Annotated in this window: 54 protein-coding genes and 1 pseudogene (1 of these 55 only partly in view); 26 read left to right on the forward strand and 29 right to left on the reverse strand. The window is 53.8% G+C overall.

The features are described from left to right. Positions 1-415: 415 nt before the first annotated feature. Entirely contained in the window at positions 416-1,327 is a 912-nt protein-coding gene (locus HMPREF3178_RS18430) for an alpha/beta hydrolase (RefSeq protein ID WP_004115583.1), read from the forward strand. 212 nt (positions 1,328-1,539) lie between these two features. Here HMPREF3178_RS18430 and HMPREF3178_RS18435 read toward each other — a convergent pair whose 3' ends face one another. Then, a complete protein-coding gene (locus tag HMPREF3178_RS18435; RefSeq protein ID WP_017145426.1) occupies positions 1,540-2,433 on the reverse strand; it encodes a PHP domain-containing protein in 894 nt (297 codons plus the stop codon). A 155-nt stretch (positions 2,434-2,588) separates the two neighbouring features. Then, positions 2,589-3,455: a nucleoside deaminase gene (locus HMPREF3178_RS18440; RefSeq protein WP_227499096.1), complete on the reverse strand. Its 867-nt coding sequence runs from the start codon at positions 3,453-3,455 to the stop codon at positions 2,589-2,591. Positions 3,456-3,844: 389 nt separating this feature from the next. Between HMPREF3178_RS18440 and HMPREF3178_RS18445 the strand changes: the two genes are divergently transcribed. Further along, positions 3,845-4,393, forward strand: a complete 549-nt coding sequence (locus HMPREF3178_RS18445) for a LuxR C-terminal-related transcriptional regulator (protein ID WP_004105759.1) — start codon at positions 3,845-3,847, stop codon at positions 4,391-4,393. A gap of 39 nt (positions 4,394-4,432) precedes the next feature. Here the strand turns inward: HMPREF3178_RS18445 and HMPREF3178_RS18450 are convergent, their stop codons facing one another. Together HMPREF3178_RS18450 and HMPREF3178_RS18455 are read right to left on the reverse strand one after the other, a co-directional pair. Next, entirely contained in the window at positions 4,433-4,906 is a 474-nt protein-coding gene (locus HMPREF3178_RS18450; protein ID WP_004105761.1) for a hypothetical protein, read from the reverse strand. Further along, a complete protein-coding gene (locus HMPREF3178_RS18455; protein WP_004105763.1) occupies positions 4,899-5,723 on the reverse strand; it encodes a winged helix-turn-helix domain-containing protein in 825 nt (274 codons plus the stop codon). Before HMPREF3178_RS18455 ends, HMPREF3178_RS18450 begins: the two co-directional genes overlap by 8 nt. A gap of 636 nt (positions 5,724-6,359) precedes the next feature. Between HMPREF3178_RS18455 and HMPREF3178_RS18460 the strand changes: the two genes are divergently transcribed. Continuing rightward, a complete protein-coding gene (locus HMPREF3178_RS18460) occupies positions 6,360-6,764 on the forward strand; it encodes a VOC family protein (protein ID WP_004105765.1) in 405 nt (134 codons plus the stop codon). A gap of 143 nt (positions 6,765-6,907) precedes the next feature. On the opposite strand, the gene HMPREF3178_RS18465 is transcribed toward HMPREF3178_RS18460, so the two are convergent. After that, positions 6,908-7,273: a RidA family protein gene (locus HMPREF3178_RS18465; RefSeq protein WP_224226463.1), complete on the reverse strand. Its 366-nt coding sequence runs from the start codon at positions 7,271-7,273 to the stop codon at positions 6,908-6,910. Positions 7,274-8,063: 790 nt separating this feature from the next. Between HMPREF3178_RS18465 and HMPREF3178_RS18470 the strand changes: the two genes are divergently transcribed. From HMPREF3178_RS18470 to HMPREF3178_RS31355, 4 genes are read left to right on the forward strand one after another with little or no spacing between them, the layout of a single operon-like run. Then, complete coding sequence (locus HMPREF3178_RS18470) at positions 8,064-8,582, forward strand: fimbrial protein (protein ID WP_004105769.1); 519 nt, start codon at positions 8,064-8,066, stop codon at positions 8,580-8,582. A gap of 47 nt (positions 8,583-8,629) precedes the next feature. After that, entirely contained in the window at positions 8,630-9,328 is a 699-nt protein-coding gene (locus HMPREF3178_RS18475) for a fimbrial biogenesis chaperone (protein ID WP_004105771.1), read from the forward strand. A gap of 36 nt (positions 9,329-9,364) precedes the next feature. Continuing rightward, the gene (locus tag HMPREF3178_RS18480) at positions 9,365-11,887 is read left to right on the forward strand and encodes a fimbria/pilus outer membrane usher protein (RefSeq protein WP_017145424.1); all 2,523 of its coding nucleotides are present in this window, start codon (positions 9,365-9,367) and stop codon (positions 11,885-11,887) included. Between the two features lie 50 nt (positions 11,888-11,937). Then, positions 11,938-13,110 (forward strand): hypothetical protein, encoded by a 1,173-nt coding sequence (locus HMPREF3178_RS31355; RefSeq protein WP_174545007.1) that lies wholly within the window; start codon positions 11,938-11,940, stop codon positions 13,108-13,110. Between the two features lie 121 nt (positions 13,111-13,231). On the opposite strand, the gene HMPREF3178_RS18490 is transcribed toward HMPREF3178_RS31355, so the two are convergent. Both HMPREF3178_RS18490 and HMPREF3178_RS18495 read right to left on the reverse strand, forming a co-directional pair. Beyond that, complete coding sequence (locus HMPREF3178_RS18490; protein ID WP_016807993.1) at positions 13,232-14,620, reverse strand: SLC13 family permease; 1,389 nt, start codon at positions 14,618-14,620, stop codon at positions 13,232-13,234. 163 nt (positions 14,621-14,783) lie between these two features. Beyond that, positions 14,784-15,131: a hypothetical protein gene (locus tag HMPREF3178_RS18495; RefSeq protein WP_224226964.1), complete on the reverse strand. Its 348-nt coding sequence runs from the start codon at positions 15,129-15,131 to the stop codon at positions 14,784-14,786. Positions 15,132-15,164: 33 nt separating this feature from the next. On the opposite strand from HMPREF3178_RS18495, the gene HMPREF3178_RS18500 reads away from it, so the two are divergent. Both HMPREF3178_RS18500 and HMPREF3178_RS18505 read left to right on the forward strand, forming a co-directional pair. After that, the gene (locus HMPREF3178_RS18500; protein ID WP_017145422.1) at positions 15,165-16,535 is read left to right on the forward strand and encodes a pyridoxal-phosphate dependent enzyme; all 1,371 of its coding nucleotides are present in this window, start codon (positions 15,165-15,167) and stop codon (positions 16,533-16,535) included. 10 nt (positions 16,536-16,545) lie between these two features. Further along, positions 16,546-17,691, forward strand: a complete 1,146-nt coding sequence (locus HMPREF3178_RS18505; protein WP_017145421.1) for a trans-sulfuration enzyme family protein — start codon at positions 16,546-16,548, stop codon at positions 17,689-17,691. Between the two features lie 78 nt (positions 17,692-17,769). Here the strand turns inward: HMPREF3178_RS18505 and HMPREF3178_RS18510 are convergent, their stop codons facing one another. Next, positions 17,770-18,669: a LysR family transcriptional regulator gene (locus HMPREF3178_RS18510; RefSeq protein WP_004115604.1), complete on the reverse strand. Its 900-nt coding sequence runs from the start codon at positions 18,667-18,669 to the stop codon at positions 17,770-17,772. Between the two features lie 98 nt (positions 18,670-18,767). Between HMPREF3178_RS18510 and HMPREF3178_RS18515 the strand changes: the two genes are divergently transcribed. The 3 genes from HMPREF3178_RS18515 to HMPREF3178_RS18525 all read left to right on the forward strand — a co-directional run bounded on the left by HMPREF3178_RS18515 (position 18,768) and on the right by HMPREF3178_RS18525 (position 20,184). Next, the gene (locus tag HMPREF3178_RS18515; protein WP_017145420.1) at positions 18,768-19,370 is read left to right on the forward strand and encodes a short chain dehydrogenase; all 603 of its coding nucleotides are present in this window, start codon (positions 18,768-18,770) and stop codon (positions 19,368-19,370) included. A 106-nt stretch (positions 19,371-19,476) separates the two neighbouring features. Beyond that, positions 19,477-19,815 (forward strand): hypothetical protein, encoded by a 339-nt coding sequence (locus HMPREF3178_RS18520; RefSeq protein ID WP_017145419.1) that lies wholly within the window; start codon positions 19,477-19,479, stop codon positions 19,813-19,815. A 180-nt stretch (positions 19,816-19,995) separates the two neighbouring features. Beyond that, positions 19,996-20,184 carry a hypothetical protein gene (locus HMPREF3178_RS18525; protein ID WP_004105789.1) on the forward strand — a complete coding sequence of 63 codons (189 nt, stop codon included), beginning with the start codon at positions 19,996-19,998 and terminating at the stop codon, positions 20,182-20,184. 329 nt (positions 20,185-20,513) lie between these two features. Here the strand turns inward: HMPREF3178_RS18525 and HMPREF3178_RS18530 are convergent, their stop codons facing one another. The 3 genes from HMPREF3178_RS18530 to HMPREF3178_RS32120 all read right to left on the reverse strand — a co-directional run bounded on the left by HMPREF3178_RS18530 (position 20,514) and on the right by HMPREF3178_RS32120 (position 24,041). Then, complete coding sequence (locus HMPREF3178_RS18530) at positions 20,514-21,695, reverse strand: aminotransferase-like domain-containing protein (protein WP_004105794.1); 1,182 nt, start codon at positions 21,693-21,695, stop codon at positions 20,514-20,516. A 266-nt stretch (positions 21,696-21,961) separates the two neighbouring features. Further along, positions 21,962-23,833: a bifunctional glutathionylspermidine amidase/synthase gene (gss, locus tag HMPREF3178_RS18535; RefSeq protein ID WP_004105796.1), complete on the reverse strand. Its 1,872-nt coding sequence runs from the start codon at positions 23,831-23,833 to the stop codon at positions 21,962-21,964. A gap of 76 nt (positions 23,834-23,909) precedes the next feature. Then, positions 23,910-24,041 carry a hypothetical protein gene (locus tag HMPREF3178_RS32120; RefSeq protein WP_306344562.1) on the reverse strand — a complete coding sequence of 44 codons (132 nt, stop codon included), beginning with the start codon at positions 24,039-24,041 and terminating at the stop codon, positions 23,910-23,912. On the opposite strand from HMPREF3178_RS32120, the gene HMPREF3178_RS18540 reads away from it, so the two are divergent. Together HMPREF3178_RS18540 and yghU are read left to right on the forward strand one after the other, a co-directional pair. Continuing rightward, a complete protein-coding gene (locus tag HMPREF3178_RS18540) occupies positions 24,041-24,601 on the forward strand; it encodes a DsbA family protein (protein ID WP_004115608.1) in 561 nt (186 codons plus the stop codon). The genes HMPREF3178_RS32120 and HMPREF3178_RS18540 overlap by 1 nt on opposite strands. A gap of 60 nt (positions 24,602-24,661) precedes the next feature. Then, the gene (gene yghU, locus HMPREF3178_RS18545; RefSeq protein ID WP_017145417.1) at positions 24,662-25,528 is read left to right on the forward strand and encodes a glutathione-dependent disulfide-bond oxidoreductase; all 867 of its coding nucleotides are present in this window, start codon (positions 24,662-24,664) and stop codon (positions 25,526-25,528) included. 35 nt (positions 25,529-25,563) lie between these two features. Here the strand turns inward: yghU and HMPREF3178_RS18550 are convergent, their stop codons facing one another. The 7 genes from HMPREF3178_RS18550 to exbB all read right to left on the reverse strand — a co-directional run bounded on the left by HMPREF3178_RS18550 (position 25,564) and on the right by exbB (position 31,867). Continuing rightward, a complete protein-coding gene (locus HMPREF3178_RS18550; protein ID WP_004105801.1) occupies positions 25,564-25,851 on the reverse strand; it encodes a DUF2623 family protein in 288 nt (95 codons plus the stop codon). A 78-nt stretch (positions 25,852-25,929) separates the two neighbouring features. Further along, positions 25,930-26,817: a YghX family hydrolase gene (gene yghX / locus HMPREF3178_RS18555; protein ID WP_017145416.1), complete on the reverse strand. Its 888-nt coding sequence runs from the start codon at positions 26,815-26,817 to the stop codon at positions 25,930-25,932. A 121-nt stretch (positions 26,818-26,938) separates the two neighbouring features. Then, on the reverse strand, positions 26,939-27,433 hold the full coding sequence (locus HMPREF3178_RS18560; RefSeq protein WP_004105804.1) for a TIGR00645 family protein: 495 nt from the start codon (positions 27,431-27,433) through the stop codon (positions 26,939-26,941). 107 nt (positions 27,434-27,540) lie between these two features. Beyond that, positions 27,541-29,067: a glycoside hydrolase family 43 protein gene (locus tag HMPREF3178_RS18565; RefSeq protein ID WP_004115611.1), complete on the reverse strand. Its 1,527-nt coding sequence runs from the start codon at positions 29,065-29,067 to the stop codon at positions 27,541-27,543. Positions 29,068-29,080: 13 nt separating this feature from the next. Then, positions 29,081-30,499 carry a glycoside-pentoside-hexuronide (GPH):cation symporter gene (locus tag HMPREF3178_RS18570; protein WP_004105808.1) on the reverse strand — a complete coding sequence of 473 codons (1,419 nt, stop codon included), beginning with the start codon at positions 30,497-30,499 and terminating at the stop codon, positions 29,081-29,083. A gap of 204 nt (positions 30,500-30,703) precedes the next feature. Next, positions 30,704-31,129 (reverse strand): TonB system transport protein ExbD, encoded by a 426-nt coding sequence (gene exbD / locus HMPREF3178_RS18575; protein WP_004105810.1) that lies wholly within the window; start codon positions 31,127-31,129, stop codon positions 30,704-30,706. Positions 31,130-31,135: 6 nt separating this feature from the next. After that, the gene (exbB, locus tag HMPREF3178_RS18580) at positions 31,136-31,867 is read right to left on the reverse strand and encodes a tol-pal system-associated acyl-CoA thioesterase (protein WP_004115612.1); all 732 of its coding nucleotides are present in this window, start codon (positions 31,865-31,867) and stop codon (positions 31,136-31,138) included. A 251-nt stretch (positions 31,868-32,118) separates the two neighbouring features. Here exbB and metC point away from each other — a divergent pair, with 251 nt between their 5' ends. Together metC and yghB are read left to right on the forward strand one after the other, a co-directional pair. After that, entirely contained in the window at positions 32,119-33,306 is a 1,188-nt protein-coding gene (gene metC, locus HMPREF3178_RS18585; RefSeq protein ID WP_004105814.1) for a cystathionine beta-lyase, read from the forward strand. Positions 33,307-33,438: 132 nt separating this feature from the next. Next, positions 33,439-34,098, forward strand: coding sequence for a DedA family general envelope maintenance protein YghB (gene yghB, locus HMPREF3178_RS18590; RefSeq protein WP_004105816.1), 660 nt, complete (start codon positions 33,439-33,441; stop codon positions 34,096-34,098). 43 nt (positions 34,099-34,141) lie between these two features. Here the strand turns inward: yghB and HMPREF3178_RS18595 are convergent, their stop codons facing one another. After that, positions 34,142-35,041, reverse strand: a complete 900-nt coding sequence (locus HMPREF3178_RS18595; RefSeq protein WP_017145415.1) for an AraC family transcriptional regulator — start codon at positions 35,039-35,041, stop codon at positions 34,142-34,144. A 196-nt stretch (positions 35,042-35,237) separates the two neighbouring features. Here HMPREF3178_RS18595 and yqhD point away from each other — a divergent pair, with 196 nt between their 5' ends. The 3 genes from yqhD (at position 35,238) to HMPREF3178_RS18610 (ending at position 37,915) form a co-directional block, all read left to right on the forward strand. Then, on the forward strand, positions 35,238-36,401 hold the full coding sequence (gene yqhD / locus HMPREF3178_RS18600; RefSeq protein ID WP_017145414.1) for an alcohol dehydrogenase: 1,164 nt from the start codon (positions 35,238-35,240) through the stop codon (positions 36,399-36,401). Positions 36,402-36,533: 132 nt separating this feature from the next. Next, a complete protein-coding gene (dkgA, locus tag HMPREF3178_RS18605) occupies positions 36,534-37,361 on the forward strand; it encodes a 2,5-didehydrogluconate reductase DkgA (protein WP_004105823.1) in 828 nt (275 codons plus the stop codon). Between the two features lie 98 nt (positions 37,362-37,459). Next, the gene (locus HMPREF3178_RS18610) at positions 37,460-37,915 is read left to right on the forward strand and encodes an HIT family protein (RefSeq protein WP_004105825.1); all 456 of its coding nucleotides are present in this window, start codon (positions 37,460-37,462) and stop codon (positions 37,913-37,915) included. Positions 37,916-38,041: 126 nt separating this feature from the next. On the opposite strand, the pseudogene HMPREF3178_RS18615 reads toward HMPREF3178_RS18610, so the two are convergent. From HMPREF3178_RS18615 to HMPREF3178_RS18635, 5 genes and pseudogenes are all read right to left on the reverse strand, one after another. Next, positions 38,042-40,283, reverse strand: a pseudogene (locus tag HMPREF3178_RS18615) (YgiQ family radical SAM protein); the annotation flags it as partial. A gap of 31 nt (positions 40,284-40,314) precedes the next feature. Further along, the gene (gene ftsP / locus HMPREF3178_RS18620) at positions 40,315-41,727 is read right to left on the reverse strand and encodes a cell division protein FtsP (RefSeq protein ID WP_004105829.1); all 1,413 of its coding nucleotides are present in this window, start codon (positions 41,725-41,727) and stop codon (positions 40,315-40,317) included. An 84-nt stretch (positions 41,728-41,811) separates the two neighbouring features. After that, positions 41,812-42,549: a 1-acylglycerol-3-phosphate O-acyltransferase gene (plsC, locus tag HMPREF3178_RS18625; RefSeq protein WP_004115619.1), complete on the reverse strand. Its 738-nt coding sequence runs from the start codon at positions 42,547-42,549 to the stop codon at positions 41,812-41,814. Between the two features lie 184 nt (positions 42,550-42,733). Continuing rightward, positions 42,734-44,992: a DNA topoisomerase IV subunit A gene (parC, locus tag HMPREF3178_RS18630; protein ID WP_004105833.1), complete on the reverse strand. Its 2,259-nt coding sequence runs from the start codon at positions 44,990-44,992 to the stop codon at positions 42,734-42,736. Between the two features lie 150 nt (positions 44,993-45,142). Next, positions 45,143-45,550, reverse strand: a complete 408-nt coding sequence (locus tag HMPREF3178_RS18635) for a YgiW/YdeI family stress tolerance OB fold protein (RefSeq protein ID WP_004105835.1) — start codon at positions 45,548-45,550, stop codon at positions 45,143-45,145. Positions 45,551-45,701: 151 nt separating this feature from the next. On the opposite strand from HMPREF3178_RS18635, the gene qseB reads away from it, so the two are divergent. The 4 genes from qseB (at position 45,702) to HMPREF3178_RS18655 (ending at position 48,800) form a co-directional block, all read left to right on the forward strand. Beyond that, positions 45,702-46,361: a quorum sensing response regulator transcription factor QseB gene (qseB, locus tag HMPREF3178_RS18640; protein ID WP_004105839.1), complete on the forward strand. Its 660-nt coding sequence runs from the start codon at positions 45,702-45,704 to the stop codon at positions 46,359-46,361. Then, a complete protein-coding gene (gene qseC, locus HMPREF3178_RS18645) occupies positions 46,358-47,707 on the forward strand; it encodes a quorum sensing histidine kinase QseC (protein ID WP_017145413.1) in 1,350 nt (449 codons plus the stop codon). The genes qseB and qseC overlap by 4 nt, the downstream gene beginning before the upstream one ends. Before the next feature lie 106 nt (positions 47,708-47,813). Then, positions 47,814-48,395 (forward strand): NAD(P)H-dependent oxidoreductase, encoded by a 582-nt coding sequence (locus HMPREF3178_RS18650; RefSeq protein WP_004105846.1) that lies wholly within the window; start codon positions 47,814-47,816, stop codon positions 48,393-48,395. Between the two features lie 90 nt (positions 48,396-48,485). Continuing rightward, a complete protein-coding gene (locus tag HMPREF3178_RS18655) occupies positions 48,486-48,800 on the forward strand; it encodes a putative quinol monooxygenase (protein ID WP_004105848.1) in 315 nt (104 codons plus the stop codon). 42 nt (positions 48,801-48,842) lie between these two features. Here the strand turns inward: HMPREF3178_RS18655 and parE are convergent, their stop codons facing one another. From parE to nudF, 5 genes are read right to left on the reverse strand one after another with little or no spacing between them, the layout of a single operon-like run. Beyond that, the gene (parE, locus tag HMPREF3178_RS18660; RefSeq protein WP_004105850.1) at positions 48,843-50,738 is read right to left on the reverse strand and encodes a DNA topoisomerase IV subunit B; all 1,896 of its coding nucleotides are present in this window, start codon (positions 50,736-50,738) and stop codon (positions 48,843-48,845) included. Between the two features lie 30 nt (positions 50,739-50,768). Continuing rightward, on the reverse strand, positions 50,769-51,344 hold the full coding sequence (gene yqiA, locus HMPREF3178_RS18665; RefSeq protein WP_004115623.1) for an esterase YqiA: 576 nt from the start codon (positions 51,342-51,344) through the stop codon (positions 50,769-50,771). Beyond that, positions 51,344-52,171 carry a 3',5'-cyclic-AMP phosphodiesterase gene (gene cpdA, locus HMPREF3178_RS18670; protein WP_004105854.1) on the reverse strand — a complete coding sequence of 276 codons (828 nt, stop codon included), beginning with the start codon at positions 52,169-52,171 and terminating at the stop codon, positions 51,344-51,346. Before cpdA ends, yqiA begins: the two co-directional genes overlap by 1 nt. A 24-nt stretch (positions 52,172-52,195) precedes the next feature. Continuing rightward, positions 52,196-52,618: a DUF1249 family protein gene (locus HMPREF3178_RS18675; RefSeq protein ID WP_004105856.1), complete on the reverse strand. Its 423-nt coding sequence runs from the start codon at positions 52,616-52,618 to the stop codon at positions 52,196-52,198. Continuing rightward, positions 52,615-53,247 carry an ADP-ribose diphosphatase gene (gene nudF, locus HMPREF3178_RS18680; protein WP_004105859.1) on the reverse strand — a complete coding sequence of 211 codons (633 nt, stop codon included), beginning with the start codon at positions 53,245-53,247 and terminating at the stop codon, positions 52,615-52,617. Before nudF ends, HMPREF3178_RS18675 begins: the two co-directional genes overlap by 4 nt. A gap of 195 nt (positions 53,248-53,442) precedes the next feature. Here nudF and tolC point away from each other — a divergent pair, with 195 nt between their 5' ends. The 3 genes from tolC to HMPREF3178_RS18695 all read left to right on the forward strand — a co-directional run. Further along, entirely contained in the window at positions 53,443-54,891 is a 1,449-nt protein-coding gene (gene tolC / locus HMPREF3178_RS18685; RefSeq protein ID WP_004105860.1) for an outer membrane channel protein TolC, read from the forward strand. Positions 54,892-55,060: 169 nt separating this feature from the next. Next, a complete protein-coding gene (locus HMPREF3178_RS18690; RefSeq protein ID WP_004105863.1) occupies positions 55,061-55,729 on the forward strand; it encodes a DUF1190 family protein in 669 nt (222 codons plus the stop codon). Positions 55,730-55,734: 5 nt separating this feature from the next. Then, a protein-coding gene (locus tag HMPREF3178_RS18695; RefSeq protein WP_017145412.1) for a glutathionylspermidine synthase family protein crosses the window boundary here: on the forward strand, positions 55,735-56,739 show its 5' portion. 156 nt of this gene lie beyond the right edge of the window; only the first 1,005 of its 1,161 coding nucleotides appear in the window; the start codon lies at positions 55,735-55,737; the stop codon falls past the right edge of the window.

A 56,739-nucleotide genomic window follows, 5' to 3' on the forward strand; every position in this document is an offset into this window, starting at 1 on the left:
AACGCCTGCGGCGTTAGTCCGAGTCCGGGCACCACTATTTAAAGAACCTGCCCACAAGGCGGTTTTTTGCTTTTGGGGAGCCAGCACTAGCTTCCCTTCAAAGTCCCCTCCCCCTCTCTGCCAGAAAAAATTCATTGCCAGGGATTTTGCCTGCCCCACGCTCTCTCGCATCAATTGCCTGAGCGTAGGTCCGCTTGTTTTGCGGGAAAAGCCTTATCACCAGCGTCGTTGAAAAAATAAGCTATTTGTCGGTTAGTAGGGAAAGATAAAAAAAGCCGAAGAATTTTAATAAACTTATAATGTGGCGTATTTCTCAGATTGTTTATGAATGAGTAAATAAATTAATACCTATTAAAATGCAAAAAAACACTCTCGACAATTATTATTTCTGGCGTAAGCAGCAAAAGGAATGAAGATGCTGAGTAACGGAGCAAAAGATTATAAAGCTAAGCTATTTGAAAATCATGATGAGAATATTCATTTTCTTTTGAATACTCCACTCTCCCTTCAGCGCCAGGTCTGGGAGTCTGCAGCCATAAAGGCAACACTACCTGCGGGTGTATGCATCGAAACGGTTAACGATACAGAGATAACTGCGGAATGGATTTCATATCCCGATTCGATAAATACCAGGATTATTCTCTATTTCCACGGCGGTGGAAATTCTCAGGGATCGTGTCTGACTCACAGAAAACTCGCTGCCTGTCTCGCACAATATTCTGGTTGCCGAACTCTGGTACTGGAATATCCTCTGGCGCCAGAAAATCGATTTCCAGCGGCCTTATTAAATTGTCATCAGGCCTATTTATGGCTGCTTGCTAATGGTTATTCAGCAGAGGACATTATCCTCGCGGGAGACTCCAGCGGTGGTGGACTGGTCATGTCGCTTTTACTCCTGTTAAAACAGCATCAAGATCCTTTGCCGGACTCGTCTGTTCTGCTGTCTCCCATGTTAGATTTCACACTTTCTGGTAAGAGCATAACGCTGTGTAAGGATCTCGATCCGCTGCTTTGCATAGAAGACCTGATAATGACCGTGAAATACTACTGTTCGGACAGTGAACGAAGCGATCCTCTTGTCTCTCCCCTGTTTGGTGATTTGTCTGGACTTCCTCCCGTATTTATTCAGGTGGGAAGCGAGGAGTTATTGCGCGATGATGCATTACGCCTCTCCCGATATGCTAAAAAGGCTGGGATGCAAGTTGAGCTTGAGATATGGGACGGGCTCTGGCATGTATTTCAGTCATCGGTGGGAAAGGTACCTGAAGCGGATGAGGCGTTACAAGCCGTAGCTAAATTTATCCGAAGCAGAGAGTCATTGCCGTGAAACGTGGCTCTCAACAATACTATGCGCCCCCATAAAATATACGCGATTTTGTGACTCTCTATTTAGAGGCACAACGAAGGTGGTCCATCTCTTTCTCTGACTGACAACAGATACCTCTTCCTGTGCCTCTTTTCCTGCTTGATAATACCTCTACGCATAATCATTTGTCCTTGTTATTTAATAACTCGCCCAGAGCCGGTAGATTTCAGGCGTCAATAAAGATCAGCCTGCTCGAGGATTTCCAGGGTTTTCGGTAGCGCGTCACGCCATGGTCTACAGTCGCCAGGCTTAATGTTGGGTTTGTTTTTACCATGAAAGTCACTGCCGCAGGTCGCCAGCAGCGATTTATCCAGCGTGTAGTGATAAAGTTCGCGACATAGCTCCTCATCATGATAGCTGGAGAACACTTCCACGCCGCGTACGCCAAGCGGCAACATCTGGTCAATCACCGCCAGCGGCTTTTCCTTCACGTTAGCGCCGATATGCGCAATGACCGGAATGCCGCCGTTGTCGATTATCAGCGCCGCCATCTCCGCCATCGGCGGCAATTCCACCGTCACCTGGCAGGGCTTGCCTCGGCCAAAAAAGTCCCAAAAAAAGTTAATTAACGGCATATCGCTGCGCGCATTCCCCGCGCGGTAAGGCAGCAGCAGATCATGATTCAGGTTGCGCGCATCCTCTAAAATAAGTTCTGCCATCTCCTCTTCCTGCGGGACCCGATCGCCGGCCATAGCATACAGGCGATCTTCATCAACCTGGAACCCCAGCGCCCGCAGTTTCTCCAGCTTTAGCGGCGTCGCGGCAGTTTCCAGACGATGGAAGTTGTGTTCGACGGCATCAAAATCCCGGCTGTCTCGACGAAAACCGTAGCCCAGCAGATGATAATTATTGCCCGCAAACGCGCAGTCGATTTCAATCCCGGTCATCACGCTTACGCTATTTGCTCTGCCATAGCGAATAGACTCCTCAACGGATCGCGCCGAGTTGTGATCGGTTATCGCCATGGCCGCAAGATTCGCCGCTTTAGCCATGGTAAGCAGATCGCTGACCGGGAAATCGGCATCGTTGCTATATGCCGAATGCATGTGCAAGTCGATTAATTTCATGACTTCTCCTTTAAAAGTTTTAACATTACGCCGCTGATCGCCTGCTTTGCCCTGTTAAATCGCCGATGGTTAACGGATAGCTTTGTTTTTCAGGAAGCTAAAGTCCGTTAACGGCCCCTGGAACAATCAGGCACATCGCTTATGGCAACACACGTTCAACCCTCAATAGAAATAGATTCTTCGCAGAAAGAGGAATATGGTCTGAGGTTATTATAATTTCGAGAGAAGCGAAGTCGGCTATCTATCTTTTTCACTAACATATCGGTGGACTCTTCATTCAGGAGTTTGCAAACGTACCGGGTATCAAGGCGCAGAATTCTGCATGCCTCAAGCGTTGGGCAGAAATTCATAGAGTGGAAAGTAATTTGCTTCTCAGTTCTGTTCACCACGGGCATTTCAACCTCTGCAGCGTGGAATCGCGTTATAAGTAAGCGGTGTGCGGTGTCTAATAAATGGCTATCGCCAATATTCAACCCGGCTTTATTTTGGCAGAACCATGCAGTACGGCGGGCAATGGAATCCGCGTTCAGCGCCTTAAGGTCTTCATCGGTTGCGTTGCGCAGATGATTAATTTCGCTGCGAACGTCAGCACGATAGAGAATTGCGCATTCCCGCCGCAGAATACCTTTATGAACAATGACCTCTGTGCCCGCCTTATCAAAAGCCTCGACGCACTGAAATGCAATCCGCCGCCGCCCTTGAGCAAGTGCATCCTGAATAGAAAAACCAAAAGCTATTTCGCTTATCCCGGACCAGGCGATGGCAAATGCGCACATAGGACAAGGCTCACTGGTGGATATCAGTATGCACCCGTTTAAATTTTTGCCAATTTTTTGGCTGGCAATTTTAATCGCGTTGATTTCAGCATGTGAGGTTGCGTCTCCCTCTGTTTCCTCATAGTCATGCGCCGCCGCAACCATCTCACCATCCTTGATGATAACGGCGCCAAAACCTTTATTCCCCTCACGCAAACTCTCTTCAGCTTCACCAATGGCAACACGCATCCAGAATTCTAGCTCCATAACCCCATTCATAAAACCACATCCCACGAGTGAATTTATTTATGGCACCTGGTGACAAGTGCTATACGCTGCGTAAAAAGATAAGATGATTAATACGCATGAGATTAGTAAAGCACTAATCACAACCACGATATAATGACGCAAATCAACGTTAAGATTATTCCAAGCACATTAAAAGACGATTATTATTTAATAAGGAATTTTCCAAATGTTATTTATATCTTATCAGACACCTCAAGAAAATCACACAACTCCTTGTTTACTATAAGTTTTACCATTTAATATGAGTAAATAAGAAAATTTAAGACGAGATAAGTTTGAATTTCTGAACAATCAGATATAGTCATTGAATACGACACATCATGAGTGAAATGCTTACGGGAGTTATCATGGCTATCTTCATCATCAGCAATAACCAGTATCTTCGAGATGGCATTATCTGTGTCGGACAATATAACGCGATGGAAATCAAAAGCTGTCAGTGTGACGACCCGCAACTCGATCGTTTAAACTATGAAGATATTGTTATCCTGCATCTGAGTTTAGAAAACAAATGCAACGCCAGCAAACTTTCCTCGTTAAACCAGCGATGCAAAGTATTACTGATTCTGAGTTCGTCGCAGCATGCACTCATCTGTGATGCAGATACCGTGATAAATGCTAAAGCGCCGCCGGAAGTCATAATGAAAGCGCTCCGCTGCCTGATCAGACGGGTTAAGTGTAAACCGACCAAAAACCAGCGCTTAAGCAAAATTGAAAAAATCATTCTCAACAAAAGCCTTGAAGGTAAAGATACGCATGTTATCGCTGAATCTCTATCGCTCACCAGTAAGATCGTCAGCAATTACAGATATGTGGCCTGTCGAAAAATTGGCGCAGGGAAGCTAACTGATTTACTCATTATAAAAGACCATTTAAAGGACGATTATGCCAGATAATTGTGGATGATAAGCAAGCCTGACTCATCATCCGTACCGTTAATTAGCACAATACAGTAGCGGTCGTGACCCAATTTTTATCAGAAAGCTATGCTCATTTTGCTTTGAAATAATATAGCTTATTTTTTCATTTGGATAAACGTAAAAGTCAGGCAGGATGCTGGCCAGGAACTCATCCGACACGGAGTCAATGTTACCGTATCGGTTTATTTCTCTGGAGTGGAAATGGTGAGTTTCATGATTTTTGACCATATCATAGATGACATCTCTTCTGATATGGCCCTGCAGTTTCCCGCCATCCAGATAGCTACCGCTGACCGCAACGGTACCCTTACCTTCAGCAAGTGAATACATGAAATTTAAGGTCAAATTAGTTTGTGTATTATCCTTGAAGACCACGAGCGATGCCGTACACTCTTCCTTATGATGTATTTTATCGTTCACAAAATTATAGATCCCCCCTGCCAGAGCGCCAGAAATAAAAAAGCCAATCACAATTTTTATTCTATTCATGTACAATTCCACGAAAAGAGAGCGTAACACATCCGGCAGAAGCCTTCGCGGTGTAACTTTTCCTGCAAATAAACACTATAAAACCAGGAGTCATCTGCGACATGGAAAAATAAACAAAGGGATACTTCTTGCAGTCCAGTCCGGATTTGAAAATCAATGACTTATAACTATTAAATTTATCAATGCTGGCATGATTATCATCTATGGTATAAAAATGACATCCGCGATCGCTTTCAACTAATGTATAGCTGCTAAAAAAGGGCTTTTCATCATTAAAGTGCCAGAGGTAATGCAGAGAAAAAAAGCCCGCCAGTAAACTCAATGCCATAATCAAGAGTGTGACAGCCTTTGAGCGGGCGTTTTTCTTATCAGCCGTATGCACGGTAGCCACAGATTCAGTGGTTGCTTTTTTTCCCGCAACGCTATCCTGCACCGCGAGAGATGCATCAGCAGAACCTACTGAATCTAAAGATATTTTTTCACGTTTTTCAATGTTAACGTTGGCATTGATATGAAAACCTTTACGCGGCACCGTCACGACTAATGAGTTATCCGTTTCTCCGACATCGCGCAGTCCGCGCCTGACAATCGATATGTTTTGATACAAGGTATTTGCAGGAACCAGGATCCCCTCATCTTCCCAAACTTTTTTAAAAAAAGTCTGCTGGCTGACCAGCTCCGGTGAGGCTTCCAGTAAAAGAACAAGACAGTGGCTTGCCGGAGCCGTCAATGTGACGCTCAGCGCCGGGTTTTTCAACGAGATTAACCGCTTATTTTCAGGCCAAAATTCTATATTTTTGTTTATGATCCAATACATATGCTATTCGCGGCTGATATGTTAAAAGAGGTTAAAAGGGTAAGGAGGTGATCAGTGTAGCTGGAATTACATGCATTATAGCTAATTATATGATTGAAAAAACATATGTGACGTTTTAATTTTTAATGCTGAGTCTTTTCGGCTGTCAAACTTCACCAAAAACGTCCGCGCCCATAAACGTATTAGCCGGTTAATGGTTAAAAATTTACGAAACGTCGTGATTAAAAATGTAGGTTTAAAACGAATAAACCCTGAAACTACAATCAGTTATTGCCCAACGAAGGTGTTTTTATCAGTCCCGTCGGCGTGTTAGCGCTAATGGTCAACGCTATCCTTAGCGTCAAAAGAACATAGCGCCCGGGCGTCGATCTTTTTTATCCCCGTTAAGTCTATTGTTTTTTACTGTCGGGAGCCCGTGGTTCCCTTCTGACTGGATATAACAAATATTTATCATTCCAGCCTGCCACGCTGAGGGGAAGCGTCAGCACAGCATAAGTTAAGCACGATCCTTACCTCTTCTTTATTCATTATCGCCAACCTTATCCGGGAATTTTTCATGTAATATCTGAATTCACACCCGGTAAATATTCGTTATATCTTAGCTATGTTATGCTCTATTTTTAAAAAGGAGATGCTATGTTTTCTTATATTATGCTGGGAACCAATGACCCTCAAGCTTCCTATAAATTTTATGCGCCTTTGATGCGCGTGCTTGGCCATCCTCTCGATGGGCGTAGCGAAAAAGGCGCCGCATGGGGAACGTTCAAAGATAATCATACTACCGGATTATGCGTTGGAATGCCGTTTGATAATCTCCCCGCCACCCGAGGTAATGGCGTCATGGTTGCATTGAATGCGGTATCCGTTGAAATGATCCAGGAACTTTATAGATTAGCGATTGAGAATGGTGGCGAAGATGAAGGCCCACCGGCTTTTCGTCCGCACTACGGCGCTGATTTTTATAGTGCCTACGTTCGCGATCCTGACAAAAACAAAATCGCTTTTGTTTTTTACGACCCGGCAAAAAAAGCGATGGTTTAAAATCAGTTCATCCGAATAAAATGCCTATTCGTGTGATAGCGATTTATTTTAGCGGGTCAGCAAGCCGGGAGGTCGATGCAATGGCTTCCCGGTTGAACAGCGAAACGGCGCGCCCCTGTCAATTACAGAAGAGGCGACATCGATTAACGACAGGCAATCGCATCAAGCTGAAAGAGCATACCTGTGGCCCCGCCAGCATGGGCAAACTCGGTTTGAATTGATTTTCTGGCGGGATAATGGCCGTTGAATCGCTGACGCATGACTTTTTCCATTAATGGGATATTCCATACGTCGCGAAACAGAGCATCAATTTTTACGACTGACTCCAGCGTCAGGCCGATAGTGTTAAGCCTTTCGCTCAAATTATCGAAAGCGCCATTTATCTGTTCCTCGATGGGCTTCCCGATGTTACCAATACAGTAACTCACAAAGACCAAACCACAGGATTCGACCACTCCGGATATTGCCCAGCTTTCATTAATTTCGTGCCTTATAATCTTACTCATCATTGATCCTTTTAAATTTTATATGACTGAAAGCCAAAATCAGGTCACGATTTGTGAGTGCATGGCAAAAACGCGCGTCCCGTGACGTATCATAAAAAAGCCATAGCGTAATATCCTGGTTTCCCTGTGTCAGGGATAAACCCGGGACGTGAAGGTAAAATACAGTTTTCTCAAGGAAATCATCTCATTTAATGCTAAAAACTGTCACGTGCTGCCACATGAAATGCCCTTAAAAAACCTTAAAGGTTCTTAAATACATTTAAAGCCCCAAAATAGAACATCACAACCGATTGATTATAAATAACATTATCGATTTCATCCCTCGCTATTAAAATAATAACAACAGGTATTATGAAATATTAATAAACAGTCAAGGCAAGGCACCTTGTTAATATCTATTTAAATTAAGCGAGATTTTTAAACAAAATTACAACATAAAACCCAGGACATTAACCTGTAATAAAGCCCGCCCTCAACCGCCCCCCCTGTGGTTCGATAATAAAAAACCAGATAAATGAAGAGGTAATGTTATTAAGCATTTTGATAAGTACGCTTTGTGCCGTTTTTAGCCGGCAGCAAAAAGTCATGCTGCAACTTTTATATGCCAGGAGAGGGATTTTTCCAGGCGTAAATTATGAACGATCAAACATTCTTAATAAGACGTTTTCAGGTGCATAGAAATAACGGGATCGTTATGTTGTTACCCAAGGCCATTCATGTGATATGGCTCTGTGAAACTTTATAGCAATATGCGCCGAATGACTTCGGTTGCTTATATTAAGGATAATGATGTATGAAAAAATTATCAGCAGTTGCGTTTGCATTTGGTCTGTTATCTGTGTCTGCATCTCAGGCACTGGCTGCAGATGCCACCGTTAACTTCAGCGGAACCATTCTTCAGGAAGCCTGTAGCGTAGCTACCTCGAATAATACTGTAAACGTTCAGCTCGGCACATTCGGTATCGCGCAATTCCCGACTGTGGGAACGACGACCCTCCCGGTTCCTTTTTCCATTAACTTAACGGGTTGTCCGGCATCAGGTGGTCCGACTGCCGCGCTGGTTACCTTTTCAGGCGCAGCGGATGCGGCAGGCGACCTGGCACTGACCGGCGGTGGCGCAACCGGTGTATCGATTAATATCAAAAAGGCTGACGGCACCAATATCGATATTAACTCCGCCGATTCTGGTATTGCGTTGACATCTGCCGCTACGCAGCAGCTCAACTTTACGGCTAATTATATCAGTACCTCAGCCGCTGTCACCGCGGGCCAGGCTAACGCCGTAGCCCAGGTAAATATCTCTTATATGTAAATATGTAATATGGCGGGGGTGCCAGCGCCCCCGTTAGTGGAGTATTCATGAAAGCGTTCCTTTTTTTATCTTTATTTTTGGCTTCAGTCTCAGTTAGCACTAGCAGCGTTGCAGCTGTTTCTGTCGGGGGCACTCGTCTGGTTTTTAACGGCAATGAAAAAGAGGCTTCCATTACTGTCAGTAACTCAAACAAAGGGATTCCGGTACTTATTCAGTCCTGGGTAGACCGGGGGGAGCATGACAAATCTAAAGCTCCATTTACGATCACGCCACCATTGTTTCGCCTGGAACCAGGGCAGGATAATACCTTACGCGCTATTTACAGCGGCGAACGACTCCCGGATGATCGCGAATCTTTATTCTGGCTCAATATTAAAAGCATCCCGTCAATTAAAAAAGAGGACATGCGCGAAAACACTTTACAGCTGGCGATTAAAAAAAGGCTGAAATTTATTTACCGCCCCGCATCAATTAAGAGTATACCGGAAGAAAGCGCCAGCCTGCTTAGCTGGAAAAGAGTAGGTAATCAGATTCAGGTTACTAACCCAACGCCGTTTTATATGAACTTTGGGATGATCAAGGTAGGAGGTCAGATGTTTAAGCCTGTGCTCCCTGAACAAACCTATGTAGCGCCCAAATCAGAGCTGTTAATTACTATTCCATCCGGTGCGGCCAGCAATAGTGTTGACTGGAAAATAATTAATGACTACGGAACGAGTGGCAAAGAGTTTCACGCCACATATTAATTCTCACCGATGTTTTTGTATAACAGGTATGGAATTTTGCGACAGATAAATTTCACTGCGAAATATACATCCCTTTTGATTATCATTACGCTTCTGAATGTTCCTGATAAATCTTTTGCGGATGAGTATTTTAATCCTGCCTTGCTTGAGGTTCGGGATGGTGTTTCAGAGCGTACAACCGACCTCTCGGTCTTTGAAGTCGCCAATGGTCAGCCTGCGGGAAAATACCGGGTCGATATCTCAGTGAATAATGAGATGGTGACCGCCGAGGCCCGTGACGTGATGTTCTCGAAAACTGCTGATGGCAAGCTGGAACCCTGCGTTACCCTGGAGGAACTCACCCAGTGGGGGATTAATACCGCCCCGTTTCCAGAGCTGCAGGACAGTAACAGCGAATGCATTAAGCTGGACGCTATTCCAGACGCGTTTACTGACTTTCAGTTTAACCGACAGCGGCTAAACCTGAGCATTCCCCACGCGGCATTAAAGGCACGCAGTCAGGATGAAGTGCCCGTCGAGCTTTGGGATGAGGGGATTCCTGCCGTGTTACTCAATTACAGCATGAACAGTTATCAGAGCCAGTATAACGGTGCTGATACCTATAAAAGTACGTACCTCAACCTGCGGCCGGGAATAAACATCGGGCCGTGGCGTCTGCGCAACTACACCACCTTTGAGCATAGTAATCAGAGTGGAAGTAAATGGGACAACGTCTACAGCTATCTTCAGCGGAATATTATCTCTTTGCGAAGCCAACTGACGTTAGGTGACAGTTCCGCCCCTTCTGATGTCTTCGATAGCGTACCGTTCCGCGGTGTTCAACTAGCCTCAGATGATGACATGCTGCCTTCCAGCGTACGCAACTATGCGCCTGTAGTGCGGGGGATTGCCCGCAGTAATGCCCTTGTCACCATACGCCAGAACGGATACGTGGTTTATGAAACCAAAGTGGCGCCGGGAGCATTTGAAATAACGGATCTCGCCTCTACAGGCGGGGCAGGCGATCTTGACGTCACGATTAAAGAAGCGGATGGAAGCGAACAACATTTGATTATCCCCTATGCCTCTTTGCCTGTGCTGCAGCGCGAAGGGAAATTTCGTTATAGCGTAACGGGCGGTCAGTTTCGCGCCTATGATCCGCAAACGGAAAAAAATCTGTTTGTGCAGGGAACCGGTATTTATGGTCTCCCGCTCGGTTTTACGCTGTACGGTGGGGTGCAAAACGCAGGCAGCAAATACCAGTCTTACGCTCTGGGCGTGGGCAAGAACATCGGCGCATGGGGCGCTTTTTCAGCCGATGTCATCCACTCGGTGTCAGCGCCGACGGATACGGGCAGGCAACAGGGTCAGTCGCTACGGGTGCGCTATAGCAAAAATTTCCTGCAAACGGGAACAAACTTCACCATCGCCGGTTATCGCTATTCAACCTCCGGATTTCGCTCGCTGGAGGAGACGCTCGGCACCTACAGAAGCGATAGTAACATTCCATCATATGTTACTGACCGCCGTCGTAACCGGGCTGAGCTGTCGGTGAATCAGGATCTTGGCGCCAATTTTGGCGCGTTTAATGCCTCCTTGATCAGTGAGGATTACTGGCATAACAAACGTAACAGCCTGTCGGCGAACCTGGGGTACTACAAAAACTTCAACGCCATTGGCATCAGTTTGAACTACTCCTGGAACCGCAACACCGGCCTGTATGGCCATGCCGATCAGGATAATGTTGTCTCTTTTGAAATTAATGTGCCTCTGGATAAGTTTCTGCCCCAGACTTACGCCTCCTATGGCACAACCCGGACGAGTGGAAACGGGACCAGCCATAACCTGAGGCTCAACGGCTCGGCATTTGATGATGGCAGCCTTGACTGGGGCATCAACGCCACTCACTCCAGCCATAACGAACAACTGGTAGGAGCAAATGCCAACTGGCAGACAAGCTATGGAACGGTAAATGGTTCTTACAGCCACAGCCGTGATACCCGGCAATTGGGGTACGGCATCGCCGGCGGGCTCGTCGTTCATGAAAATGGTATCACCCTGTCACAACCCTTAGGTGAAACCATTGGCTTGGTAAAAGCACCGGATGCCGAAGGCGTCGGTATCAATAACTATAGCGGCATCACTACGGACAGCCGCGGCTATGCGGTTGTTCCTTACCTGACCCCGTACCGCCGCAATGATATTAGCCTGAATAGCAAGACCCTGCGGGACGATACCGATATCACCTATATGACCAGTAAAGTTGTCCCCACCCGCGGGGCACTCGTCAGAGCAGAGTATAAAACGGCCATTGGCCACCGCGTCCTGATGACGTTAACGCTGCCCGGCGGCAAACCAATCCCCTTTGGGGCGGTGGTATCGCTGCTTAAAACAGAGGGAAACACCTCTATTGTCGGTGACGGTGGGGAAGTATTCCTGAGCGGTTTACCGCAAAAAGGAACTCTGCTTGTGCAGTGGGGCAACGGTCAGGGGCAGGAAACCACCTGTCAGGCTGATTATATCGCCCGTAAACCCTCTGGCGCATCCGGTCTATGGAGCGCGACGAGCGTCTGTCAATAATTCTGCGCCCTTGGGCGAAGTAAATAGCACGCCTTACGAGGAAGAATAGAATGAAGTGGTTTGTTTTTATGTTCGTTACTACCGTAACGGCACTCACCGTCACCCCCGAGGTTAAAAGCGGATCGTTTGATCCAGTAACCGGCGCTTATACTACCGATCCGATAACCGTCACGCTGACGCCAAAGACCGTTACGGCCAGCGCGTCGGTAATCCCTGACGGTGAAAAAGTTTTTTGGGCACCCGCCATCGGTAGTGGTAATTATGTTCAAGAAAATGGGCTGATTTACTGGGGATCGCATACTTATAGCATGACAAGTAACACTGTCGCCACAGCTGCCGCCGCCTCAATTAATGCCAGGGGAACCTGTACTGCAACCGCCAGCGGTGCATCTCTTACCATAAACGGCTGCTTCACCTTTAAGGTCAATTACGATATACGCATGGGCAAAGGTGCCACATGTAAATCTTTTTTCGGTTCGGGGAATGAACCATACGTTATAAGTTCGTTTGGTACTTTCGTTCAATTGAAATCTAATAATAATGGGTCACAAAGCACTCGATCCTTGACCCGTCCAGATTCAGCAAATGTCGGTGTAACAACGCTTACTTACCCACGTCAGACTTTCACGACAATGCCATCATCATCCTCCTACGATACAAATCTGCAGGCTACACTTTCTGCCGCAACGCCACCAAGTGTCTTTCTTTACTGCACTGTAACGCAAGGCGCCCTTACATCTTTGGCCAGTGGATCGACAATCAGCCATTCTTTTATACTGGTGCCTTCAGGCAAACGACCCGCCTACGCCCCGACGATCAGTTATTCACCGGCCTTACCTATCACCAATACTATCGCCGTTAATATACGCAATATTGCTGCGATAGAAATTCTCCCCAGCACGGTATTCAACACCGGAACTATCTCCGCGTGGCGCACCACCTATATGGAACAGCCGCTTACCGTAACCGGGCAGGGCAATTTAACCCGCAAGTTTGGCGCATCAGAAAACTTTAACGTTATTGAATCCTGGACCTGCGCGACAACAGGGCAAATCGATTTTCGAATAATGCGCGACAATACCAACACCAATGTCTGTTCAGGGGCAACCTATACCCATACCGTGCAAACGCCACAGTCGTTGACGGCACAGTGGAAAGCGTTAAATCAGACCTCATCAGGCGCATGGAGCGCGGCGGCAACGGTCACTTTTACGCTGCCCTAGATCATGCCCGGCATCGCTTTATACTGGCGATGCCGCCGATTGCAAGAGCGCGCCCCGCCTGTCGCTCAAAGAGAGTAATCCCGACACGGCGGCCAGCAATGACCGCCGCGCTGCGTTTAAGTTACATCCAAAATAACATGCTAAATCCGGTCAAAACGACGATACAGGCAATATTCAAAAACAGGCCGGCGCGCATCATCTCCTGCTGCTTGATATGGCCGGTGGCGAAAACGATAGCGTTTGGCGGCGTCGCCACGGGCAGCATAAAAGCGCATGAAGCCGCAATGGCAATCAATACCGACAGAATCACAGGCGACATGCCGAACGCTTCGGCCACTGAGGCAAATACGGGAATAAGCAAAGCGGCGCTGGCCGTATTACTGGCAAACTCGGTCAGAAACACCACGAATGTTGCAATCACCAGGATAATAATAAATATCCCCATATGAGCCACCATCCCGCTAATCTGGTTTGCCAGGAACAGACTGGTGCCCGTCTCTTTCAACACATTACTTAAGCAGATACCGCCGCCGAATAATAACAGCACGCCCCAGTCAGCCGTTTTTTCTATATCCTTCCAGTGAACCACCCGGGCGAAATTGACTAATATAATGGCGCCTAATGCCACAATGGTATCAAAGGATTTAAAACCGCCCAGCAGGTCGTTAATGGGTCCGCTGAAAATCCAGAAGAATACGGTAAGGCCAAAAATAGCCAGGGTGACAACTTTGCCTTTATCCCAATCGACCTGCTCAGTATTCGTTTCAAAGGTCCCCTTAAGTTCCGGCCTGAACACGAGGTAAAGAATCGCAATAGCGACAGGCAGTAAGACGATCATTGCCGGGAAACCGAACTTCATCCAGTCAAAGAAGGAGAGCCCCACCTCGGCGGCGGCAATCGCATTCGGTGGACTGCCGACGATCGTCGCCATCCCGCCAATGCTGGCGCTATAGGCAATCCCCAGGAGCACAAACACATAGGTCGAATGGCTGTTTTTGCCATCGACTTTACTCAGGATCCCCAATACCAGCGGCATCATCATTGCGGCCGTCGCCGTATTACTGATCCACATTGACAGCAGAGCCGTCACGCCAAACAGCATAAAGACCGCGAGGCTCATTTTGCCCCTCGCCATCGCTAATACTTTATCGGCAATGACTTTATCCAGCCCCTGCACATGCATCGCCGCCGCCAGAGCAAAGCCGCCCAGGAAAAGGAATATCGTAGAGTTAGCGAAACTGTTTAGCGCCGCCTGGGTATTAAATACCCCCAACAGCACAGCCATAACGGGAACCATTATTGCCGTAACGGTCACGTGCAGCGCTTCCGTTAACCATAATACGGCGATAAAAGCGAGCATACTCAGTCCCATGACCACCTTCGGCTCATAGGGTAGCGTGTTGTAGAGAACGATAAACAGAACAATATCGAGCAAAATGATGATGCTGTTACGATTAAAAAACCACTCATGGGTATTGGTAGGTAAAGGACTCATGTCGTTTTTATTCATAGTAGCTTCCTTGTAACTGGTTACGACTGAATCATTACATGTATATGTCTTTCAGGTATAAATTATGTTCCTGTTCTGTTAACTGGATCGTACCAGACAATTTCCTGGCTGATTAACCTGCAGGGCAGGATATTTTTGGAAAAGGGTTCCTGATATATATTTTTTATTGAAACGAGAAGGAGCGTCTTATCAGGAATAATTCATCCATCTGAATTTGTTCCGTTGAACAATGTCCCGGTATACCGGCGCTGATATTTTCGCTGGCACCTGAAAATTGCCGCTGGAAACTATCGAATATTTTTGGCAATCCTTTTCCGAAATAGAGATAAAGCAGCGCGTAAAAACGGATAATTCGGCGAAAAACCGGGCAAAAGCGCGCTATTCTGGAAATCGACACGCCCAGGCGGCTAACAACCTTTCCCTCCGGACGGCTAAAAAGCATCTTATATTCCTTTTTGCTCTTAGCGGCAGACAAAAGTTCTTTAAAATGCCAATTTTGCAGCCCTACCATTCAAATCATCTCGATACGAATGGGCAAAATGTTATGACAGTTTTTCATTCCGTTAGCGACCTGATTGGTCATACTCCCCTGCTGCAGCTTCATAAGCTGGATACCGGCCCCTGCAGCCTGTTTCTGAAACTGGAAAATCAAAATCCCGGCGGCTCGATAAAAGACCGCGTCGCGCTATCCATGATTACGCAGGCAGAGCGCGAAGGAAAATTAAAACCCGGCGGCACGATTATCGAAGCCACCGCCGGCAATACCGGCCTCGGGCTGGCGCTGATCGCCGCGCAGAAAAATTATCGCCTGATCCTGGTGGTGCCGGACAAAATGAGCCGCGAGAAGATTTTCCACCTGCGCGCGCTGGGAGCACAGGTACAGCTTACCCGCTCGGACGTTAACAAAGGCCATCCCGCCTACTATCAGGACTACGCCCGACGTCTTGCCGACGAAACGCCAGGCGCCTTTTATATCGACCAGTTTAATAACGAGGCTAACCCGCTGGCGCATGCCACCACCACTGCCCCGGAAATCTTCCGGCAGCTGGAGGGCGATATCGACGCGATTGTCGTCGGCGTCGGCTCCGGCGGAACCCTCGGTGGGCTACAGGCCTGGTTTGCTGAACACTCCCCGAAAACGGAATTTATCCTCGCCGATCCGGCGGGCTCCATTCTGGCGGACCAGGTCGAAACCGGGCGCTACGGTGAAACCGGCTCCTGGCTGGTTGAAGGGATCGGCGAAGACTTTATTCCGCCGCTGGCCCATCTTGAGAGCGTCCGCAGCGCATACCGCGTCACCGATAGCGAAGCTTTCGCCACTGCCCGCCAGCTGCTGCAGGTTGAAGGCATTCTGGCAGGCTCCTCTACCGGAACGCTGCTCACCGCCGCCCTGCGCTACTGCCGGTCGCAGACATCCCCTAAACGCGTGGTGACTTTCGCCTGCGACAGCGGCAATAAATATTTATCAAAGATGTTTAACGATGACTGGATGCGCCAGCAGGGCTTTTTAAGCCGCCCTTCGCGCGGCGATCTCAGCGATTTTATCGCTCTGCGCCACGACGAAGGGGCAACCGTTACCGCCGCGCCGGACGATACCCTGGCGGCCATCCTCGCGCGTATGCGTCTCTACGACATCTCACAACTACCGGTGCTGGAAAACGGCCGCGTCGTCGGCATCGTCGACGAATGGGATCTGATTAGCCACGTCCAGGGTGACAGTCAGCGCTTTTCTCTGCCGGTCAGGGAAGCGATGACCCGTAACGTGGAGACCCTGGATAAGCACGCGCCGGAAAGCGCGCTGAAGGCCATTTTCGATCGCGGTCTGGTGGCCGTTATCGCCGACAAGGATCGTTTTCTTGGCCTCATTACCCGCAGCGATGTGCTGACCACCTGGCGTAACCGACTCGAACAGTAAGGACTTCTTAATGACAAATTTGCATACTCTGAGCGTACATAGCGGCACATTTACCGATGAACACGGCGCGGTGATGCCGCCTATTTATGCCACCTCCACCTTTGCCCAGCCCGCGCCGGGCCAGCATACCGGGTACGAATATTCGCGCAGCGGCAACCCGACGCGCCACGCACTGGAGACGGCGATTGCCGACCTGGAAAGCGGCACGCACGGCTACGCCTTTGCTTCCGGCCTTGCGGCCATCTCAACCGTGCTGGAGCTGCTGGATAAAGACAGCCACCTGGTCGCCGTCGACGATGTTTACGGCGGCACATACCGGCTGATTGAAAACGTTCGCCGCCGCAGCGCCGGCCTGCGGGTGAGCTGGGTGAAGCCCGACGATCTGGCGGCCATCGAAGCGGCTATTCAACCCGACACGCGCATGATCTGGGTTGAAACGCCGACCAACCCGCTGCTTAAGCTGGCCGACCTCAGCGCCATCGCCGCCATTGCGCGGCGGCACAATATTATCAGCGTTACCGACAACACCTTCGCCTCGCCGGCCATCCATCGTCCGCTTGAGCTGGGCTTTGATATCGTGGTGCATTCGGCGACCAAGTACCTTAACGGCCACTCCGATGTGGTCGCCGGACTGGCGGTGGTCGGCGACAACGCCGCGCTGGCGGAAAAGCTGGGCTATCTACAAAACGCGGTTGGCGGCGTGCTCGATCCGTTCAGCAGTTTCCTGACGCTGCGCGGTATTCGTACCCTGGCGCTGCGTATGGAGCGCCACAGCAGCAATGCGCTGCTGCTTGCCGAGTGGCTGGAGCAGCAGCCGCAGGTCGAAAGGGTCTGGTTCCCGTGGCTGGCCTCGCATCCGCATCATCAGCTGGCGCGCAGGCAGATGACGCTTCCCGGCGGGATGATTTCCGTGGTGGTCAAAGGCGACGATGGCTACGCCGAGCGGATCATACGCAAGCTGAAGCTGTTTACGCTCGCAGAGAGCCTCGGCGGCGTGGAAAGCCTGGTGAGCCAGCCGTTTAGCATGACCCACGCATCGATCCCGCTGGAGCAGCGTTTAGCCAACGGCATTACTCCCCAGCTGATTCGTCTGTCGGTAGGGATAGAAGATCCGCAGGATCTGATCGCCGACTGGCGCCACGCGCTGCGCGACTAAGCAGATTGCCCGGCGGTGCCTGGCGCCTTGCCGGGCCAACGAGACCCCCATAGCATCAGGCCGCCGCCCGGCAGAGAATTAAGCGGTCCGCCCGTTCTGGCGTTGCCCCTGCAGAAGATGTTCAACAAAGCGCGTCAGCTTCGGCAGCGGCCGCAGATCCTGCCGCCAGAGCAGGTGAACCGGCCTCGGCTGCGGGGTATACGCTTCCAGCACGCGCACCAGTTTACCGCTCTCCAGCGCATCGGCCAGCAGGACTTCCGGCTGCAACACCAGTCCGGCCCCGGCGATCGCCGCCGTTCGCAGGGCATAGCCGTCATTGCAGCGCAGGACGGCATCGCGCTTCCAGCGGACGCCCTCCTCCGCGCCAGGCAGCTTCCACTCATTGCGCGCGGTCCACACCGTATGCGACAAACAGAGGTGATCGGCCAGGTCAGCAGGCGTCGTCGGCGTACCGTAGCGGGCTAAATACCCGGGCGCGGCGCAGATCGTCATCCGGTAGGGCGCGAGATATTTTGCCACCAGATCGCTATTGCGGATCTCGCCGATGCGGATCGCCAAATCGAACCCCTCATCCACCAGATCGACCATCCGGTTAGTCAGATCCAGCTCCACGCGCACGTCGGGCCATGCCTGCAGAAACGTGGCGGTCAGCGGAGCAATGACGCAGGCGCCAAACGACGTCGGCGCGCTTACCCGCAGCGTGCCCGCGGGCGCGATCCGCAGCCTCTCCACCGCGCTTTCAGCGATTGAAACCTGCTCCAGGACGCGTTTCGCCTCGTCAAAATAGACCCGCCCGGCGTCGGTGAGGCTCTGGCGGCGGGTATTGCGCTCAAGAAGACGGGTATTAAGCTGCCGTTCGATCAGCGCGATATATCTCCCGACCATCACCGCCGACATCTCGAGCCGCGCCGCGGCGTCGGTAAAGCTGCCGCACTCCACGACCGCAATAAAGGTCTCCATCGCCCGTAGCTTATCCATATTACAAACCTCAGGTTAGTAATCATTTAACTTTCAGCCAGTTTATCCGCTATCTGTTTTATTAAAGAATAGCCTCTCATCCGAGAGAGGAACCTGCTATGAAAATCATCGTTATTGGCGCCAGCGGTACCGTTGGCCGCGCGGTTGCGCAAGAATTAAACCAGCGTCATGAAGTTATTCGCGTCGGCCGCACTCAGGGCGACTATCAGGTTGATATCACCTCACAGCAGAGCGTGCAGAGCCTGTTTGAGAAAATCGGTCAGGTAGACGCGATTGTTTCCGCCACCGGTAATCTGTTCTTTGGCCCGCTGGCGACCATGACCGATCGCGATTTCAACCAGGGCTTACAGGATAAGCTCCTGGGGCAGATTCGCCTGGCGCTGACCGGCCAGCATTATCTTAACGATGGCGGCTCGATTACGCTGATTAGCGGGATCGTGGCGCATGAGCCCATCGCTCAGGGCGTCAATGCCACCACCGTGAACGCCGGGCTGGAGGGGTTTGTTCGCGCCGCCGCTTGTGAACTGCCGCGCGGGATCCGTATTAACCTGATTAGCCCCACTGTATTAACGGAATCGGCGGCAGCCTACGACGGTTTCTTCCCCGGCTTTGCCAGCATCCCTGCCGCCAGCGTGGCTCAGGCCTACCGTCGCAGCGTGGAAGGCGTTCAGAGCGGGCGGATCTATCGGGTCGGCTATTGACCGACACCGCAGCGGGCTGGAGTCAGGCTGCCGGCCCGCGACGGCGCTTACATCCTGTGCCTGCAGCGGTTACACTGGTTCTTCAATTTGCCTTTTTGAATCACTCATGCTGAAGAAACTCGCTTTTATTATCCCGCTTATCGCGCTTATCGCCCTGCTTATCTGGTGGTTCACGCCGCGCTACTCCACAGAGGACGAAGCGTACTACCGCTCCGTTTTCTGCGTGATCGACCACCAGGATAGCCAGACATTTCTCCGCGATATGGAAAATATCATTGAAGGCGGCAATTCAGATTATGCGCTGCATAAAGCCCATTACGTTCCCGCGCTGGGCCAGCGGATGCTGGACACCTGGCAGCAGCTCACTCCGGAAGAGCAGAAAAGCCTCGGCCAGGATCAGCAGCGCTGCCGCCAGCTGATGAGCGAAAAACAGCGTTCACGCTAAACAGGCGCGCGGCGTAAAACGCAGCGCTGAAAGGAAAGGTAAAACAGAAATGATGTTTCACAAGGTGATGGACAGCCGCAGCCCTCATGACGACTGCGGTTGCCTTTACCAGAAAAAGTAGTTGATCTGGTAGCGACTAGCTCTTATTTTGCTTCTCAGTTTTTAAACGAGATGAAACTGATGCCTACTATTACCGCCAGTAGTATGAAAGAAGCAAAAGAGTTAATGAACTGTGGCAAATACAGAGAAATCGTTCTCAATTTCGATATTGATGCTGACGATTTCTTCACCCTCGCCACCTCACAATCAGCCACAAAAGTGACCATTACGGACAGAAACAATCGCTCATCGGTAAAAGCAGAAAAATAATAAAAACCCCTGAGGCTTCTTATGTTGTTAGCTATTGGTACCATCGCTGTCGCTTTTCTCTCCTCATTGATGCTGATCTGGCTTGACGATCGCATTGCCGACCAGGATTAAACCCCGGGCTGGCGATAAGCCGCCAGAACCCCAGCACTACGTTTCTCTCGCCCGTCGTCAGCGATGACGGGCGATGCCAAAACCGCTCACGTCATTCAACTTCAGCTCCCCTCATTGCGCTCGCCGGACAGGCAAGGATTAGCCTGAATTCAGGCCGTTAATAGAAGAAACGTGGGCGGAGAGCGCTCCGCGCCGACCAGCGGCGCGAAGCAAGGCGATTACAGCGATTTCGCCAGGCGCTCGACGGCGGTCATCAGACCGTCAGCCGATACCGTAGAGTAGGAGAGACGCAGCGTGCGGGTATCCGGGTTGTCGTTATAGAACGCTTCCCCAGGCACGTAGACCACGCCGTTTTCCAGCGTTTTCTTCATCCATTCCATGGTATCGAACGGATAGCGGAAGCGAGCCCACAGGAACATACCGCCTTTAGGACGGCTGAACTCCAGATGCTCGCCAAGCTGCGATTCCAGCGCGTCGGCCAGCGCCACGCACTTCTTGCGGTAATCTTCGCGGATCAGGGCAATCTGCTTTTCCAGACGGTTCATGCTCAGGTATTCCGCAGTGATGACCTGCGATAGCATGTTGGTGTGCAGATCCGCCGCCTGCTTGACGATCACCGTCTGCTGCGCCAGCCAGTCCGGCATCACGATCCAGCCAATACGCATCCCCGGCGCGAGGATCTTGGAGAAGGTGGAGGTATACACCACCTGATCGACACAGCCCAGTTCAACCGCGTGCTGATACAGCGGACGGCGCACTTCATCGGTGAAGCTGATTTCACCGTACGGATCGTCTTCAATGATCACGAAGTCGTGCTTTTTCGCCAGCTCAACCAGGCGACGACGGCGCGCTTCGCTGAGGGTCTTCCCGCCTGGGTTGCCAAACGTCGGCACCAGGTAAACGGCTTTCACGCGCGTGGTTTCCAGCAGATCGGCCAGCTGTTCCACCAGCATGCCGTCATCATCGGTATCCACGCTGAGAATATTGGCCTGCGCCAGCTGGAAGACCTGCAGCGCCGCCAGATAGGTCGGGCGCTCAACGACAATCGCATCGCCCGGATCGAGGAGCGTGCGGGCGACGATATCCAGCGACTGCTGCGAACCGGAAGTGATATAAACATGGCTTGCCGGGCAGTCCACGCCGCGCGCCTGACACAGTTCGCTGACGGCCTGACGCAGCGGCGGATAACCTTCGGTCAAACCGTACTGGAACGCATCGTTAAAGCGCCCGTTCATCACCTGCTGCACCGCCAGGTTCAGGCCTTCGGTATCAAAAAGCTCCGGAGCCGGAATGCCGCCGCCAAGGGAGATCACGCCGGGCAGTTTACTGTGCTTGAGGAGTTCGCGGACGGCGGAGGGCTTAAGTTCACCCGCGCGGGCGGCGAGTCGCCGATCGTGCATACTATTTTCCTTTTCTGTCTTGTTGTTGTGATGTTTTATCTGTTTTTTACCGATAACTCCCCCGGTCGCACTATGCTCACTGGGGCTACGGGTTCGTATGTTCGGTAGCCCGGACAGATGCGCAGCATCGCCTCCGGGATATTCTTCAGCATCCTGCGGCCTTCCCCCGGGAGCGGCGCGATGCGCCTTGCCCGGGCTACAAATGCCGCAGGTGACGAGAACCGCAGCCCGGATAAGGCGCTCACCGCCGTAATCCGGGATAAAATTTAACGGCTATCGTTGTCTTTTAGCACGATTAGCGGCTCAATATCGCTCTCTTTTTTGACCACCAGAGAATCGTCTCCGCGCAGGCAGGTACCGCCATAGTTACCGCCAACCGTAAAGGTGCAAACCTGGATGTATTTGCCATCCACCTTCGGCAGGCACCACAGCTGCTGGTAAATATTTTTGCGATCGAAAAACTGGCCGCTGGTTTTATCCAGCACTTCATCCTGCGGGCCAATCAGATCGATATTGCTGCCGCAGCGGCCTGAGATAGGCTTAACCGCATAGCCGCTTTCCGCCAGCTGCTCGTTGACCACAAAATCGGTATCCAGGAGATAGCGATGATTAGGGAACAGCGACCAAAGCACTGGCAAAATCGCCTTGTTGCCGGGGATAACCGTCCACAGCGGCTCGAAGACTAACACTTCCGGGCGCAGCAGGACGTCAATCAGACGCACTTCATTATCAGGGTGCCCGGTACGGATCGGCACCGCCGCGTACTCGTCGGCGCTGACTTCGCGCACCTGCTCAATGGCGGTCTCCCATGCCCAGGTTTTCCAGACGCAGTTAACCAGGCGTCCATCGGCATCAATTAACTGCCCGGCGGCATCCCAGCGCAGCTCATCAAGGCCGTAAAGAATTTTGCTCTCGAAACCGGCCTGCGTCAGCGAACGCTGGATAAACTGCGCGTGGTAGTTCTCCTCCAGATCCTTATCCTGCATGATGTGCACGAATGGGCGCGCCCGGCTGTGCTTCCACGCTCCGGCAAGCTCATCGAGCAGGTTTTCCGCCGGGTTATGGCCGGTGCCGCAGTAGCCCTGCTTCAGCCACTGTTCGAGGATCAGCCCGCCTTCGGTATGACAGGACGCGGAGTCGGCGTTGTACTCATACACCTTGAGCCCGCGCTCATCCATACAGAAATCCATACGACCGGTAATCATATGATGGCGTCGGCGCTGCCACGAGAGGCGCAGGCGCGGCCAGAGAATTTTCGGAATATCGAACAGCGCCAGCAGGCTATCGTCCTTCATCACCTTGTCGGTAGCGTGCAGGTACATCAGATGCAGCTCGTTGGTGGCTTTGATGAGCTCCTGCTCGGCGCTTTCGGTAATAGTGAAATACTGGTAAGGGTCTTTATTGATGACGTGGCCGTTGGCTTCGACATAGGCTTTTTGCAGGGAATCTTTCTCGTTGAGCCAGTTGCCGCGAAACTGGCCTTTGTTCGGCAACCGCGCGCCTTTAATCGCCATCGCCTCACCCGGCAGCACTGGCTGCGGCAGGCTGTGTTCGGTATCGGCGGTTTGGATCATCCAGCCGAGGATTTCGGTATCGGCAAAGGTGTCTTTAATCGTGTAGAGGCCATTTTTCACTTCCAGCGTCAGCTCGCGGGTCCACTGCTGCCCCTGCGGTAGCGGCGAGTGAATCACGTTCTGTTCGGCGATCCTCACCTTGTTCCCTACCAGCTGAGTAATGACCGCCACGTGGCCCGTGTGCTTGAACTCGCCGCCTTTCTGCCAGATCAGCAGCGAGCCGGCGATCGGCGGACGACGAGAGCCGTTGGCGAACGCCTGCAGCGGCAGAATATTGTCGTTGACCACCTCGCGTAAAAAACGCAGGGAGAAAATCTCGTAGGCCATGCCGACATCGGTGAAAACAAAACCGTAGGTGAGGAACAAAAAGCGGCGCGCGAACTCCACGCACTGCCATTTATGCCCCATATACTCATTACCGATATAGCTGCGGAACGTGGCGTCATCCGGATAATCTTGCGGATTTAAGCTACTGTAATTAGATGAATAAATCGCCACGCCGCCCGGTGCGTAGCCTAATAGTGTACCAAACGGGGCGTCACTGCTTGTCGAACCTTTGCTCATTTAGCCTGACCTCAAATTAATGCAGCCCGGGCAGTTGGCGAAACAAAACTCCCTCTTCTTATCCTGCCGCAGGCACTTACCAGACAGAGGTGAAGTGATGATACCACTCATTCGATTCGCTAATCGTGCCCTTAAGGAAAATAAGCCTGCGCCCCCGGGCAAAAGTGATATCGTTATTTGAGATAAAAAAATTATCAGGAGCCGACAATGAGCACACCTTCGCATCTGACCGCCCAACCGCTGGTCTGGGGTCATGGGCCACGCACCTTTGAGGTGTTCCTTGAACCCACCTGCCCCTATTCCGTTCGCGCCTTTAATAAGCTTGATGACCTGCTGGATGAAGTTGGCGCAGATAACGTGACGATCAAAATACGTTTGCAGTCTCAACCGTGGCATCTGTTTTCCGGCGTCATCGTCCGCTGTATTCTCGCCGCGTCAACCCTCCCGCACGGCCGCGAGCAGGCGCATAAGGTGCTTAAAGCCGTCGCCGACCACCGCGAAGAGTTTGAGTTTACCGACCACTGTAGCGGGCCGAATATGGACGCCACGCCGCAGCAGATTATTGAACGTCTCGAACGCTACAGCCGCGTCTCGCTGGCCGCGGCGTTTGCCCGCCCCGAGCTGCAAAACGAGATCAAATGGCATAGCAAATACGCCCGCCAGAACGGCATCCACGTGTCGCCGACCTTTATGGTTAATGGCCTGGTGCAGGCGGATCTCGGCAGCGGCGACGACGTCAGCGTATGGGCCGCGCGGATTCTGGCTTAGACCGGCGCTCCGGCACGGTAACGTCACGACTTCAACACCTCACTAAAAAGGCAGATCAGCATGTCAGAGAATAACTACCAGCCACCTAAAGTGTGGGAATGGAAGCAAAACAACGGCGGCGCATTCGCCAATATCAACCGCCCGGTCTCCGGCGCAACGCACGAGCGGGAGCTGCCGGTGGGCGCGCATCCGCTTCAGCTCTATTCGCTGGGGACGCCCAACGGCCAGAAGGTGACCATCATGCTGGAAGAGCTGCTGGCGTTAGGCATTAGCGGCGCGGAATATGACGCCTGGCTGATTCGCATCGGTGAAGGCGATCAGTTCTCCAGCGGCTTTGTCGAGGTTAATCCAAACTCAAAAATCCCGGCGCTCCGCGACCATTCCACCACTCCGCCGACCCGCGTTTTTGAATCCGGCAGCATCCTGCTCTATCTGGCGGAAAAGTTCGGTTTCTTCCTGCCAAAAGATCCGGCAGGCCGCACTGAAACCCTCAACTGGCTGTTCTGGCTGCAGGGCGCGGCCCCGTTCCTCGGCGGCGGCTTTGGCCACTTCTTTAGCTATGCGCCGGTGAAAATCGAATACGCGATAGACCGCTTTACGATGGAAGCCAAACGCCAGCTTGACGTGCTGGACAAGCAGCTTGCCCGCGGTCGTTTTGTGGCGGGAGAAGAGTACACCATCGCCGATATGGCCATCTGGCCGTGGTACGGCAACGTGGTGCTGGGGAATGTCTATAATGCCGCCGAATTCCTTGATGCCGGAAGCTATAAAAACGTGCTGCGTTGGGCGCAGGATGTTGGCAATCGCCCCGCCGTACAGCGTGGACGCATGGTTAACCGTACCTCTGGCCCGCTCAATGAGCAGCTTCATGAGCGCCATGCCGCCAGCGACTTCGAAACGCAAACCGAAGATAAGCGCCAGGCGTAACGCTCTGGCCCACCGGAGGCGCCCGCCTCCGGTTTTTAACTTTCCAGCCGATAGCCCGCCATAAAGTAGCGCATCGCGGTCGAGGAACCGCCCTCTTTGAAGAAGTCCATCACCATGTCTCTTTCCAGGCCATAGCGACGAGTGAGGATCCCCGCTTCCCAGGCGCTGAGCTGGCGGTCGCCGGTTTTTTCAAACATGCGGTGCGAGTAGCCGAGCACAAACCCGCGTTTATAGTCGGTGCAAAAATTCGCCGCATGCGCGGCGGTGTCAGCATGGGATGCCTGTAGCCCCGCCATTAAGCCTTTTCCAAAATGATTTTCCATCGCGCTCTCCTAATCGTTATATAATAAATTATATAGCGATTTTTTGAGCGAGCGGTAGCGCTATTTATGGCGTTTGCGCTAGCGTAAATACTTTTCAAACCACGCCAGCGTACGTTGCCAGGCCAGGTCAGCCGCAGCCCGATCGTAGCGCGGCGTGGAATCATTATGAAAGCCGTGATTCACGCCCTGATAGAGATAGGCCTCGTAGACTTTATTATGCGCCTTCAGCGCCTGTTCATAGGCGGGCCAGCCTTCATTAATGCCGCTATCAAGGCCGGCATAGTGCAGCAGCAGCGGCGCTTTTATTTTATCGACCTCCTTCAACGGCGGCTGGCGGCCGTAAAACGGCACCGCGCAGGCCAGCTCCGGGATCGCCACCGCCGCCGCGTTGCTGACGCCGCCGCCGTAGCAAAAACCGGTGATACCGACCTTCCCCGTCGCCTGCGGATGCTTCGCCATAAATTCGACCGCCGCAAAAAAGTCATTCATCAGCTTCACGGGATCGACTTTCTGCTGTAGCGCGCGGCCTTCATCATCATTCCCCGGATAGCCGCCGACGGAGCTCAGGCCATCCGGCGCCAGCGCGATATACCCCGCTTTCGCTACCCGCCGGGCTACGTCTTCAATATAGGGGTTCAGGCCGCGGTTCTCATGAACCACCACCACGGCGGGCGCTTTGTCGGCTATTTTCGTCGGCGTCACCAGGTAAGCCCGCACTTCGCCGTGGCCATCAGGAGAGGGATAATGAATATACTCCGGGCGGATATCCGGGTCGGTGAACGGTACCTGCTCTGCCAGGGCATAGTCGGGCTTCAGCAGATTAAACAGCGCCAGCGCGGTCATCCCGCCGACGGTATATTTCCCCGCCAGCTGGAGAAACTCGCGTTTGCTGATTTTGCCGTGGGCATAGTAGTCATAATACTCGAGCAGCTGCTGCGGGAAATCTTTGGCCGTTAATCGCGTCATCACCCTGCCTCCGTTGTTAAGCGCCCTTTAAGCAAAGCAGAAGCCCGGACATACGCCAGCGCAGAAAAGCAGAAACGGGGAGAAAAAAGCCCAGCGGCTAACGCCGCCGGGAGAGAAGGGATCAGTGTTTCACTTTGGTCAGACGATCGAGGTAGCCCATAACAAAGGCCGAGAGCACAAAGGTCAGGTGGATGATGACGTACCACATCAGCTTATTGTCCGGGACGTTTTTCGCATCCATAAACACCCGCAGCAGGTGAATAGAGGAGATCGCCACGATGGAGGCGGCAACCTTATTTTTCAGCGACGTCGCGTCCATTTTGCCCAGCCAGCTGAGTTTTTCTTTACCCTCGTTAATATCCAGCTGCGAGACAAAATTTTCATACCCGGAGAACATCACCATCACCAGCAAACCGCCCACCAGGGTCATATCCACCAGCGACAGCAGGGTCAGAATCATATCCGACTCACTGACGCTAAAAATATGCGGCAGTATGTGGAAGATCTCCTGAAAAAATTTGATGGTCAGCGCAATCAGACCGAGCGAGAGGCCAAAATAAACCGGCGCCAGCAGCCAGCGCGAGGCGTACATAGCATTTTCCAGAAAGCGTTCCATAAGATCCTGTCAGTTAACATAAACGGCCGCCATTATATCGCAACAGGGTAACGTTTATGCAACATCCAGCCGCCCGCATTATCTGCAGACGGCCAGAAACGGTTTCTTTATAGGATGACCTCAAAGTCCTGCAAAGAGCAGTAGCCCTCGCTTTGCAGGCCATCCATTGAAGCAGCCAGCAGGCCAAATTTCGCACCGACCCATTTCCCCTTCCCGGCAGCAAAACAAAGGGGAACCCCCTGCCACTCCTCCTCCTCAGCTCGCCAGGAAAATTGACACAAGCCGCCTTCGCCTACGGCAACCTGCAGCTGACACTTGCCGCGCTTAAGCTCAGCAAGAACCTGACGAGTTTCGCGCACAACGCCCGCATCGCTCATCCAACCGTGTCGCCACACGAGCCGGCAACTCCCTTGCCCAAACTCCACCAGCAAAGCGGCGTAGCGTTCGCCGTATACGATCAGGCCTCCGGCATCACCGTCCTGAGCGGCATATAACGTTACGCTTGTTTTCGCGCTAAAAGTTAGCGCCGGGAATTTCTGCAGCAACAGCTGCGGCGCCCAGTATAACGCTCTCTGTCCATCGACTTGGGATAATGGGGTGCAGCGTAATCGGAGTTCGCCTTCCGCCGGCAGCAGCCACTCAGGGCTGGGGTTAGCCTGCCACTGCCACTGTATTCCCGGTTGGCCTTGCGCAAAATAGTCGCTGGTTTGCGGCGCCAACGCCGGTGAAGGCGTTAACCCTTTCGGACGCGGCCAACGTAAAACCGGCTGTCCGACGCCGCAACTGCCAATCTGCTCACCGATACGCGGCCAGCCGTCGTCACCCCAGAACATCGGCTGGAGGTGAACCACGCGGCCATAGAGATGTAAGTCCTGGAAATGAACAAACCAGCATTCGCCCTTCTCGCCCTCCACCCAGCCGCCCTGATGTGGTCCATTTATCGATGTGTTTCCCTGGAAAAGCACGTTTTTGGCTTCCCAGGGCCCCGTCATCTGGCGCGCGCGCAGCACCGTCTGCCAGCCATTTTCTACCCCGCCCGCAGGAGCAAAGATGTAGTACCAACCGGCGCGTTGATAAACCTTTGGCCCCTCAAGGGTGGGTAAATCGCAGCAGCCGTCATAGATAATCTGCCCTTCGCCCAGTAATTCGCTGGCGTCCGGCGCCATCGCAAACAACTGCAGTTTATGCTTAATGCCGCTGCGGCTATGGGCGAAAGCATGTACCAACCAGGCCTGACCATTGTCGTCCCAGAACGGGCAGGGATCTATCCACCCTCTGGCCTGACGCAGGCAGTGCGGAGCGCTCCATTTCCCCCACGGGTCCTCGGTATGGCAGATAAAAATACCTTCATCTGGGGTGCTGAAGCAGACCCACAGCTTGCCATCGTGCCAGCGAATCGATGGCGCCCATACGCCCTTACCCGGCTGATACCGGTCATAACCCGGTAGCGGCAGTTCATCCAGAACGTGGTTGATAATAGTCCAGTTAACCAGGTCCGTTGAATGCAGGATCGGTAAAGCGGGCACATGGTTAAAACTGGAAGAGACCATAAAGAAATCATCCCTTACGCGCACGATATCCGGGTCGGAATAATCGGCGCATAAAATAGGATTCTGGTATTCAGAAGGGGTCATATTTCGCATCTCCTCAGGCCTTTTCCGGAACGGCGTTTAGCGGCAATTGCGTCTCTGAATGCGCCTGTTGCTGGCGCATGGACAGCTCTCGCTGAATTGTCTGCATCATTTTGTCATCCAGCTTATAGAAACGCGCCAGCCACCACAGGAGCAGGTAAGATAGTGATGGACCGAGCGTTAACAGCCCAACAATTCCCATTGTCGCCAGCGGAGTCTGCGCCGTTACGCCCGCCTGATAGCCAAATAGCCCAAGCGAAAAACCTACGGCGGCACCAGCAACCGCCATGCCCATTTTCAAAGCAAACAGATTACCGGAATAAGATAATCCCGTGATGCGACGACCAAACTTCCATTCGCCATAATCGGCGGCGTTGGCCATCATGTTCCATTTAAACGGCTGGTACATCTGATGGAAGAAGCCGACCAGAAAGTATAAAGGGAACACCACCGGCAGCCAGGTCGGCGGCACAAAGAACATTACGACGCCAACCAGAACCAGCAGGAGGTTGATATTTTTAAACAGCGAGACCGCGCGATAGCGCTTGGCCAGCCATCCGGCGGCGATGCTGCCGATAATCGTGCCAACGACGCTGGTGGAAACAAATGCTGATTTCATGGCTGTTCCCGCCGCGGACTCCACGCCGCCTAACATCAGGTAGGTTGCATAATAGAGCGTGGCGGCGCTGCGCATAACCCCGGCCATACTCGAGAAAAAAGTGATTATCGCCACAATACGCCACTGGTCATTCGCCAGAAGCTGACGGAGATCTTCGCGTATGCTCCCCTGCTGTTCAACCGCTGGAGCCACGCGTTCTTTAGTAGAGAAGAAGCAGAAAGCCAGCATTACAATAGCGATCGCGCCCATGATTCCCATTGTCGCCTGAAAACCAAACTGCTTATTTTCTTTACCTAAAAAATCCACCAGAAACAGGGTTGCGACAGAAACCATCAGACCGGCCAGAGAAGAGATCGTAAAACGATATGACTGGGCTGATAGGCGATCCTTCTCATCGCGCGTGATGACTCCGCCCAGCGCGCAGTAGGGAATATTGATAAAGGTGTAACACAGCATGAGTAAGGTGTAAGTCAGGTAGGCGTAAACCAGTTTACCCGATGCGCCAAATTCCGGAGTAGTGAAGGTCATTACCGCCAGCACGGCATAAGGGACGGCAAACCAGATAAGCCACGGGCGAAAATGGCCCCAGCGGGTCTTCACACGGTCTGCAACGATGCCGGTTAGCGGATCGGTAATCGCATCCAGAACCCGCGTCACCAGGAACATCACTCCGACTGCGGCAGCGGAGAGTCCGTAAATATCCGTATAAAACCATGTCAGAAACATGGTTACCGAAGAGTAGACGATACCGCAGGCTGCATCTCCCATGCCGTATCCCAGCTTCTCCGCAAATGACAGTTTATTATCGTGATTCACAATATAATCCCTCTCAGATGAAGTGGTATTCACTCTAGAGGGAGGATAAAAACTATCCTATTGTCATTTTTCGCATCGGGTTTATGTTTTCTGTTAACTGAGAAAGTTGTCACACATCTACACGATTGGTCTTACAAGTTTTTGCTTCAACTATAAGAAAGGCTGGCGCAAGGCCAGCCTGAGGAGATGCGTGGAAAGGGGGGATTACTTCGCTTTGACGGTTTCTTCGCCCACCAGACCAATCTTCAGATAACCCGCCTGATGCAGGGTATCCATAACTTTCATCATCGTCTCGTAGTCCACGGTTTTATCCGCACGGAAGAAGACCGTGGTGTCTTTCTTACCTTCGGTCAGCGCATCCAGAGACGCAATCATGTTCTCGTCAGTAATGGGGTCATTGCCGAGGAACATGGTTTTGTCCGCCTTCACCGACAGATAGATCGGTTTTTCCGGACGCGGCTGCGGCTGGCTGGAGGACGCAGGCAGATTGACCTTCACGTCAACGGTCGCCAGCGGCGCCGCCACCATAAAGATGATCAGCAGCACCAGCATGACGTCGATAAACGGCGTCACGTTGATGTCGTGCATTTCGCCGTTATCATCGAGGTTTTCGTTAAAATGCATCGCCATAGAGCATCAACCTACGCGTAATTTCTGGGCGGTACGTACCGGCTTAACGCCGCTGGCGCTCAGGTCCAGATCGCGGCTTTGCAGCAGCAGAACCTGGGCGGCGACATCGCCAAGGGACGCTTTGTAGCTGGCAATCATTCGGGCGAAAATGTTATAGATGACGACCGCCGGAATCGCAGCGAACAGGCCGATTGCCGTGGCCAGCAGCGCTTCCGCGATGCCCGGAGCAACAACCGCCAGGTTAGTGGTCTGGGTCTGGGCAATCCCGATAAAGCTGTTCATGATGCCCCAGACGGTACCAAACAGGCCGACGAACGGGGAAATCGCGCCGATGGTCGCCAGATAACCGTTGCCGCGTCCCATGTGACGACCTACCGCCGCTACGCGACGCTCCAGGCGGAAACCGGTACGCTCTTTAATGCCTTCGTTATCTTCAGAACCCGCAGAAAGCTCAAGCTCATTTTGCGCTTCGTTGATCAGCTGCGAGGTCAAGCTTTTCGCATCGAAACCGTTAGCGATATCGCTGGCCTGGTCGAGAGAGCGTGCTTCAGCAACCAGCTGCTGTTCGCGCTTGAGGCGGCGCTTGCTGGCCAGGATTTCTGCGCCTTTGCCGAAAAAGATAGCCCATGTAACGACCGACGCCAGAATCAGGCCGATCATCACTACCTTAACGACAATATCGGCATGATGATACATACCCCAAACGGAGAGATCCGCCTGCATCAAATTATTACCCACACTGTATCTCCAGGACGTAAATCACAAAATCTGCGCACAATAATATCAAAACGACATCGAATTGATAGTGGTTCTCATTAGTATTTACACTGTGCAGCAAATCACGTTTATTTTCCTTGCGCTTACGCAGTAAAAAAGTTGCTGACCCCGCGGTTAGTAAAATTTTTACCTGTATCCGCCGTGACCCGGTACATCAACGGGCATTCATGATAGTTTAGACGTCCAGACGTATAAAAACAGGTTATCTGAACATGGCTGATAAACATCTTGATACTGCGCTGGTTCATGCCGGGCGCAGCAAAAAATATACTCAGGGCTCGGTCAACAGCGTGATTCAGCGCGCGTCATCGCTGGTTTTCGACACCGTCGAAGCGAAAAAGCACGCCACCCGCAACCGCGCCAAAGGCGAACTGTTCTACGGTCGTCGCGGGACGCTAACCCACTTCTCCCTGCAGGAAGCGATGTGCGAGCTGGAAGGCGGCGCCGGCTGCGCCCTCTTCCCCTGCGGCGCAGCGGCGGTCGCAAATACTATCCTGGCGTTCGTCGAGCAGGGCGACCATATTCTGGTGACCAACACCGCCTACGAGCCGACCCAGGATTTCTGCACTAAAATCCTCGCCAAACTCGGCGTAACCACCGGCTGGTTCGACCCGCTTATCGGCGGCGATATTGCCCGTCTGGTACAGCCGAATACCCGAGTGGTATTCCTCGAATCGCCCGGCTCCATCACCATGGAAGTTCATGATGTCCCGGCGATCGTCGCGGCGGTGCGCAGCGTCGCTCCGCAAGCCATCATTATGATCGATAACACCTGGGCGGCGGGAGTACTGTTCAAAGCGCTGGAGTTTGGTATCGATATCTCTATTCAGGCCGGAACCAAGTACCTGATCGGCCATTCCGATGCGATGGTCGGCACTGCGGTGTCCAATGAGCGCTGTTGGGCGCAGCTGCGGGAAAATGCCTACCTGATGGGGCAAATGGTGGATGCCGATACCGCCTACATGACCAGCCGCGGCCTGCGCACCCTGGCCGTCCGCCTGCGTCAGCATCATGAGAGTAGCCTGCAGATTGCCGAATGGCTGGCACAGCATCCGCAGGTAGCGCGCGTGAATCATCCCGCCCTGCCCGGCAGCAAAGGCCATGAGTACTGGAAACGGGACTTCACCGGTAGCAGCGGTCTGTTCTCTTTCGTGCTGAACAAACGCCTGAGTGATGCCGAGCTGTCCGCCTACCTCGACCACTTCAGCTTGTTCAGCATGGCCTACTCCTGGGGCGGCTTTGAATCGCTGATTTTAGCCAATCAGCCGGAACACATTGCCGCAATCCGTCCTGATGCTGAAGTTGACTTCAGCGGCACGCTAATTCGGGTACATATCGGGTTAGAAAATGTTACCGATCTGCTGGATGATTTAGCGGCGGGCTTCGCGCGTATCGTGTAAAGTGACAGTCAGTGGCAACAATAGCGGACGTTTTTAAGAAAAGCGGCCGCTTTAGTTGCGCCCGGGATCAAGGTGCTCGGGCCTCTTCAGGAGTACACTAAATAAAAAACACGGTACCACTTAGGAAAGTCCATGGTTGTCATTCAAGAAATCGTCGCCGCTCTGTGGCAGCATGATTTTGCCGCGTTGGCAAACCCCCACGTTGTGGGCGTTGTATATCTGGTCATGTTCGCAACCCTGTTTCTGGAAAACGGTCTGCTGCCCGCCTCGTTTTTACCGGGCGATAGCCTGCTGTTGCTCGCCGGCGCGCTCATCGCCAAAGGCGTGATGGACTTTGTACCGACTGTCGCTATCTTAACCGCTGCAGCCAGCCTCGGCTGCTGGCTGAGCTATATTCAGGGGCGCTGGCTGGGTAATACCGCCACGGTTAAGCGCTGGCTTGGGCATCTGCCGCATAAATACCATCAGCGGGCAACCTGCATGTTTGACAAGCACGGCCTGCTGGCGCTGCTGGCCGGACGCTTCCTGGCGTTTGTTCGCACCCTTCTGCCAACCATGGCGGGCATTTCCGGGCTGCCGAACCGCCGCTTCCAGTTTTTCAACTGGCTGAGCGCGCTGCTGTGGGTTGGGGTAGTTACCGGTCTGGGCTATGCGTTGAGTATGATTCCCTTCGTAAAACGTCATGAAGATCAGGTCATGACCTGCCTGATGATTCTGCCTATCGCGCTGCTGATAGCCGGGCTGCTCGGTACGGTTATCGTGGTGATTAAAAAGAAATACTGCAACGCCTGATAGGGTGCCAGGGCGGCGAGGATTTGCCGCCCTGAGATCGTTATTACATCCCCTGTATTGTCCTGATGCGTGCCGCATCTTCTCCCGGCGTCATGCCGAAATAACGCTTAAATTCGCGGCTGAACTGCGATGCGCTCTCATACCCTACCCGCATCGCCGCCGCGCTGGCTTTCATGCCGTCGTGGATCATCAGCATGCGCGCTTTATGCAGGCGATAAGTCTTCAGATACTGTAGCGGGGAGGTGCTGGTAACTGATTTAAAGTTATGGTGGAACGCCGAGACGCTCATATTGGCCTCAGCCGCCAGCTGATCGACGCTGAGGTTCTCAGTGTACTGGCTTTCAATGCGCTTCAGCACGCGGCTGATCAGGCTGAAGTGGGTTTGACGGCTGACCAGCGCCAGCAGCGCTCCCCCGCACGGCCCGGTCAGCACGTGATAGAGAATTTCGCGGATGATCTGTTTGCCAAGAATGCGCGCGTCAAGCGGGCGTTCCATCACATCCAGCAGCCGCTCCGCCGCGCACAGAATCTCTTCGGACAGCACCGCAGAGTTGATCCCGCTTGACGCCATGGACGGCTGAAACTGCTCATCCTCCCCGATATCCATCAGCAGTTCTTGCAGTTGAAGAATATCGACATTCAGCCTTATTCCCGCCAGCGGTACTTCCGGGGTGGCAAAAGTTTCGCACTCAAACGGCAGCGGAACCGTCAGCAGCAGATACTCATTGGTGTCATAGCGGAAGGTACGCTCATTGATATAGCCAATTTTATGCCCGGAAAAGAGAAAAACGATCCCCGGCTGGTACATGACCGGCGTACGCGTCCCCGGCTGAGTGCCGTACAGCAGACGGATATCCGGCAGCAGACCATTAAGCATTTCTTCTTTATTTTTCAGCTCATTAACCTTATGCGTTAATAGCTGGCATATCTCAGCGCGGTTCATTTATCGTGCTTCTCCGAACGTTTTTATACCTTCGCATTGTGCGCACTTCCGGCGAATTTCTCCAGCTACAAAGAGAAATGGGCAAGACAACGGCAGGAATGTACATTGAGGGGAACGGTCCGCGGGAACACAATGTCCGTCATCTGGCAGAGGTATTGTCTCTGTTGGCGGTTTTATCTATTTGAGGGCACCAGCCATGAATAATTTCGACCTACATACCCCAACCCGCATTCTGTTCGGTAAAGGCGCGATTGAAAATCTGCGCGATCAAATCCCGGCAGATGCACGTGTGCTTGTCACCTACGGCGGCGGTAGCGTGAAGAAAACCGGCGTGCTTGATCAGGTTCTCAGCGCGCTGAACGGCATTGACGTTCGGGAATTTGGCGGCATCGAGCCAAACCCGTCCTACGAAACGCTGATGAACGCGGTGAAAATCGCGCGTGATGAAAAGATCACTTTCCTGTTGGCGGTGGGCGGCGGCTCCGTTCTCGACGGCACTAAATTCATCGCCGCGGCGGCCCACTACGATGCCAGTATCGATCCGTGGGAAATTCTCGAAACTTACGGCAGCAAAGTGGCCAGCGCTATCCCGATGGGCTCCGTGCTGACGCTGCCTGCGACCGGTTCCGAATCTAATAAAGGCGCGGTGATCTCGCGTAAAACCACCGGCGACAAACGCGCGTTTATGTCCACCCACGTCCAGCCGGTGTTCGCTATTCTGGATCCGGTTTACACCTACACCCTGCCGCCGCGCCAGGTGGCTAACGGCGTCGTTGACGCATTCGTCCATACCGTTGAGCAGTACGTCACCTATCCGGTCGACGGTAAAATCCAGGACCGTTTCGCCGAAGGCATTCTCCTGACCCTGGTGGAAGACGGTCCGAAGGCGCTGAAAGAGCCGGAAAACTACGACGTTCGCGCCAATATTATGTGGGCCGCCACCCAGGCGCTGAACGGCCTGATCGGCGCAGGCGTACCGCAGGACTGGGCGACGCACATGCTGGGCCACGAACTGACCGCCATGCACGGGCTCGATCACGCGCAGACGCTGGCCATCGTTCTGCCGGCGCTGTGGAATGAAAAACGCGAGGCTAAACGCGCTAAACTGCTGCAGTACGCCGCTCGCGTCTGGAACATCACCGAAGGTTCTGAAGAAGAGCGTATTGATGCCGCCATCGCCGCAACGCGTGATTTCTTCGAACGCATGGGCGTCCCGACTCGCCTTTCCGCCTACGGTCTGGATGGTAGCTCCATCCCGGCGCTGCTGGCGAAACTGGAAGAGCACGGTATGACCCAACTGGGTGAAAATCAGGATATTACTCTGGACGTCAGCCGCCGTATTTACGAGGCTGCACGCTAATCAACGCCCTCTCCGACGCGTAAACTCGCGCAAAGGAGAGGAGTTTAACTACCGTTTTTAGCTATTTCGTCCAGACTTAATGCTACCCCTCAGCGGATTCTATTCCGCTGAGTTCATTAACAGGAGGAAGGCATGACACATCCAACCGTTATAAAACTACACGACGGCAACCTGATGCCGCAGCTGGGGCTCGGCGTGTGGAAAGCAGGCAACGAGGAAGTCGTCTCCGCCATTCATAAGGCGCTGGAAGTCGGTTATCGCTCATTTGACACCGCCGCCGTATACCAGAATGAAACCGGCGTCGGCAATGCACTGAGCAGCGCAGGCGTCGCCCGCGATGAGCTGTTCGTCACCACGAAGCTGTGGAATGACGATCAAAAGCAGCCCCGTGAAGCGCTGCAGGAAAGCCTTAAAAAACTCAAACTCGACTACGTCGACTTATACCTCATTCACTGGCCGGTGCCGGCTACGAACCATTATGTTGATGCCTGGAAAAGCCTAATTGAGCTACAGCAGCAAGGGCTGGCAAAAAGCATCGGCGTCTGTAATTTCCAGGTCCACCATCTGCAAAAAATCATTGATGAAACCGGCGTCGCCCCGGTGATAAACCAGATTGAACTGCATCCTCTGCTGCAGCAGCGTCAGCTTCATGCCTGGAATGCGACGCATAAAATTCAGACCGAGTCCTGGAGCCCGCTGGCACAGGGCGGTGAAGGAGTTTTCGATCAGAAAATTATTCACCAACTGGCGGACAAATACGGCAAAACGCCGGCGCAAATCGTCATCCGCTGGCACCTCGATAGCGGCCTGGTGGTGATCCCGAAATCCGTAACGCCGTCGCGCATCGCCGAGAATTTTAACGTTTGGGACTTCCGTCTCGATAAAGATGAATTGAGTGAAATCACTAAGCTGGACAAAAACAAACGCCTCGGACCTGACCCGGATCAGTTCGGCGGTTAATCTTTCCTGCTCCGTCGGATCCCGGCGGAGCATCGCTTTGCAGTCCGGCTAAAACCACGTACATTTATGGCTTATTGCAATCAAATGGATGCGTGCTGATGAGCTGTATTTTCTGTCAAATTGTTGAGGGGAAAGCCCCCTGCCACAAGGTGTGGGAAGATGAGCACCACCTCGCCTTTCTCTCCATTTATCCAAATACCGACGGTTTTACGGTCGTGATCCCGAAGAAGCACTATCCCAGCTATGCGTTTGATATGCCGCCGCAGGCGCTGGCCGACCTGGTGCTGGCGACGCAGAAGGTGGCAAAGCTTCTGGATAAATCCTTCGATGACGTGGGACGTACGGGGATGTTTTTTGAAGGCTATGGCGTTGACCATGTCCACAGCAAACTCAGTCCGATGCACGGCACCGGGGATATGTCCCAATGGCGGCCGATCGAGTCGCGTCAGACTAAGTTTTTTGCGCAATATGAAGGCTATCTCTCCTCCCACGATCACGAGCGGGCGGATGATGAAAAGCTGGCAGCGCTGGCGGCCAGAATCAGAGAAGCATAGCCATAGAATTTGCTTTGCCGTTTGGCAAGCGGCTGACCGGGCCCGGGATGATCAGGCCCGGTCAGCGAGGCACCACCGGGCAATACTGCAGGCTTAACGACCGGCAACCTTGCCGCGTTTTACGGGCTTCTTCGCCGTCGCCCCGCCGTTCGAACGCTGGTGCACAATCGGCGTATGCTTCGTCAGCGCCGGTCGGGTATGGCGGTTCTGGCGACGCGCCTCGCGCATTTCTTCCAGCGTCGGCGCCGGTACCAGGCAATCGCGACGGCTGCCGATCAGGTGCTTTTTACCCATCGTTTCCAGCGCCTGACGGATCAGCGGCCAGTTGGCCGGATCGTGATAGCGCAGCAGCGCCTTGTGCAGGCGGCGCTGTTTGTCGCCCTTCGGCACCACCACATCCTCACTCTTATAGCCAATCTTACCCAGCGGGTTCTTGCCGGTGTAATACATGGTGGTCGAGTTCGCCAGCGGCGACGGATAGAAGTTCTGCACCTGATCCAGGCGGAAACGATGCTGCTTCAGCCACAGCGCGAGATTCACCATATCTTCATCTCGCGTCCCCGGGTGGGCGGAAATAAAGTATGGAATCAGATACTGCTCTTTACCCGCCTGCTTCGAATAAGTATCGAACAACTGCTTAAAGCGATCGTAGCTGCCCATACCCGGCTTCATCATCTTCGACAGTGGCCCCTCTTCGGTATGTTCAGGAGCAATCTTCAGATAACCGCCGACGTGGTGGGTGGCCAGCTCTTTGATGTAGCGCGGATCTTCAACGGCAATGTCGTAACGAACGCCGGATGCGATGAGGATCTTTTTGATGCCTTTAAGATCGCGGGCGCGACGGTAAAGGTTAATCGTCGGCTCATGGTTGGTGTCCATATGCGGGCAGATATCCGGATAAACGCATGACAGGCGGCGGCAGGTCTGCTCGGCGCGCGGCGACTTGCAGCGCAGCATATACATGTTGGCCGTCGGGCCGCCAAGATCGGAAATAATACCGGTAAAGCCGGGCACCGTATCGCGAATCGCTTCGATTTCATTGATGATCGAATCTTCGGAACGGCTCTGAATGATCCGACCTTCATGCTCGGTAATCGAGCAGAACGAACAGCCGCCAAAACAGCCGCGCATGATGTTAATGGAGAAGCGAATCATCTCATAGGCCGGAATGCGGGCATCGCCGTAAGAAGGATGCGGAACGCGCTTATAGGGCAGCGCAAACACGCTATCCATCTCTTCGGTTGAGAGCGGAATGGCGGGCGGGTTAATCCAGATATAGCGCTCGCCGTGCTTCTGCATCAGCGCCCGGGCGCAGCCGGGGTTAGTTTCATGGTGCAGAATGCGCGAGGCATGCGCGTAGAGAACTTTATCGCCTTTTACTTTCTCAAAGGAAGGCAGCAGGACGTAGGTCTTCTCCCACGGCTTAGGACGCGGCGGCTGGACGGTAACGCGCTTCGCTTCCTGCTTTGGCGGCGCGACGGTTTTGTTATCCGCGCACGGTAGATCTTCACCGTACGGATGCGGGATCGGGTCGATTTTCCCCGGCGTGTCCAGACGCGTGGAGTCCACCCCGCTCCAGCCTGGCAGCGCTTCCTTCACCATGATGGCGGTGTTGCGTACATCGCGAATTTGCCCGATAGGCTCGCCGGCGGCCAGACGGTGCGCCACTTCCACCAGCGGACGCTCGCCGTTGCCGAACATCAGCATATCGGCCTTAGAGTCCACCAGCACCGAACGGCGCACGGTATCGGACCAGTAGTCATAGTGCGCGGTACGGCGCAGGCTGGCTTCGATGCCCCCGAGGATCACCGGGACATCTTTCCATGCCTCTTTGCAGCGCTGAGTGTAGACCAGCGTAGCGCGATCCGGGCGTTTACCGGCCACGTTACCCGCCGTGTAGGCATCGTCATGGCGCAGCTTACGGTCGGCAGTGTAGCGGTTGATCATCGAGTCCATGTTACCGGCAGTCACGCCGAAGAACAGGTTCGGTTTACCCAGACGCATAAAGTCATCTTTGTTGTTCCAGTCCGGCTGGGAAATAATCCCCACGCGGAATCCCTGGGATTCCAGCATGCGTCCGCAAATCGCCATCCCGAAGCTCGGGTGATCGACATAAGCATCGCCGGTCACCAGGATGATGTCGCAGCTATCCCAGCCAAGTTGATCCATCTCTTCTCGCGACATTGGCAGAAAAGGCGCGGGGCCAAAACAGGCGGCCCAGTACTGCGGCCAGGAGAAAAGGTCACGATCCGGTTGGATCAGGGATATTGCGCTCATATTGCTTCCGGGGAAAATGATAAAAAAATAATCAAAAAGGGCGGCGATTATAAGCCGGAACGATGGGAGAAATGAAGGAGGTTTTTCCAATCCCGGCCAGCAGCAGGCCGGGACAAAATAAATTACGGCGCCGGATTCACCAGAATCTGGCCAATGGAGCCGCGGTCGGCAAGCTCCAGCGTCTGGCTTAAGTACTGGAACGGAAAGTGCGGCCAGGAGGGTTGGTTGTAATAGACCAACAGCTCAACCTGCCCGTCGATCCAGACGGTATCCTTCCAGCCGCGGTCTTCCGGGAACGGCGCAGAACCGTTCACATTACGCACCTGGAACATGACGCCTTCAATATGGAACGACTGCGGACGGTCGGCGCGCACCGTCCAGCGCTCCCAGGTTCCCTGCTGCGCCGTAATATCAATACGCTGCGGATCCCACAGCTGGCCGTTGATTCCCGGATCGTCGCCAAGCGTAATATCGCGGCTGCGGATCGGCGCGCCGGCCAGCATTTCCGTAGGCAGCAAGCGCACAGGCAGGCTATCGGTCACCAGCGGCAGCAGGCCCGTCGGGCGCAAAGTCAGAATCAGCGTTGAAATCAGGATGCTCGACGGTTCGAAGAAACCGCGAATACGATCGACGATACTCGCCGCTTCCCCGCAGGTTATCGACACCTCATCGCCGTTGGTCATGTCGACCAGGATTTCGCGCCGTTCGCCCGGAGCCAACGACAGCTGCTTTAGCGAAACCGGCGCTGGAAGCAGCCCCTGGTCACCGGAGATGACGTGCAGCAACCGACCATCGCTCATCTGCAGCTGGTAGCGCCGGGAGTTAGACGCATTCAGCAGACGCAGGCGCACCCAGCCGCGCGACACTTCAACAAAAGGCCCCTGCACGCCGTTCACCAGCAGCGTATCGCCAACGAAGCCGCCGCTGCCGGGTTCGCTATATTCAGGCGTACCGAAGTTATCCAGGCGCTTGTCCTGAATAATCACCGGGAAATCATCCACACCGTAGTGGTTAGGGATCGGCAAATTCTTGCTAACCTCATCTTCTACCAGCCACATCCCGGCAAGACCGTTATAAACCTGTTTCGCCATATGGTTTGGCGTGTTGGCCTGATACCACAGCGTCGCCGCGCTTTGGCGGATCGGCAGCACCGGAGCCCAGTCGGCGTTGGCGGACATCATACGCGCCGCGCCGCCAATCAGCGGACCGGGAACCTGCAGACCGCGTATCGTCATCGCGACGTTTTCCGTCAGGCGGTTGCTGTAGATCAGCTTCACATCGTCGCCGTTCCAGACGCGGATGGTTGGCCCCATGTAGCGGCCGTTAATCCCCCACACCGATGCGCGGGTGCCCGGCGTAAACGACCAGTGCGCACGCTGTAGCGTCAAAAATAGCGGCTGCCCGCGGCGGGACTCAAGCAAAGGAGGAATCGGCAGCGCGGGCTGCTGACCAGCAGCCTGTGCCTTCAGCGGCGCGGCGCCTGCGCACAGCGCTACGCCTGTAGCCTTAATGAACTGACGCCGACTGAGTGACATATTAACTCCATGAGACACTGACTAATGAATAAGGGAATTCGTTTCCCGCCAGCAATACGCGCGCCGTTTGCGGCGTTTCCTGTGTTATTTCTTGCCGGCCGCTTCGCGTTCGGCAACTTCTTTATCCAGCTCGGCAATTTTCGCGGACATCAGCTCGCGACAGTGCGTCGCCAGCGCGCGAACGCCCTCTTTCCCGTACTGGCTGGTGTCGACCGGCGGCAGCATTTCGACAATCACCAGACCGTTATTCAGGCGATTGAGCTTAATTTTATTCGAAGTATTAGACACGCATACCGGAATAATGGGTACGCCCGCCGCGATAGCCGCATGAAAGGCACCGGTTTTAAAAGGCAGCAAACCGCGACCGCGGCTGCGAGTCCCTTCCGGAAACATCCAAAAAGATATTTTGCGCTTTTTAAATGCGTTCACGACTTCTGCAATGGTGCCGTGCGCTTTTGTCCGGTTATTGCGGTCAATCAGTAGATTCCCCGTCAACCAATAGAGCTGGCCGAAAAAAGGGATCCACGCCAGGCTTTTTTTACCTACCGTAACGGTCGGCGGCTGTACGATATTCGATGCCGTCACCATATCATAGTTATTCTGGTGGTTAGCGATATAGATAGCGTTGCCGTAGCTTTCGGCATCGGCAGGCTTGCGGAGTTCAACCTTCAGACCGAAGACCGGCGACAGCTTGCCAAAAAGGTGACCGAAGGTGGCGACGTGCTTAGGATTACGCGGACTGAACAGACAATAGATACAGCCGAAGATGCACACCAGAATACAGTAAATGACAACGATAATTAGTCGAAAAATAAATAGCATAGCTACCTCTAAAACCCAAACCGCTTAGAATTATACTCGCTGTTTAGCAAATGATTGACGCCATAGCGCAATTCAGGCCGGGCACAGGTTCCCTGGGAGCACATTGTTAATCGCAATGCCTGAATAAACAACGTTTTTGCGGTAAATATTCACCTCCCCCGCCTCACCGCGAGGGAGGTGCATCTTACTCTTCGCTACCGCCCGCAGAGGCGCGACGCGGAGAATCAATCTCTATCCGATCGATTTTCTGCAATCCGCGCATCAGAGAGCCGCGGCGGCCGCGCTCGCCGGTCACTTTTTGCAGCTCTTCCGGACGGAGTTTAATTTTCCGCTTACCGACATGAATCGTCAGCGTACTTTGCGGCGGCAGGACAAACAGATGCGCCAGGCCATCCTGGCCCGCAGCCGCTTCCGCCGACGGAATATTAATAATCTTGTTGCCCTTACCTTTCGACAGCTGCGGCAAGTCACTGACCGGGAACATCAGCATGCGGCCGGCAGCGGTAATGGCCAGCAGCATGTCAGATTCGTCCTCTATTACCAGCGGCGGCATCACGTGCGCGTTATCCGGAAGGCTAATCAGCGTCTTACCGGCGCGGTTGCGCGCCACCAGATCGTTGAAAGTACAGATAAATCCGTAGCCTGCGTCGGAAGCCAGCAGCAGTTTTTGATCATCGGCTTCCATCAGCATATGTTCAACCGTCGCCCCCGGAGGCAGCGTCAGCTTACCGGTGAGCGGCTCGCCCTGACCGCGCGCGGACGGCAGGGTAATCGGGTCAATCGCGTAGCTGCGCCCGGTAGTGTCAATAAAGACCACCGGCTGATTGCTCTTCCCTTTCACGGCCGATTTAAAACTGTCGCCCGCTTTATAGTTCAGCCCCGGCGCGTCAATATCGTGACCTTTGGCGCTGCGTACCCAGCCGCTCTGCGACAGAACGATAGTCACCGGCTCAGACGGCAGCATATCGTGCTCGCTCATCGCCTTGGCTTCTTCGCGCTCGCGCAGCGGCGAACGGCGATCGTCGCCAAAGGCGTCGGCGTCGGCCTGCAGTTCTTTCTTCAGCAGGTTATTCATCTTGCGTTCAGAGGCCAGGATGGCCTGCAGGTTGTCGCGCTCTTTTTCCAGCTCGTTCTGCTCGCCGCGAATCTTCATCTCTTCCAGTTTGGCGAGATGGCGCAGTTTTAACTCCAGAATCGCTTCCGCCTGGGTCTCGCTGAGGCCGAAGCGTGACATCAGCGCCGGTTTCGGCTCATCTTCGTGACGAATGATCTCGATAACTTCATCGATATTCAGGAACGCCACCAGCAAACCTTCAAGAATATGCAGGCGCTTGAGGACCTTTTCCAGACGGTAGCTGAGACGACGGCGCACGGTATCGCGACGGAAGGTCAGCCATTCCGAGAGGATTTCCAGCAGGTTTTTAACCGCTGGACGGTTATCGAGCCCGATCATATTCAGGTTGATACGATAGCTCTTTTCCAGATCGGTCGTCGCGAACAGGTGGTTCATCACCTGCTCCATATCGACGCGGTTAGAGCGCGGGACGATCACCAGGCGAGTCGGGTTTTCGTGATCCGACTCGTCGCGCAGATCATCCACCATCGGCAGCTTTTTGTTGCGCATCTGGGCGGCGATCTGCTCGAGCACGCGGGCGCCGGAAACCTGATGCGGCAGCGCGCTAATCACCACCGCGCCGTCTTCTTTGGCCCATACCGCGCGCATCCGCACCGAACCGCGGCCATTCTGGTAGATTTTGCGGATTTCGGCACGGGGGGTAATGATTTCCGCTTCGGTAGGATAATCCGGCCCCTGCACGATATCCAGCAGGTCATCCAGCGAAGTTTGCGGCTTTTCAATCAGGGTAATGGCCGCCCGGGCCACTTCACGCAGGTTGTGCGGCGGAATGTCCGTCGCCATCCCAACGGCAATGCCGGTAGTACCGTTTAGCAGAATATTGGGCAGGCGCGCAGGCAGCATCTTCGGCTCCTGCAAAGTGCCGTCGAAGTTTGGTACCCAGTCAACGGTGCCTTGCCCCAGTTCGCTCAGCAGCAGTTCAGCATACTTCGACAAACGGGATTCGGTATAACGCATTGCGGCGAAGGATTTAGGATCGTCCGGCGCCCCCCAGTTTCCCTGACCGTCAACCAGCGGATAGCGGTAGGAGAAGGGCTGAGCCATCAGCACCATGGCTTCATAGCACGCGCTGTCGCCGTGGGGATGGTATTTACCCAGCACGTCACCGACGGTGCGGGCGGACTTTTTGAACTTCGCGCTGGCGTTCAGACCCAGTTCAGACATCGCATAGACGATGCGACGCTGGACCGGCTTCAGGCCATCGCCAATAAACGGCAGCGCCCTGTCCATGATGACGTACATGGAGTAGTTAAGGTAGGCGTTTTCCGTAAATTCATGCAGCGCAAGGCGCTCTGCCATATCGCTCATTAATCGTGAATCCTCAATCTGCGTACCGGCCGTTCGGACGGCAAAACTACCGGCGATAATACCCTATCTGACGCCCTGAGTCACAGGGCGTTAGGCCGGTTGAGGAATTCCGTGAGCATCCTTCAGTTATGGCTGAAGGCGATTCGCAAATTAGGGGGTGATTTTACGAATCTGCTTTACATCGATCTCCACTGAGTTCCAGTCTTTATCGACTTCGCCCTGGATCTCTACCGTATCCTGCGGTGTAACGGTCACGCCGTTCCAGCGCTTGTGATCGATATCGACGTTGACGGTGCCGGAGCTGTCCTGGAATTTATACAGATCATCGGAAATACGCTCCACGATTTTACCGCGCAGGGTCACCCAGGTATCGTCACGCAGGCTTTTCGCATTCGCAACCGTCGTTACGCTCCCGTTCGGGCCAATAAACCCGCCATTTTGCGAGGTTGTCTGGCTGGTTTGCGTGGAGCCAGGGCCGGAAAATCCGCCCTGTTCAGCAGCCAGTACCGGCATGGAAACTAAAGCGATGATGGCGGTCATTGCGGCGATTTTCTTCATGATGTGTTCTCCCTTTGTGTTTATATCGTCACTATTACACCGGGCAAAACTTAACAACTTCTTAAGCGGAAAAAATAAATTTTATTCCTGTACAGGGCGCGCCGCAACGCGCTTTACTGCTGGAATAGCCGAGGGATACAGGAGCAGGAGAATGCGTATTTTATTGGTGGAAGACGATAAACTGATCGGTGACGGCCTCAAGGCAGGGCTGACAAAAATGGGATTCAGCGTCGACTGGTTTACCCGCGGTGAGGAAGGAAAAGCCGCATTGTACAACGCCCCCTATGACGCCATTATTCTGGACCTGACCCTTCCCGGCATTGATGGGCTGGATATCCTGCGCGAATGGCGCGACAAAGGCCGCCATGAACCGGTACTGATCCTTACCGCCCGCGACGCGCTCAGCCAGCGGGTTGAAGGGCTTCGGCTCGGCGCCGATGACTATCTATGCAAACCCTTTGCGCTGATTGAAGTCGCCGCCCGTCTGGAAGCGCTGATGCGCCGCGCCCACGGCCAGAGCAGCAGCGAGCTGCGGCACGGCAGCGTGGTTCTCGACCCGGGCCGGCTCACGGCCACCCTGAACGGCGAAAGCCTGGCGCTCAAGCCAAAGGAGTTTGCTCTGCTGGAGCTGATGATGCGTAACGCCGGACGCGTGCTGCCGCGTAAGCTGATCGAAGAAAAACTCTACAGCTGGGATGACGACGTTTCCAGCAATGCGATAGAGGTGCACGTCCACCATCTACGCCGTAAACTCGGCAGCGGTTTCATTCGCACCGTTCACGGTATCGGCTACACCCTGGGGGACGCATGAAACGACTGGGCAAACTGAGCCTGCGCGTTCGCCTGACGCTCCTTTTCCTGCTGCTGACCAGCGCCGCATGGGGCATCGCCAGCTTTGTGGCCTGGCAACAAACGACCGATAAGCTGGATAAGCTCTTCGATACCCAGCAGCTGCTATTCGCCCGCCGCCTTAGCGCAATGAATTTTGACGAGCTTCACACTCTCTCTTCGCAGGTGCGAGAGAAGAAGAAGGTCAAGCACGGTCATCTCGACGACGACGCGCTGGCTTTCGCTATCTTTACCACCGATGGCAAGATGGTGCTTAACGATGGCGAGAATGGCCAGGATATCCCGTGGGGCCGCAATCGGGAGGGATTCAGCGACGGCTATCTGCGCGGCGATGACGACGAGTGGCGTTTTCTGTGGCTCACCACCCGCGACGGCCGCCATCGTATCGTTGTCGGCCAGGAGTGGGATTACCGTCGCGAGATGGCGCTGGATATCGTCACCAGCCAGCTCACGCCCTGGCTGATTGCGCTGCCGCTTATGTTTTTGCTACTCATCGTGCTGTTAAGCCGGGAACTGGCGCCGCTGAAAAAGCTGGCCAACACGCTGCGCGCCCGGGCGCCGGATTCCGCCGAAACGCTGAATAATAAAAACGTGCCCAATGAAGTTCGCCCGCTGGTCGACGCGCTAAATCAGCTGTTTATCCGCACGCATGATGCCATGATCCGCGAGCGTCGCTTCACATCCGATGCGGCCCACGAACTGCGCAGTCCACTGGCGGCGCTGAAGGTGCAAACTGAAGTAGCCCAGCTTTCGAAGGACGATCCGCAGGGGCTGGATAAAGCGCTGGCGCAGCTTCACCAGGGTATCGATCGCGCAACCCGCCTGGTCGATCAGCTTCTGACTTTGTCGCGCCTGGATTCGCTGGCGCAGCTGGACGATATCCAGCGCGTCGCCCTGGACGACCTGCTGCAGTCGGCGGTGATGGAGATGTACCACCCCGCTCAGCAGGCCGGCGTTGAGCTGCGTCTGCATCTGAATGCGGATAACGTCGCACGCACCGGCCAGCCGCTGCTGTTAAGCCTGCTGGTGCGCAATCTTTTAGATAACGCCGTACGCTATAGCGCCGCCGGAAGCCAGGTCGATATCACGCTTGAAGCTGGTGAATTTCGCGTGCGCGATAACGGCCCGGGCATTAGCGCCGAAGCCCTGGCGCGTATCGGCGAGCGCTTTTATCGCCCGCCGGGACAGGAACAACCCGGCAGCGGTCTTGGGCTATCCATCGTCAAACGTATCGCCGCGCTGCACGGAATGACAGCCAGTTTCGGCAACGCCCGGGACGGCGGATTCGAAGCGCGCATTCGCTGGTAGCGCTATTATTGCTAAAAAAGCAAAAGACTTTGCACATTTTGCTCATTTTACCGCTCTGCCCGACGGGGTAACATGACTCACAAAATTGAAAGGTTGAGGATAAAAAATGAGCAACATTCTGATTATCAACGGTGCGAAAAAATTCGCCCACTCTAACGGCCAACTGAACGACACCCTGACCGAGGTCGCGGATGGTTATCTGCGCGACGCCGGGCATGATGTCAAGGTCGTCCGCGCCGAGAGCGAATACGATGTAAAAGAAGAGGTGCAGAATTTTCTCTGGGCTGACGTGGTTATCTGGCAGATGCCGGGCTGGTGGATGGGCGCGCCCTGGACGGTGAAAAAGTACATCGACGACGTCTTTACCGAAGGTCACGGAGCGCTGTACGCCAGCGATGGCCGCACCCGCTCCGATGCCAGTAAGAAATATGGTTCCGGCGGCCTGATTCAGGGCAAAAAATATATGCTGTCCCTGACCTGGAATGCGCCGATGGAAGCCTTCACCGAGAAAGATCAGTTTTTCCACGGCGTCGGCGTCGACGGCGTTTACCTGCCGTTCCATAAGGCTAACCAGTTCCTTGGGATGAGCGCCCTGCCGACCTTCATCGCCAACGATGTGATCAAAATGCCCGATGTTCCGCGTTATACGGCAGAATATCGCAAGCATCTGGCGGAAATTTTTGGTTAACTGTACTGAGTTATGAAAAGACGACAAGCGCGGCTACTCTGGCGGCGGCTTGAAGTATGATGAGAATACACAGAAGGAGTTGAGTTAACCATGTTGACAGTGATTGCTGAAATTCGCACTCGTCCGGGGCAACACCATCGTCAGGCGGTGCTGGATCAGTTCGCAAAAATTACCCCGACCGTTCTCCAGGAAGAGGGCTGTCACGGCTATGCGCCGCTGGTGGATCACGCCGCTGGCGTCAGTTTTCAGACCACCTCGCCGGACTCCATTGTCATGGTCGAGCAGTGGGAAAGCGTCGCCCATCTTGAAGCGCACCTGCAGACTCCGCACATGAAAGCCTACGGTGAAGCCGTTAAAGGCGACGTGCTGGAGATGAATATCCGTATTCTGGAATCCGGTATTTAAGCGCACAAAATAAATCGGCCAGTTCCCTGGCCGATTTTTTTATTACCCGTCCAGCTCAGCCAAATCGCCCTTCTCTTGTAGCCAGTTACGCCGATCTTCAGAACGCTTCTTCGCTAACAGCATGTCCATCATGGCAGTCGTCTGCTGTTCGTCCTCATCGTTGATAATCAGCTGCACCAGACGGCGGGTATTCGGATCCAGCGTCGTCTCACGCAGCTGCATCGGGTTCATCTCGCCCAGCCCTTTAAAGCGCTGTACGTTTGGCTTACCCTTCTTCCGCTTAAGCTGTTCCAGCACGCCGGTTTTCTCTTCTTCCGTCAGCGCGTAATACACCTCTTTACCGAGGTCGATACGGTATAGCGGCGGCAGCGCCACGTAAACATGGCCGTGTTTAACCAGATTACGGAAGTGTCTGACGAACAGCGCGCACAGCAGGGTTGCGATATGCAGACCGTCGGAGTCGGCATCCGCCAGAATACAAATCTTGCCGTAGCGCAGCTGGCTCAGGTCGTCGCTATCCGGGTCGATACCGATGGCGACAGAAATGTCATGCACTTCCTGTGAAGCCAGTACTTCATCGGAAGAGACTTCCCAGGTGTTAAGGATTTTACCTTTCAGCGGCATGATCGCCTGATATTCGCGATCGCGCGCCTGCTTGGCAGAACCGCCCGCCGAATCCCCTTCCACAAGGAACAGTTCGGTTCGGTTCAAATCCTGGGCGGTGCAGTCCGCCAGCTTGCCGGGCAGCGCCGGACCGCTGGTTAGCTTTTTGCGCACCACTTTTTTCGCCGCGCGCAGGCGACGCTGGGCGCTGGAGATCGCCATTTCCGCCAGCAGCTCTGCCGACTGGACGTTCTGGTTTAGCCACAGGCTGAAGGCATCTTTGACGACTCCGGAAACAAACGCGGCGCACTGGCGTGAAGAGAGGCGCTCTTTGGTTTGCCCGGCAAACTGCGGATCCTGCATCTTCACGGAGAGTACGTAGGCGCAGCGCTCCCAGATATCTTCCGCCGACAGCTTCACGCCGCGCGGCAGGATGTTCCGGTATTCGCAGAACTCGCGCATGGCGTCCAGTAAGCCCTGGCGCAGGCCGTTAACGTGGGTTCCGCCCTGCATGGTAGGAATCAGGTTGACGTAGCTTTCGGTCAACAGCTCGCCGCCTTCCGGCAGCCACAGCAGCGCCCAGTCGACCGCTTCGGTATCGCCAGAGAAGGTGCCGACGAACGGTTTTTCCGGCAGCAGAGGCAGGCCGTTAACCGCTTCGCTAAGATAGTCGGTCAGGCCATCGGCGTAGCACCAGCGCTGCTCGCTGTCGTTGACCAAATCGCGGAAAACAATCTCTACGCCCGGGCAAAGAACGGCCTTGGCTTTTAACAAATGCGAAAGGCGCGAGACGGAAAAACGTGGGCTATCAAAAAAGCTTTCATCCGGCCAGAAATGGACGCTGGTCCCGGTATTGCGCTTACCGCAGGTGCCGGTCACGTGGAGATCTTCCACTTTGTCGCCGTTTTCAAAGGCGATGCTATAGACCTGACCGTCGCGGCGCACGTTCACTTCAACGCGTTTCGATAAGGCGTTGACCACTGAAATCCCGACGCCGTGCAGGCCGCCGGAGAACTGGTAGTTCTTATTGGAGAACTTCCCTCCCGCGTGCAGGCGGCAAAGAATCAGTTCAACTGCCGGCACCCCCTCTTCAGGGTGGATATCTACCGGCATTCCGCGTCCATCGTCGATAACTTCCAGCGACTGATCGGCATGGAGAATGACCTCCACGCGTTTCGCGTGACCGGCCAGAGCCTCATCCACGCTGTTATCAATAACTTCCTGACCAAGATGGTTTGGTCGTGTGGTATCCGTGTACATTCCCGGACGGCGGCGAACCGGCTCTAGCCCGGTGAGTACCTCAATGGCATCAGCGTTATATGAAGATTGCGTCATGGTGTGTATTCGTAGGTCGTTCCGAACCGCTTAGCGCAGGCCCAGAAAATCGATAATCTGAGTGAAATGATCTTCAAAGCCAACAAATGCGTGATTACCGCCCTCCTCTACCGTTTGTCGGCAGGAGGCGAAATAATCAACGGCCTGGCGGTAATCAAGCACTTCATCGCCCGTTTGCTGTAATAACCAGATTAAATCCGGCGCTTCCAGCGGGTCAATTTGCATGACTTTGAGATCGTAAATATGGCGTGACTCTAGCACATATTGCTGCCCCGTGTATGGATTCTCATTGGGGCCCAGGAAATTGTTCAGCAGCTCGAACGGGCGCACCGCAGGGTTCACTACCACCGCGGGCAGCATAAAACACTGCGATAGCCAGGTCGCATAATATCCCCCCAGCGAGGAGCCGACAACGCCCAGCGGTTCGCCGCCGTGTTCCAGCACGAGGGCCTCCAGATATTCCGCCGCTTGCGCAGGATAAACCGGGAGCTCAGGTATCACCATAGAGATGTGGGGATAAGTCCGCGCCAGCCACTCTTTCAGCGCAGTCGCTTTTGCCGACCGCGGTGAGCTGTTAAAACCATGCAGGTAGAGAAGCGTAGACATCAGTATCCTTCTGAAGCGATATCCGGGTGAAATTTCACGCCTTCAAGGCGGCAAACTTCAGTGGTCAAGGTGCCGTCAGGATGCAGTTCCAGCCAGCGCCAGCCTGGGGAGACGGTATCGAGCGTGAAGTTAGCGCAGTGCGGCTTAAACTGCACGCAGGTGGATGGCGTGGCCATCATTCGCCGCCCGTTCCAGTCAAGGTCCAGCTCCTGGTGAATATGACCGCACAGCAGATGCTTAACGCGAGGAAAAGCAGCCAGCGCGCAATCAAGCGCCCCGGCATTGCGCAGGCTATGCTGATCCAGCCAGCTACAGCCTGACGGCAGAGGATGATGGTGTAACAGCAGCAGCGTGTAACGCTCAGGAACCTCCGTCAGCTTCTGCTCAAGCCACTCCAGCTGGAAATCGCTCAGCTCGCCGTGCGGCACACCGAACACCTGGCTGTCCATCAGCAATATCTGCCAGTGGTCGCCCAGCAATACGCGTTTAGCGGGGGAGATGCCTGATTCCTGCAGCGTGCTGTACATCGCCGGTTGAAAATCATGATTGCCCGGTAGCCAGACGCAGGGTGCAGCAAAACTCGCGATGCCTTCAGCAAAATGCTGATAGGCCGCGGCGGAGTGATCTTGCGCCAGATCGCCTGTGGCAACAATCAGGTCGCATTCTCGCTGAGAGGCGTGGATAGCATCCAGTACAGCCTGATAGCTTTCCCAGGTATTGATACCTAACAGCGTTTCGTGTTTTTCAGCAAACAGGTGAGTATCAGTAATTTGTAATATCCTGACTCTGGCCTCACCAGCCAAAGGTAGGTTTAACAGGCTTTCCAAATGGTGTCCTTAGGTTTCACGACGCTAACAAACCGGAATCGCCATCGCTCCATGTGCTAAACAGTATCGCAGCCAATCGGCCAGAAACTGATTAATTTGATGCTTTTCGTCGCGTTGATGCAACTTTTTATTAGGATAATCATACCGCGCTTTGAAGCGAAAGATCTGCTGGCTTGAACACACTTCAGCGACCATTGCATCGTGATAGAGCCGTACCGTCATTGACGGCAGACTCCAGTAGCTTACCGCTGGCAGAGTCTGTTCAATCGCCACTAAGGTAGTGTAGCGGGTCGATTCGACGATCGTTAATCGGTATTGCGCATTGCCCACCTGGTAACTCACCTTTTCTCCCGCTGCATCCGTTCGCGGCAACAGGCGGCGCAGCTGAGCAAAATTGGTTTCACACAGGCGCATCATTTCAGGGAAGTCAGGTGTATAACGCTTCATTTTGTCCACTCGTTTCGTAAATTGTGATAATGCAGTTGCAGCCATTGCAGCGCAATGACAGAGGCTGCGTTGTCGATTTTCCCCTCTTCTACCCACCGATAAGCCTGTTCCCGGCTTACCACATGGACACGAATATCCTCATTTTCATCGGCCAGTCCGTGAATCCCCTTTGCCGTCGTTGCATCGACTTCACCCACCATAATAGACAGCCTTTCGCTGGTGCCGCCGGGGCTGGCCAGGTAACTCAGGACCGGCTTAATACGGCCGACATTAAGCCCGGCTTCTTCTACCGCCTCACGGCGGGCGACATCTTCAGGCGACTCGCCTTCTTCAATCATGCCGGCGACCATTTCGAGCAGCCACGGGCTCTCACTGGTATCATACGCCGCAATACGGATCTGCTCGACGAGCACCACTTCATCACGCACCGGGTCAAAGGGTAGCAAGACTGCTGCGTGACCGCGCTCAAAAATTTCGCGGGTCACCTCGCCGCTCATCTCACCGTTAAACAGGCGGTGGCGGAAACGATATAAATCGAGCGAAAAAAAACCACGATAGAGCGTTTCGCGTGCAATAATTTCTACATCGTTTTTAGAGAAGGTAATCTCCTGCTGATTGACATTACTCATTTCGATATCCTGTAGAATATGAAGTTATGAATTTATAGACGGTGTGGCTACCGTTTTATGGCGCGTATGTTAGATTGGTGCAAATTACCGCCCCATGGCACATAACGCCAACTTTTTACGGTAACAGACTCTATACAATCAGCGATTATTTTTAGAATTTGAGTAGCGCTAAATGCTTCACAACAAGGAATGCAAATGAAGAAACTCTTTCCCATCCTTATCGGCCTGGGCCTGACTGGCTTCAGCGCCATGAGCCAGGCAGAAAACCTGCTGCAGGTTTATCAGCAGGCGCGTATCAGTAACCCTGATCTGCGTAAATCAGCAGCCGATCGTGATGCCGCATTCGAGAAGATCAACGAAGCGCGTAGCCCATTACTGCCGCAGCTCGGTCTGGGTGCGGACTATACCTATACCAGCGGCTTCCGTGATTATAAAGACCAGAACTCTAACGTTACCAGCGGCTCGCTACAGCTCACGCAGGTCCTGTTCGATATGTCGAAGTGGCGCGCGCTGACGCTGCAGGAAAAACAAGCCGGTATTCAGGACGTCACCTACCAGACGGACCAGCAAACGCTGATCCTCAATACCGCAACCGCCTATTTTAAAGTGCTGGCCGCGATCGATACGCTCTCCTATACCGAAGCGCAGAAACAGGCGATTTATCGTCAGTTAGATCAGACCACCCAGCGCTTTAACGTTGGCCTGGTTGCCATCACTGACGTACAAAACGCCCGCTCGCAGTACGATGCTGTGCTGGCGAACGAAGTGACCGCGCGCAACGATCTCGATAACGCCGTCGAAGAACTGCGCCAGGTGACCGGCAACTACTATCCAGAACTGGCGTCGCTCAACGTGGATGGTTTTAAAACCAACAAACCGTCAGCCGTTAACGCGCTGCTGAAAGAAGCGGAAAGCCGTAACCTGTCGCTGCTGCAGGCGCGTCTGAGCCAGGATCTGGCGCGCGAGCAGATTCGCCAGGCGCAGGATGGGCATCTGCCGACCCTGAATTTGAACGCATCCAGCGGAGTATCTAATAACCGCTACAGCGGCTCTAAGAGCATTTCACAGGACGCTGACGTAGGGCAGAACAAAATCGGCCTTAGCTTCTCCCTGCCGTTGTATCAGGGCGGAATGGTGAACTCTCAGGTTAAACAGGCGCAGTACAACTTTGTCGGCGCCAGCGAACAGCTGGAAAGCGCCCACCGTAGCGTGGTGCAGACCGTTCGTTCATCTTTTAACAACGTGAACGCGTCTATCAGCAGCATTAATGCCTACAAACAGGCCGTGGTTTCCGCGCAAAGTTCCCTGGATGCTATGGAAGCGGGTTATTCGGTAGGTACGCGTACCATCGTCGATGTCCTGGACGCGACCACTACGCTGTATAACGCAAAACAGCAACTGTCCAACGCGCGTTATAACTACCTGATTAACGAGCTGAACATCAAATCCGCACTCGGTACGCTGAACGAGCAGGATCTGGTTGCGCTGAACAATACGCTGGGCAAGTCTATTCCGACTTCACCGGATAGCGTCGCGCCGGAAAATCCTCAGCAGGATGCCAGCGCCGACGGCTACAGCAACACCGCCGCGGCAAAACCAGCATCAGCACGCAGCACCAGCGGCAGCAACCCGTTCCGCCAGTAGTCCGCTTGCGTCGTCCGCGCTTCGCTTACCCACACGGGTAAGCGAAGCGTTAAACGTAAGGCAACGTAAAGATCTCCCGCTTTCCGCCCCTATTCGCTTCATTTTCCACCACTCATCCTCTATCCTGAGCGTTAACAAAACGCATACCACTGGGTCCAGGAAGACAATCATGAAACGGACAAAAAATATTAATCACGCCTCCTTTCGCAAAAGCTGGAGCGCGCGCCATTTAACTCCCGTTGCGCTTGCCGTTACGGCCGTGTTTATGCTCGCCGGTTGTGAACAAAGCGATGAAACGGTTTCTCTTTATCAAAACGCCGATGACTGCTCTGCCGCCAACCCGAGCAAAGCCGCAGAGTGCACCACTGCCTACAATAACGCGCTTAAAGAAGCGGAACGTACAGCCCCTAAATACGCCTCCCGCGAAGACTGCGTCGCCGAGTTCGGTGAAGGTCAGTGCCAGCAGGCGCCGGCTCAGGCCGGTATGGCTCCGGAAAACCAGGCTCAGGCGCAAAGCAGCGGCAGCTTCTGGATGCCGCTGATGGCTGGCTACATGATGGGCCGGATGATGGGCGGCGGAATGGGCGCTCAGCAGCCGCTGTTCAGCTCAAAAAACCCGGCCAGCCCGGCCTATGGTAAATATACCGACGCTGGCGGTAAGAGCTACGGCGCAGCGCAGCCGGGCCGTACCATGAACGTGCCGAAAACCGCAATGGCGCCAAAACCGGCCACCACCAGCACCGTGACGCGCGGCGGATTTGGCGACTCGGTCGCCAAGCAGTCAACAATGCAGCGCAGCTCGGCGAGCTCCTCTTCATCACGCTCGATGGGCGGCTAAGCGACATGGAAAGAATCAGCATTACCGAGCGCCCGGACTGGCGTGAAAAAGCGACAGAATATGGTTTTAACTTTCACACCATGTACGGCGAGCCGTACTGGAGCGAAGAAGCTTATTACAAACTGACGCTGGCGCAGGTTGAGAAGCTCGAAGACGTCACGGCAGAACTGCACCAGATGTGTCTGCAGGCGGTTGAAAAAGTCATCGCCAGCGATGATTTAATGACCAAATTCCGCATCCCCAAACATACCTGGGGATTCGTGCGTCAGTCGTGGAAAACCCATCAGCCCTCGCTGTATTCGCGTCTCGATCTGGCGTGGGACGGCGTCGGTGAGCCGAAACTGCTGGAGAACAATGCCGATACGCCGACCTCGCTGTACGAAGCGGCATTCTTCCAGTGGATCTGGATGGAAGATCAGCTGAACGCCGGTCAACTGCCCGCGGGCAGCGATCAGTTTAACAGCCTGCAGGAGAAGCTGATCGATCGCTTCAGCGAACTTCGCGAGCAGTTCGGCTTCCAGTTGCTCCACATGGCCTGCTGCCGCGATACCGTTGAAGACCGTGGCACCGTGCAGTATTTACAGGACTGCGCCGCAGAAGCGGGCGTGGCTACTGAGTTTCTCTATATCGAAGACATTGGACTGGGTGAAAAAGGCCAGTTTACCGACCTCCAGGATCAGGTGATTGGTAATCTGTTCAAGCTCTATCCGTGGGAATACATGCTGCGCGAGGTGTTCTCCACCAAGCTGGAAGATGCAGGCGTGCGCTGGCTGGAGCCGGCCTGGAAGAGCATCATCTCCAACAAAGCGCTGCTGCCGCTGCTGTGGGAGATGTTCCCCAACCATCCGAACCTGCTGACCGCTTATTTCAGTGAAGATGCGCACCCGGAAATGGACAAGTACGTTATCAAGCCCATTTTCTCCCGCGAAGGCGCTAACATTTCTATTGTTGAAAACGGCAAAGTGCTGGAGGCGGTAGAAGGTCCGTACGGTGAAGAAGGCACCATCGTG

The organism is Klebsiella sp. HMSC09D12, assembly GCF_001808475.1.
In the GTDB taxonomy this organism is placed as follows: Bacteria; Pseudomonadota; Gammaproteobacteria; order Enterobacterales; family Enterobacteriaceae; genus Klebsiella; species Klebsiella oxytoca.

Coding starts and splice junctions, on each gene's coding strand:
- HMPREF3178_RS18430 (WP_004115583.1), top strand. CDS start 416: ATGCTGAGTAACGGAGCAAAAGATTATAAAGCTAAGCTATTTGAAAAT.
- HMPREF3178_RS18435 (WP_017145426.1), bottom strand. CDS start 2,433: ATGAAATTAATCGACTTGCACATGCATTCGGCATATAGCAACGATGCC.
- HMPREF3178_RS18440 (WP_227499096.1), bottom strand. CDS start 3,455: ATGGAGCTAGAATTCTGGATGCGTGTTGCCATTGGTGAAGCTGAAGAG.
- HMPREF3178_RS18445 (WP_004105759.1), top strand. CDS start 3,845: ATGGCTATCTTCATCATCAGCAATAACCAGTATCTTCGAGATGGCATT.
- HMPREF3178_RS18450 (WP_004105761.1), bottom strand. CDS start 4,906: ATGAATAGAATAAAAATTGTGATTGGCTTTTTTATTTCTGGCGCTCTG.
- HMPREF3178_RS18455 (WP_004105763.1), bottom strand. CDS start 5,723: ATGTATTGGATCATAAACAAAAATATAGAATTTTGGCCTGAAAATAAG.
- HMPREF3178_RS18460 (WP_004105765.1), top strand. CDS start 6,360: ATGTTTTCTTATATTATGCTGGGAACCAATGACCCTCAAGCTTCCTAT.
- HMPREF3178_RS18465 (WP_224226463.1), bottom strand. CDS start 7,273: ATGATGAGTAAGATTATAAGGCACGAAATTAATGAAAGCTGGGCAATA.
- HMPREF3178_RS18470 (WP_004105769.1), top strand. CDS start 8,064: ATGAAAAAATTATCAGCAGTTGCGTTTGCATTTGGTCTGTTATCTGTG.
- HMPREF3178_RS18475 (WP_004105771.1), top strand. CDS start 8,630: ATGAAAGCGTTCCTTTTTTTATCTTTATTTTTGGCTTCAGTCTCAGTT.
- HMPREF3178_RS31355 (WP_174545007.1), top strand. CDS start 11,938: ATGAAGTGGTTTGTTTTTATGTTCGTTACTACCGTAACGGCACTCACC.
- HMPREF3178_RS18490 (WP_016807993.1), bottom strand. CDS start 14,620: ATGAATAAAAACGACATGAGTCCTTTACCTACCAATACCCATGAGTGG.
- HMPREF3178_RS18495 (WP_224226964.1), bottom strand. CDS start 15,131: ATGGTAGGGCTGCAAAATTGGCATTTTAAAGAACTTTTGTCTGCCGCT.
- HMPREF3178_RS18500 (WP_017145422.1), top strand. CDS start 15,165: ATGACAGTTTTTCATTCCGTTAGCGACCTGATTGGTCATACTCCCCTG.
- HMPREF3178_RS18505 (WP_017145421.1), top strand. CDS start 16,546: ATGACAAATTTGCATACTCTGAGCGTACATAGCGGCACATTTACCGAT.
- HMPREF3178_RS18510 (WP_004115604.1), bottom strand. CDS start 18,669: ATGGATAAGCTACGGGCGATGGAGACCTTTATTGCGGTCGTGGAGTGC.
- HMPREF3178_RS18515 (WP_017145420.1), top strand. CDS start 18,768: ATGAAAATCATCGTTATTGGCGCCAGCGGTACCGTTGGCCGCGCGGTT.
- HMPREF3178_RS18520 (WP_017145419.1), top strand. CDS start 19,477: ATGCTGAAGAAACTCGCTTTTATTATCCCGCTTATCGCGCTTATCGCC.
- HMPREF3178_RS18525 (WP_004105789.1), top strand. CDS start 19,996: ATGCCTACTATTACCGCCAGTAGTATGAAAGAAGCAAAAGAGTTAATG.
- HMPREF3178_RS18530 (WP_004105794.1), bottom strand. CDS start 21,695: ATGCACGATCGGCGACTCGCCGCCCGCGCGGGTGAACTTAAGCCCTCC.
- gss (WP_004105796.1), bottom strand. CDS start 23,833: ATGAGCAAAGGTTCGACAAGCAGTGACGCCCCGTTTGGTACACTATTA.
- HMPREF3178_RS18540 (WP_004115608.1), top strand. CDS start 24,041: ATGAGCACACCTTCGCATCTGACCGCCCAACCGCTGGTCTGGGGTCAT.
- yghU (WP_017145417.1), top strand. CDS start 24,662: ATGTCAGAGAATAACTACCAGCCACCTAAAGTGTGGGAATGGAAGCAA.
- HMPREF3178_RS18550 (WP_004105801.1), bottom strand. CDS start 25,851: ATGGAAAATCATTTTGGAAAAGGCTTAATGGCGGGGCTACAGGCATCC.
- yghX (WP_017145416.1), bottom strand. CDS start 26,817: ATGACGCGATTAACGGCCAAAGATTTCCCGCAGCAGCTGCTCGAGTAT.
- HMPREF3178_RS18560 (WP_004105804.1), bottom strand. CDS start 27,433: ATGGAACGCTTTCTGGAAAATGCTATGTACGCCTCGCGCTGGCTGCTG.
- HMPREF3178_RS18565 (WP_004115611.1), bottom strand. CDS start 29,067: ATGACCCCTTCTGAATACCAGAATCCTATTTTATGCGCCGATTATTCC.
- exbD (WP_004105810.1), bottom strand. CDS start 31,129: ATGGCGATGCATTTTAACGAAAACCTCGATGATAACGGCGAAATGCAC.
- metC (WP_004105814.1), top strand. CDS start 32,119: ATGGCTGATAAACATCTTGATACTGCGCTGGTTCATGCCGGGCGCAGC.
- yghB (WP_004105816.1), top strand. CDS start 33,439: ATGGTTGTCATTCAAGAAATCGTCGCCGCTCTGTGGCAGCATGATTTT.
- HMPREF3178_RS18595 (WP_017145415.1), bottom strand. CDS start 35,041: ATGAACCGCGCTGAGATATGCCAGCTATTAACGCATAAGGTTAATGAG.
- yqhD (WP_017145414.1), top strand. CDS start 35,238: ATGAATAATTTCGACCTACATACCCCAACCCGCATTCTGTTCGGTAAA.
- dkgA (WP_004105823.1), top strand. CDS start 36,534: ATGACACATCCAACCGTTATAAAACTACACGACGGCAACCTGATGCCG.
- HMPREF3178_RS18610 (WP_004105825.1), top strand. CDS start 37,460: ATGAGCTGTATTTTCTGTCAAATTGTTGAGGGGAAAGCCCCCTGCCAC.
- ftsP (WP_004105829.1), bottom strand. CDS start 41,727: ATGTCACTCAGTCGGCGTCAGTTCATTAAGGCTACAGGCGTAGCGCTG.
- plsC (WP_004115619.1), bottom strand. CDS start 42,549: ATGCTATTTATTTTTCGACTAATTATCGTTGTCATTTACTGTATTCTG.
- parC (WP_004105833.1), bottom strand. CDS start 44,992: ATGAGCGATATGGCAGAGCGCCTTGCGCTGCATGAATTTACGGAAAAC.
- HMPREF3178_RS18635 (WP_004105835.1), bottom strand. CDS start 45,550: ATGAAGAAAATCGCCGCAATGACCGCCATCATCGCTTTAGTTTCCATG.
- qseB (WP_004105839.1), top strand. CDS start 45,702: ATGCGTATTTTATTGGTGGAAGACGATAAACTGATCGGTGACGGCCTC.
- qseC (WP_017145413.1), top strand. CDS start 46,358: ATGAAACGACTGGGCAAACTGAGCCTGCGCGTTCGCCTGACGCTCCTT.
- HMPREF3178_RS18650 (WP_004105846.1), top strand. CDS start 47,814: ATGAGCAACATTCTGATTATCAACGGTGCGAAAAAATTCGCCCACTCT.
- HMPREF3178_RS18655 (WP_004105848.1), top strand. CDS start 48,486: ATGTTGACAGTGATTGCTGAAATTCGCACTCGTCCGGGGCAACACCAT.
- parE (WP_004105850.1), bottom strand. CDS start 50,738: ATGACGCAATCTTCATATAACGCTGATGCCATTGAGGTACTCACCGGG.
- yqiA (WP_004115623.1), bottom strand. CDS start 51,344: ATGTCTACGCTTCTCTACCTGCATGGTTTTAACAGCTCACCGCGGTCG.
- HMPREF3178_RS18675 (WP_004105856.1), bottom strand. CDS start 52,618: ATGAAGCGTTATACACCTGACTTCCCTGAAATGATGCGCCTGTGTGAA.
- nudF (WP_004105859.1), bottom strand. CDS start 53,247: ATGAGTAATGTCAATCAGCAGGAGATTACCTTCTCTAAAAACGATGTA.
- tolC (WP_004105860.1), top strand. CDS start 53,443: ATGAAGAAACTCTTTCCCATCCTTATCGGCCTGGGCCTGACTGGCTTC.
- HMPREF3178_RS18690 (WP_004105863.1), top strand. CDS start 55,061: ATGAAACGGACAAAAAATATTAATCACGCCTCCTTTCGCAAAAGCTGG.